A 57,671-nucleotide genomic window follows, 5' to 3' on the forward strand; every position below is an offset into this window, starting at 1 on the left:
GCCAGCCCGTAGACCAACGCCAACGCCACCAGCGCCATCCCGGCCAGGCCCGGAATGCCGAGGCCTTGCAGGTATTCGTGCACGATCAGTCTAGGGATTCGCATCGCCTATCTCCCAGGTCGCCGACAGGTTGAATTGGACCGGGTGTTCCGGCACGTTAGCGACGATTTCGTGGCTGAGCAGGGACACGTCCGACAGCTCGTCGCTGGCTTCCAGACGCTGGTGAAATTCGAGCATCGCTTCCAGGTCCCGGGCCTCGGCGCTGATCCGCACCTGACCTTTGCGCGCGTCCGGGGTCAGGGTCAGCAAGGCAATGTCATCGCGAGGCATGGCTTCGAGCATGGCGAACAGGCGTTCCCATGGCCGGCGCAGTTGCTGCGATACCTTGCGCATCTCGGCCAGGTTTTGCGCCTGTTCGCGGGTCTCGGCCGGGGTCAGGCCGACCTTGCCGCCGCTGTCGCCGGTGAGTTCGCGCTGGGCGTGTTGCAAGTGGCCTTGTTGCAGCGAGGATTGATCGTCGAGGTGTTGCTGGGCGACGAAGCACGCCAGGGTCAGCGCCACGCCACCCACCAGCAGGCTCCAGCCCAAGGGACCGGAGCGGCGGCGCGGCTGGAAGTCGAGGGTCAGGGCGCGCATGTCAGGCCACCGCCCGGGACATCACGTACAGGCAATCCCGTACCGATGTCCGGTCCTCTTCGAGGGTTCTCAGGTGCACGCCCGGGACATCGGGCTGCGACTCGATGCGCGCTGGCGCATGCAGGTAGACATTCAACGGCCGTTCGCTGGTGGAGGCCTGCAACTGGTTTTCCCGGCCAATCAGTGCGGTAAGCGCGGCATCGCTGTCGCTGCTGCCCACCGAGCGCACCGAGGTCCAGCGCCCTTCCCGGGCCAGCAGCAACACGCTGCGCACCGGTTCGGCGACCACGAACAGGAAGTCCCCGGCGTCGAAGCTTTTATCGAAGTGGTTGAACGCCGCCATCAGGTACGGCTGCACCGAGCGCAGGCGCAAGCCACGACCGCTGACCAGTGCGCGCAGGCGTTCCAGCAGGTCCTGTGGCAAGGCCGAAGCGATGCGGTCGTAACCCGCCGGTTCCGCTGACAGCACCAGGCTCCAGGGTTGGGTCGGCGCGCCGTAGAGGTCTTCGAAACACAGCTGGGCGAAGCCTAGCAATTCGTCGGGGCTGCTGATTTGTTCGCTCCACGGCACCAGGCAAAAGCGGCTGAAGTGCCCGGAGATCACCACGCTCAATTCAGCACCGGCATGGGCGTGTTCGCCGAGCAAGCGGTCGAGGGTTTCCAGGGCGACGGTCCAGGCGTGGAAGCCTTCGTCGATAAACCCGATGCTGCCCAGCCAGCGGGTGTCGCTGCCCTGACGCTGACCGAGGCCGACGCCACTGGCGCCGAGCACGGCCACATAACGATCACGAGACAAAAGTGACACGATTGATCTCCTCGAGCGTGGTCCGCCCCGCTTGCACCAGTTCCAGCGCCGACTCGCGCAACAGCCGCAAGCCACGTTTGCAGGCGTGGGCCTTGATTTTCGAAATGGGTTGGCGCTCGACGATCATTTGCCGCAACTCATCGTCGAGGTGCAGCAGCTCGGCAATCGCCGTGCGCCCGCGATAACCGGTGCCCCGGCAATGGCCGCAGCCCTTGCCATGCACGAAGTGGTAATGCGCGACGTTTTGCGGGTCGAGCCCGGACAGTTGCAGTTCTTCTTCGGTCGGCTGGTGCGGCGCGCTGCAACTGGCGCACACCAGGCGAATCAGGCGCTGGGCCAGCACCGCGTTGAGCGCCGAGACCAAGCTGTAGGGGTCGATTTCCATTTGCGTAAAACGGCCGATCACGTCGAACACGTTATTGGCGTGGATGGTGGTGAACACCAGGTGCCCGGTGAGGGCCGATTGCACGGCGATCTGCGCGGTGTCCGGGTCGCGGATTTCACCGACCATGATCTTGTCCGGGTCATGGCGCAGGATCGAGCGCAGGCCTCGGGCAAAGGTCAGGCCTTTTTTCTCGTTGACCGGGATTTGCAGCACGCCCGGCAGTTGGTATTCCACCGGGTCTTCGATGGTGATGATCTTGTCCACGCCATGGTTGATCTCGGTGATCATCGCGTAGAGCGTGGTGGTCTTGCCGCTGCCGGTGGGGCCGGTGACCAGCACCATGCCATAGGGTTCGGCGGCGAGGCGGCGCAGTTGCTTAAGGGTTTCTTCTTCGAAGCCCAAGGCCTGCAACTGCACGCCGCTGACCTTGTCCGCCAGGTCCTGTTTGTCCAGCACCCGCAGTACCGCGTCTTCGCCGAAAATGCTCGGCATGATCGACACCCGGAAGTCGATCTGCCGGCCGCTGATGCCGATTTTGAAGCGCCCGTCCTGGGGCACGCGTTTTTCGCCGATGTCCAGTTCAGCCATGACCTTGACCCGGGAAATCACCTGTTCGGCGAACTCGCTGCCCTGGATCTTGCTGATGTTGTTGAGCACGCCATCGATCCGGTACTTGATCACCAGACCGCTACCGGTGGTGCCCAAATGGATGTCGCTGGCGTGCATTTTCAACGCGTCGTAGAGAGTCGAGTTGACCAGTTTGACGACGACGCTGGCGTCTTCGCTGATGCTGGTCAGGGACAGGCTTTGCAGGTTGTCGATCTCGACGTTGGCGTCGGCCTGGGCATTGAGAGACTCAACGGCGTGGAAGCTTTCTTCGTGGCGGGCCAGGTAGGCTTTCAGGTCGTCGGCGTGCACCAGATAGAGCGGCGCGCCGTGCAGGCAGTCGTCGATCCAGGCCAGGCGCGCGGTGTCGAACGGGTCGGCAAACACGCCGATGACCGCGTCGTCGTGGCGCAGCAGGATGAATTCACGTTTCAGGCATTGGGCCAGAGTGACCCGGTCGAATACCGGGGTGGCCTTGAACAGCGTATCGGTGTCGAGCACCGGGTAATGCAGGGTCGCGCCGAGGCACTGGATGAAGGGCATGGGGGCCAGTTCGCACAACACCCCGAGGGCGTCCAGCACCCGTTCGCCGGAACCGGCGGCCCGCAGCCGCGCCTGGGTCAGTTGCTCACTGGAAAAGCGTGAAGGTACACAGTCCAACGGTGCCGGTTCGACGGCAAGTGATAAACGTTCCATGGCTTGCTCTCCAACGCCGGGGGCTTAAAGCCCTGTCGGCGCGGCAGGCCATTGCGGCGGGAGCCGGAACGTCGTGTCGCGCCACTACTCCCCGGTGAGCAATTGTTCGTCGTCCGGCGCCAGCGAGGCCGATGTTCGTCGGCGATCCGCCAGCACCCAACTGCCGTCGTACAACTGCAGCGGGAAACTCTCGGTCCTGCTCTGGCGTCGTTCGACGAAACCTTCGGAAGTGCTCGCGCCCGCTTTGCTTTCGCGTTCCATCCCCAGAAGGTCGCAGACTGCACGGGCCAATTCCGCCAATGGAAAGGGTTTGAACAGGATATGGCTGACACCTAACTGTCGGGCCCGCTCACAGACTTCAGCGGTTGGGTGCCCGGTGATCAGCACAAAATGACAATTCCTGTCCTGGCGGACGGCATCGAGCACCTCAAAGCCTTCCATATCCGGCAAGCGGTAATCGAACACCATCACATCGGGTGCAAAACGTTCGGCTTCGCCGATTGCCATGGCACCGTCGTGAGCTATCCGGACGTCCAGCGCTTGCGCCTGAAGGTAATCCTTGAGGTTTTCGGCAAGCAGTTGTTCGTCTTCGACAACCAGTACTTTGTTTAACAAGGTCGACTCCTTGAAACCGCAGGTCCGAGTACCGAGCCTGGTGGAGTGTGTGCCTTACAAGGGCTAACGCACACTTCATGCCAGGCCGAGCGCCGGTAGTTTTATTTCTTCATGTCCTTGAATTCGAAGACAATGCCACATCGTCCGGATCCCCCTCCCCCCAAAGGCGGGGAAGCGCTTGGATTGGCATTGAAGCTTTTCCCCACTATTGGGGGGGGAAGGTTCAATCATCGTCAATCCGCTCGATGCGATTACGCGATCGCAGTTGCGCCAATACGTCTCGACGAGCCTGGGCCTTTTGCTGTCGGGCAAGGTACACCCGGACTGTTTCAAGCCCCTGCTCCTGTGTGACATCGCTCGCCTCCTGGTGGTTCTGTAAATAAATCAGATGCCAGCCGACCGGGGTTCGCACCGGTTCGCTGATCTGCCCCGGTTGCAGAGCGAATGCAGCCGCTTCGAACTCCGGCATCATGCGCCCACGGGGGAAATAGCCCAAATCCCCGCCCTGGCTGGCCGACGCGTCTTCGGAGCGCGCCGTGGCCACGCGGGCAAAGTCTTCGCCCCGGGGGATTTGTGCGTGTATCTCCTTTAAGCGTAGTCGTGCGGCCTCGACTGTGGCGGCATCGGCGCCCTGGGCCACTTTTATCAAGATATGCCGCACCTGGATTTCCTCGGGCCGGCCCATCTCGGCGCGGTGTTCTTCAAAGAAGGCGCGGACCGTTTGTTCGTCCGGCCCGGGGCCCTTTGTCAGATCGGCAAAGACTTCCTGGGCGGCCAACTCGCGGCGGGTGTACTCGGTGAAACTGGCTTCGTCAAAACCGGCGTCTTGCAGCTTGCGGGCGAACACCTCGGCACCGCCGATGGCCTGGCGGGTCAGTTCGACCTGGCTGCGCACCGTGGCGTCGCTGATCACCACCCCGCGCTTGAGCGCTTCCTGCCACAGCAGTTCCTTGTCGATCAACGCCTCCAGCGCGGCCTGGCGAAGTTGCTTGTAGGCCTTGGGATTGCGAATGCTGGCCACCGCCCGGCCCTGGTCTTCCAGGTACTCGGCGAAGTAGCGCTCCAGGCGAAACTCGGAAATTTCCTCGCCATTGACCCGCGCCGCGACCGGCCCGTTCGTGCTGAAGGCCACAGGCACCCAGAGCATCAGCAGCAACAGTAACCTCTTCATGATCGAAGCCTCCGTTCAGGGGGTGACAGCAATGGGTTTGTAGGGCGCCACCAGATAGAAGCGTTGGTCAGGCAGTTCCACGGTGACGATATGCGCGCCGCTCAGGCCCAGGCGGCGACCGGGGCCGAAGCTGATCAGTGGGGTCAATCCGGTGGCGAAATCGTGCAAGCCTTCGAGGGCGTTGATGAGCTTTTCTCGACTGGCATCGCGCCCGGCCTGCTTCATGCCTTCGCTCAACAGCAGCATCGAACTGAACGCGCCCACTTGCAGCACCGCATGTTCACCGCCCAGGCCCTGATGTTCGCGTAACAGCGTCAGGGCCGTGCGCCCGGACGGCGTCCAGTCGCTGGGCACGAACGGATAAGCGAGGAATACCCGCCGGGAAAAGCCGCTGGGCATCTGCAGCAAATCCCCCGCCACCTGGTTCGACGCCGCGAAGAGGTAAGGCACTTGCCCCGCGTTCTGCAGGCGCTCGGCCAAGCGACTGAAGCCGCCGCCACTGCCCAGGTAAAACACCGAGCGTGAGCCCAGCGGTAAGGGGTCCTGGGACGAGTTGTAGGTTTGCAGGCGCACGTGCTGCCAGGCGTGATCCTGCAAATATTGTTCGAGATTTTGCGCCGCCAGGCGTTGGCCGGGATCATCCGGGTAGGCGATCAGCGTCGGCCCCTGGCGCACCCGCAGGCTGTCGCTGGCGTAGTCGGCCAGGGCGATCAGTTGCTCGCGCAGGCCGGGCAGCGGTTCGAAAATCTGCCGACTGGCCGGGGCCGTGCCTTGCAGCGACAGCGGCCCGATCAGCGGCACACCGGCCCGTTCAAGGCGTGCGGCCAGTTCCGAATCCAGCGCCGGGACCAACGGCGCGATCAGGGCGAACACCTGTTCCTGCTCAATCAATTGCTCGAGCGCCTGTTCGGCGCTGATGCGGTCCGGGCCGGGGTCAAGAATCGTCAGGCGCAGCGAGCGACCGTGAATTCCGCCCGCCTCATTGATCCGTGCCACGCTGCCCTTGAGCACCGCCGCCACCGTCGCGCCCTCCTCGCTCAAGGGTCCGCTGCTCGGCAACAAGGTGCCCAGGTGCAGACTGTCGGCGTTCAGGCCCGGATCGCGGTCATCGGCCAGGCGCTTGAGGTAGGCGCTGAGGTTGCGCTGATCGTTCATCGACAGCACGAACCGGGGCATGGCCGGGTCGAGCCGATTGTTGCCGGGGTCGCGCCCTTCCTGGATCGCTCGCGCCAGGCTGCCGTCGGTGTAGGCCGGGTAATCGCGGCCGTTGATCTGCTGCTGACCATAGGTGCTGCTGAGCCGCGACCAGCTCAAATCCGGCGGTCGCACTCCGCCTTCCGCCCGACCCTGGCCGTCGGCGCCGTGGCAATTGGCGCACGGCAGGCTGCTGGCGGGCAGCAGAATGTCCGCCGCGCCGACCCGCGCCATGACAGGCGCGCCGTTATCCGACAGCCCCTCGCGGTACAGCCGTTTGCCGGCGCTTTCGCTGGGGGTCAGGGGCAACGCGCTGGCGCTCAGGCTAACGCTGGCGAGAAGGATCAGCAGGACAATGTTCATGGCCGGGACTCAGCGCCCGACCACGGGCATGGTCAGCAACTGCAAGCGCTGGGCAATGGCGGCGGCCGGGGCATCGGGGCGGATCTTGCTCCAGCGTTTGTTGGCCACGTCGCCGACGATCAGTTGCGTGGAATGTTGCTCGGGGGTCGGCACGATCTGGCCGATGCGACCCAGGACCAGGTCCATCTGCGCCTTGTCGCCGGTTAAAAAAAGCCAGTGGGGGCCATCGACGCCCTGCTTCAAGGTGTAAGCCTTGAGGACCGCCGGGGTGTCCCGCAGCGGATCACTGGTAAGGGAAATGAAGGTGATGCCGTCGGCCTTGTCGCCCAACACTTCGCGAACTTCCTTGAGCTTGCGGGTGATCAACGGGCAGGCATCGTTGCAACTGGTGAAAATCACGTTGAGCAGCACCACACGGTTTTGCAGGGCATCGCTGTAGAAGCGCAGGGTGTTGCCGTTCTGGTCCTGCAACGGCGTGTCGGTGAACCAGGTCTTGGCGTCGTGGGTGCCGCTGGCCGGTTGCGCGACGCCAGCCACTGGCGGCGCTGCATGCCCTTCGTGGGCAAACGCCATCGAACTGAAGAGGCAGCAGCAAGCCACCGGGGCGATCCAGTCGAAAAGTTTCATGGTTGACTCTCCATGGCGATGGCGGTGTGTTTGGCATGGGCGTTGCGCTGGCCGCTGAGTTTTTCCACTTCACGGGTCAGCACCGTCGGGTCGGTGAAGCCGTAATAGCGGGTCCAGTGGCGGCTGTTGCCATCGCCGACCATGATCAGCGGCGCGTGATTCTTGAAGTCACCGCTGAAGGTGCCAAGGCCCTTGAGGGTTTCGGTCACCGATTGCGGGGTGCCGGTGAGCCAGCTCCAGCCCGGGCCGTTCTGGAAACTGCGGGCGTAGTCGTTCAGGCGTTTGGGGTCGTCACGCTGGGGATCGATGCTGATCGACACCAGTTGCACTTCCTTGCCGACCCGGGCGCCCAGTTGTTTTTGCACCTTGCCCATGATCGACGACACCACCGGGCACACCGTGGTGCAACTGGTGTAGATGAAGCCCATGACCACGATCTTGTTGGTCACCAGGTCTTTTTCCAGGCGCACCGCTTTGCCGTTCTGGTCCACCAGTGCGACGTCGGCGAATTTCACCTGGGCGCTTTCCTGGGTCTTGGCCGGCGCAGTGTTGTGCCCGGCATGCTCATCCGCCGAGTGCGCCAGGGCCTGGCCGATGCCAGCGGCCAACAGGCAAAACATTAATAGGCCACGATGGGGGAATCGGTTCATGTCGCTTTCCTCTTCAGTGAGCCTCGCCGGGCAGGACCCGAACGCTGGCAAAGGTCTTGTCATCAAAGTTTGCGCCCAGGGATGCTGCGCGCACGTGCAAATACCAGGCACCGCTCTGGTCGAGGGTTATCGGCGCTTCGTACACGCCGTCGCCGACGTCCAGCGCCGCGACCTGTTGCGCCCGGGACGTCGGGGCGCGGAAGTAGCGCAGTTGCACGTCCTTGCGCTGCACCGGCTGATTGCCCTGCACGATGCGAAACCGCACGAGGTAAGGGCTGCCGAGAGTGGCCGTGGCGCGGTCGAGCAGGAATTCCACCTTTGGCACGCCGGGGTGTTGCGCGAGGTTTTGGTCTGGCTCCACCAGGGCGCTGAAGCAGTGAATGATGTTCGGTTGGTTGAGCAGGAACGCCACGTCGAAACGTCCGGCCGCTGGTAGCTTGATGCGCGAGCTGTACAGCCCCGGTTCGACTTCTCGCAGGCTGCGGTCGATGACCATCGCCGCCCGCGCCACCTGCCCGCGATTGGGGTAGCCGGACATCGGCGCGTTCATGCCTTCGGCGTAGAAATAGGTGGTGTTGTCCACCGGGTTGACCACGAACACCGCGTTGTCGTCGCGGGACACCGCCAGGCTTGAGGCCAGCGGCAAATCACCGGCCAGCCGGGGTGCTTGTGGCCCGGCCTCGAAACCCTGGCTGATCGGCGTGCGACCTTCGCCGAGGGACGCGAGGTTGATCATCGTCACCTTGGCTGAGGCCAGCCCGCGCACGTAGGCGTAGGCCTTGGTGAACACCACTTGGTAGGGTTCGGTGGAGACGTCGATCTGGTGGATCAGCGCGTCGGTGGCGGCGTCGATCACTTCGGCGCGATTCTCCAGGGTGTTGAGCACCACGCCGAAGCGGCCGTCGGCGCTGAAACCCATCGGGCCCAGGCCCTGGCTCAATTTGATCACCCGCCGCACCGCCAGGCTGGCGGTATCGACCACCGTCACCGTGCCGTCCCGACCGTCGGCGACGTACACCGCTTGGGACAGTGGCGAGTACGCCACCGACAATGGCTGGGTGCCGGTCTTCAGTTGTTTGTCGAGGGTCAGTGTGGCGATGTCGATCAGGCTCAGAGTGCCGTCGTCGCGGTTGGTGACGAAGGCATGGCGGCTGTCCTTACTGAAGGCGATTTCGTGGTGGCCGGCGCCGGTGGCGATGTGTGTAAGAGGCTTGAGGCTGCGGCTGTCGATCACCGTGACGCCGGTTTTCTCTGCGACCCACAGCAGGCGTTCGTCCGGTTGCAGGGCTACGCGTACCGGGTTGTTGCCGGCAGCGATTGAGTCGATGAGTTTGAATTGCTCGCTGTCGAGCACCGCCACTTCTCCGGCGGTGGGCATCGAAATGAATACGCGTTTGTTATCTTTGGTCGCGACCCAATCCATCGGTGGTTGCTTGAGGTCGATACGGGCCATGGTGCTGGTGATGCCGCCGACCGACACCGATGGGTCGACCACCGAGACGCTGGCATCGCGGTTCATCACCAGCAGGAAATAGCTGTTCAGATCCAGCAGCGGGCGTGCGCCGATACTGGACTTGAGAAACACCCCGACCCGGGATTTGCAGCTCTGCTCACGGCCCTGGGCCTGGTCGGCGGCGAGGGTTTCGGGGTCGAGCCAGGCACCGGGGTTAACCCCCGACAGCGGTTGCCCCGAATTGCTGTCGCGGACCCGGAACTGCACATCGGCAAACCCGCCTTCACGCAAAACACCGTCCTCGGCCAGGGGCTGCAACTTGAAATCCACCACCACCCCGTCACGGGCCAGTTGTTGCCCGCTCCAGGTGTCCGGCAAAGCGACCTCACTGAGCAACGTCGGCGGCGCCGTACGCCAGATGCCCAGCCAGAGCAACACAGCGGCGACAACCAGCGCACACCCGGCGATTCTTATTGTTCTGTTCATACCGCCTCTCCCCTTACCCATCCATCACACCACACCCCTATAGGAGCGAGGCCTGCCCGCGAAGGCGTCATCCGCCACACCATCAAAACCGAGTCGTCCCCATCACCTGTAGGAGCGAGGCTTGCCCGCGAAGGCGTCATCTGCCACACCATCAAAACCGAGTCGTCCCCATCACCTGTAGGAGCGAGGCTTGCCCGCGAAGGCGTCATCTGCCACACCATCAAAACCGAGTCGTCCCCTTCGCGGGCAAGCCTCGCTCCTACAGGAAGGGCGTCAGCCGTTATGGTGCCGGGGCCGGTTCGGGTTCGTTGGTTACCCGCAGCAACCCCCACAACCCGGCGGTGTTGCCGTAGGCGGCGTAGTCGCGGAACAGGTAATCGCCCGGTATCGCATTGCTGCCCCCGGCGCTCGGGTGCATGAAGCTGAAGTGCGCCGCCGGCAGGATGCTTTCGTGGGCGCCGATGTACATCGACATCGGGTTGTAGCCGAACCGCACCGAACCCACCCCTGGTGTCCCCATCGGATAACCACCGGTATCGCTCTTCTCCGACTGGAACGGATTGACCGACCACACATGCCCGTCGAGCTGGAAGGTCGAGCCACGGCTACCCCCGGTCGGCATCAGGATGTGCGTACGGAACGGTTGTCCCGGTTTCACATACAGCACCGGCGTCTGCGGATCGCCGCCCACCAGCGCGTTGCTGTAGGCCATGTGCGCGTTGGGCACGTCGCCATAGCCGTTGCCGTCGGCGTGACCGAACGGCGCGTCCGGGGCCAGGCCGAAGCGATACCACAGCGGCTCGGTCTTGTAGTTGATCGCCATGCTCGAGTTGTCCTGGGGATCGGTCGGCACACCGTTGCCTTCCGAGGCGATGCCTTCCACCGGCCGACCGTTGGCCCAACGCATGTTCAACGCCTTTTGCCAGACCATCGCAAAGTCGCGGTAGGGGGTCTGCCCCGCCGCCGTGACCGTGGCCGACACCTTGCGTGCATCGTCGACCCAAGTGGCGCCGATCGGCAGAATGCTCATCGCCCCGCCCAAGCCTTTTTGCGGCTGCTTGATCACGTCCGCCGGGGTGAAATTCAAGCCGCCGAACTCCACCGCCGTAGCGTTGATGTTGTCGACGCTGCGGCCCAGTTGCGAGATCGGCTTGCCTTCGCGCTCCAGGTGCCCGGCGTAGTACTGATAGGTACGCGTCGGGTACGGACCGGTGTTGCCGACCCTTGGTGGCACGGTCTGGATCGGGTTGGCGCCGACGTTGGTGCCGTCGGATTTGGTGATGTCGTAGGCCAGCAGTTGCGCGTGCAAACCGACATGGCTGGACGGCCGCATCAAGTTATTGCTGAAGGTGGTCGAGCCTTCGCCATGGTTGCGATCACGCTTGACGATGCCTTGCATCACCGCAGTCTGGATCAGATCCGGCATGACGCTGGGCAGGCGGTTTTCCAGGGTGATGTTGATGCAGTCACCCGCAGCGGCGCGCAGTACCAGCGGTTCCACAGGCACACCGGGTTTGAGCTTGCCGGTGACCGGGTCGAGGTCAGACTTGCGCACGTAGAGGATCGCCGTCGGGTCATGCAACGGACCGCTTTGCCCGCCGATGGTGAACGTCTCGCCATCTTCAGGATCGGTCACGGTGACCTGGGGAATGCTCACCGCCCGGGAGTTGTACACCAGCGTGCCACCCGCCGGATTCAACGGCCCGCCAACGTGTTGGCCGAGCCCCGCCGGGTCGCCGATGGACAGGCTCAGCGGGTTGCCGAGGATGTCGTTGGCCAGCGCCGCGACCACTTCATAGTTGCGCTGCACGGTGGGCCGGGTGCCGATGCCATTGGGGTTGGCGCCAATCCGTGGGCAAGTGCCGTCGAAGGCCACGGTGTTGCGCATGCCCGCCGGTTTCGGGTTGTTCGGCAGCGCAAACAGGTCGTTGCGCTGGGCCGTGTAGTTGCGCATCACGCCCCAGATTCCGCTCCAGTAACCTTCCAGGGACGCGTCCATCGAGTACAGATAATCCCCGGTGGTGGCCGCCGAACTGGAGAGCATCGAGACTGGCGCGATAAAGCCCATCTGCTCGGAGATCCCGATCATCTGCGACGAGCGCCAGCCCGAGTTGGAGCTGTTGCCGAACCCGGAACCGCTTTGCAGCCATTTCACGCCGTGCAGGGTCACGTTGTGCTCTTCTTCATGACCGCCGGCATGCACCCGCAACCGCACGTTGTCGCCGGTGTAGGTGCGCAGCATTGGGGTGAACGGGTCACCTGGTTCGGCGCCGCCCTTGTTGATGTGCGGCGGGAACAGCGTGGTGCCGCCAGTCGGACCGGTGGCCGCAGTAACCAGGTTTGGCGCCAGGTTCATCGCCGGGATCGCCCGGTCGGTGCGACTTTGCATGGCATACGCCAGGTCGCCGCCGAGGCCGTCGGCCTGCATGCCGCGCTTGCCGTCCGGGCCGACCTTGTTCGGGTCGTACACCCGCAGGGCCAGGGGTTCGTTGCGGTAATTGACCACGAACATGCCGGGGTCATCCACCGAGATCGCTTGCGGGCATGGCCGGCTTGGGCAACCAGGAACTTGCCCGCCTTGCACTTCGACGATCCCCTCCAGCAGGTTGCTGGCGTTATTGCGCACCGGCGGGTTAATGGCGTAGCGGAAGCTGTCCGCGGTGGCCGGGAAGGCTTGCGGATTGGGCACGCCGTTAGGGCCGGCGCCGACGTACACCCCGGCTTCATAAGCGTGCTGGAAGTCGCTGTATTCAAGGAAGAACTCGCGGAAGCTGTCGTTCTTGCCGTCGCCGTCCAGGTCGCCGGTGGACACCACCGCTTGCCATGAAGTCGGCCCGCCATCCTGCCGCGCACCGCTGTACAACGGCTCGCCGGTTTCGGCGTGGAACCAGGTGGAACCGGCCGGCTCGGCCAGCACGGTGGCGTACAGGCCAATCTGTTGGTGCGTCGATGGGCCGAGGTGGTCATGGGTAAAAATCGTCCCCAGGCCACGGTCCACGCCTTTGCTGTTGACCACCGGATCGACAAACCAGCGCTGCATTGCCGTGCGTGCTCCCAACCAATCCGCCCGGCCGTACTGACCAAAGAATGGATGGGCCTTGGCTTTCGGGCAGGCCGGCGTACCGTCCCGGGGATCGGCGCCTTCGCACTGGTTGAACTCGCGAATCGCGTGGATGCGTTCTTGCACGGCGCCAGGAGAAAGCACGCCGTCTTCGTAGTTCCAGCCGTTGGCCGAACCGTCGGCAGCCGTCAGGTCCCACTTCGGCAGGTGAATGTGCTGGCCGATCACGTCGGTTGGCGTGCGCACCTGATAGTCGTCCATCTCATAGGTGGCCGCCACCAGGTTGGTTTGCTGGTATTGCACGCAGTCGAAGGTGTTCATGCGCATCACCAGAGGCTCTGGCGGACGCTGCTTGGTGATCACCGGCCAGGCGTCTTCCCACAGGGCGAGGATGCGCGCTTGCGGGAAGTGGTAGCCGACCTTGTTGTAAACCGCGTCGAACTGGATGTTCGCCGCTTTATAGATGCGCGGACGGTCAGCGGTGAAGGTCGAGGAACCGGTGAAGGACAGGCCATCGACCCGCTCGCCGCTGTTGAATTCACCGGTGCCGGCGCTGGCGGTCAGGCGTTTTTGCCGGTCGTCCATGCACGGTTCGTAGTACGGCGCACCGGCAATCGGCAACGCGCCGTTGGTGCGGAACGCCTTCGCCACGACTTGATTACCGGGCAGCAGCGCGAAGCTTGGGTGATCCTTTTTCGCGTGGAAGGCCATGGCCGCTTGTTCGACTTCGGTGCCTTCTTCCGGCATGTAGATCGGTTTGGCCCGGGTCACTTCCTTGGAAAAATCCAGGGACGTGGTCACGGTGTGCGCTAGACCACCAGAGGAGAAACCATCCAGGGAATGCCGGCCCAGACCGCCGTCCCAACCACCGGATTGCGCCGGGTCGAGGTTGGCCCACAAGGCCTTGCCGCTGGTTTTCAAGGTTTGCGCCTTGGCGGCGTCGAGCATGTCCAGCGGTGGTGTTGGCGGACGTTGCCCGACCGAACTTTCCATGCCACCGATCCAGAACGGATAGCCAGGGTTTTTCAGGCTGCCGTCGGCATTGCGGTTGGCTTCGCTGCGATCCACCAGGGCCAGGGAGCCGATGGCTTGAGTGCCACCGCTCTGAGGTTCACCGTCCTCATCGGCCACCAGGGTTTCACCGATTTTCGGCACCACCGCGACCTTGCCTGGCATCGGAGCCATGGCTTTACCGGGCAGCGGCACAACCGCAGGGATCGGCGTCCCGGCGACAATCTCGCCATCGGGCAACGCCCGAGCACCTGCGGCCGGTTTGCCGCTGCGCAAGGCGTAGGGTTCGCTGTGATAACCGTCGGCGCCCTGTTGGGACACTTCGAGTTTGGTGCCTTCTTCGAACACATCGTGCACCCGCCACATGCTCCACATGCCCTGGGCAAAGTGCGGGTAGAAGTGGCAGTGATAAATCGCATCGCCGGCTACGCGGTTGCGGTTGCCCGAGCCGCCGTTGGCGATTTCATAGGTGTAGCCGGCGCCCGGACCGATGCCCTGGGCGTCGACATAATCGGAGTTGTCGTCGTTGGGATTGAACAGCCACTGATGCCCGTGCAAGTGGAAGATGTGCTGCTCATGGCCGTTGTGGGTGTTGCGGAATTTAACGAAGTCACCGATGTAGCTGTGGTTGACGTTGGCCGGTTCGGACGGGTACAGCGCCATGGTCGCCTTGACCCCGACCTGATCGGCCCGGGGTGTTTCGCCGGGGCGAATGTTTTCCAGGCCGGCGTTGGCCGGCACGTCCACCAGCATCGCCACGTCACCGACGGTGTGGGAGCTGAGGAAGAATTCTTCATAGGCGCAGGACAGGCAATCGTGCATCGGCCCGACGCCCAAACGGTTGGCCACCACTTCGGCGCCCATGCCGCCGGAGCCGTAGTTGATCATGAACGAGTCGCGGGTCGGTTCCAGCACGTGGGCCATCACCGGGTCCGCCCAATAAGCCGGAAAGGCTTGGGTGGCGGCGGTTTCATCCTGGAACTGCGAGGCGAAATCGCGGAACGGCTCCAGCCGATTGGGGATCGCCGGGTTGCGTTTGCCAATGGCTTCAAGCGGATAGGTCGAGGGCGGGAAGCTGCCGTCGGCGTTGCTGCCCATCACGATCGCATCGCTCTCGCTGGAGATGATTTCATTGCCATCGACCATGCCAATGATCGGCGTGCCGGCCTTGCCTTCACGGATCCACGGTTCGCGCTGCGGGTAGCGCGCCTGGTAGTCGACAATCGGTTGGCCGGCCGGGGTTCGACCGGTGCTGGCCAGGCGCATTTCTTCCTCGGTGACGGTGTTGCGGTAGGTGCGGCCGCCCTTGGGCACCACCACCACTTCGCCGAACAGACCGTTGGCGACGTTGCCCGCATCGCCTTCGCCACCGAAGGTCGCGCCGCGACTGCTGGCGGCGAACGCGCCTTCGCGCTCGGCGTACAAGGTGTAGGAACGGGTGGCGCCGGGGGCGATCAAGGTGTTGGCGTTGCGTCCGGTATAGGACGCGATGTCGTCGATGCTGTTGACCGCTTGCAGGCCGTTGACCTGGAAGCCGACGTGGCGATCGGTGACTTGCTCGTCGACTTTGAAATCGTCGTTATTGCCGACTTCACCTTCCTCTTCTTCCCCGCTTTCGTGGCTGCCGGGATTGGCCTGATAAGCCAGCAGGTTTTGCAGATTGACCGTCAGGCAGTCACCGGCAGCGACGCGCAACACCAGCGGCCGTGGGCGCTTGTCGGGACGCAGCGACACCTTGCCCGGCACCGCCGAACCACCCTGAGCCAGGGAGCGGTCATGGTCATCCACGACATCGCGGCGCAGGGCGAACATCATGCCGTTGGCGTTTTGCGCGCCGAGGCGGTTGAACATCAGCGGCTGGTCGAACGCCACAACGTTGGCCACCAGATTGCGCTCGCAGCGCACGGCCGCTTCGGCCAGTTCGATGCCGAACAACGGCGCCAGAAACAGCAGCAGGTTAACCAGGTGATGTGCGTGGGATATGCCGTTCATGATCACGGGCCTCGCTATGGGTGCTCACAGGAATAATTCTCGACAAGTCCGGTTGAGCAATCCGCATGCCATAAATAATTTGTTGGTTTATCAGCAACTTAAAGTTACGAGTTAATCAATCGGGGGAAATAACCCACCCCCCATTCCCCACTTTCCAACCAAGTTTGGCGACTATTTCCCCCGTAGCAGCTGCCGAGCCCCGGCGAGGCTGCGTTCGGCGGCGAAGCCGTCGTGAGATCAGGCGGCGCGGTGTGTCAGGTCAACCGTGTGGATAGGGTTTGCGACGGCTTCGCCGCCGAACGCAGCCTCGCCGGGGCTCGACAGCTGCTACGGGGGCCCCGGTTTTCCCCATGTTTGGGGGTAACCGCAATCACAACGGCGCATCCACGGCCAAACCCTGCAAGCGCCGGTACTGGCGCAAGACGTTGGGCACATAACGCTGGGTTTCGGCGAACGGCGGGATCACCCCGCCACGGCTGAGCACCGCTTGCGGCCCGGCGTTGTAGGCGGCCACGGCGAGGCTGATGTCGTTGTCGAACAGGGTCAAAAGACGCTTCAGATAACGGGCGCCGCCCTGGATGTTGGCCTTGGGGTCGTAGACGTCGGTCACCCCCAGCTCGCGGGCGGTGTCGGGCATCAATTGCATCAGCCCGCCGGCGCCTTTGGCCGACGTCGCAGCGGCGTCGTAGCGCGACTCTTCCCGGATCACTGCGTGCAGCAACGCAGCGGGCAATTGATTGGCCGTGGCCGCCGCCGACACCAGCGCGGCGTAGGGCTGGTTGGCGATCATTTGCGGTTGCTGATCCATGCTCAGCTGCGCGGTTTCGGGCTCGTGGATCACCCGTTCATAGTGCCGTCCGGGGCGGTGGACATTGGACAAAACGTAGCTGCCCCTGGCGTCCATGGAAACGAAGACATCGGCCTGGGCGATGCCGCTCAGCAGCAGCGTGCCGAGCAGTCCTGCGGTGAGAGTTTTCATGTTTCATACCTCCCCTGGCCGGCCCCGAAAAACGGGGCTTATGCCCCAATGGCCGGTAGTCAATCAGCCATACGCAAGCACTGTGCCGTCGGCGCAAAGGCCCGAGTTACGTGGGGTTCAGCCGGATGCCGGATCGTGAGCATGGCAATTGCATAAGCGTTAGTAGCAACCCTGCTGCCCACTGGAGTGAGGTCATCATGAATCTGCGTCCGTGTTCCGCCCCGCGCCCTCAACGCGGGTTCACCTTGCTCGAATTGTTAGTGGTGCTGGTGGTGCTGGGGCTGTTGGCCGGCATCGTCGCGCCGAAGTATTTCGCCCAACTGGGGCGCTCGGAAGTGAAGGTGGCCAAGGCGCAGATCGAGGGCCTGAGCAAGGCGCTGGATCTGTATCGGCTGGAGGTCGGCCACTACCCGTCCACCGAGCAGGGTTTACAGGCGCTGGTCACCGCGCCCAGCGATGAAACCCGCTGGACCGGTCCTTATTTGCAGAAAAAACTGCCGATGGACCCATGGGGTCGCGCCTACACCTACCGCTACCCCGGCGAAAACAGCGAGTACGACTTGCTGTCGATGGGCAAGGACGGGCAACCCGGCGGCGAAGGCGAAAACGCTGAAGTCACTAACTGGCAATAAGCGGAGCGACGCCCATGCGCTTTCATCTCAAGGCTGTCGGCAAGGCCGGCGTGGTGTCGATGACCGTCGAAGCCCCCGGCCAGATCGAGGCCCGGCGTATCGTCGAAGACCAGGGTTTGCGCGTGGTCAGCCTGCACGCCGAGCGGCACTGGCGGGCCTTGCGCCTGCACCAGCGCGAGACCTTCAACCTGGTGCTGTTCAGCCAGGAACTGACCACGCTGCTCAACGCCGGCTTGCCGCTGATCGATGCGCTGGAAAGCCTGGCGGAAAAAGAAACCGCGCCCCAGGCCCGCAAAACCTTGAGCGAACTGGTGCGCCTGCTGTACGAAGGTAAATCGTTCTCCCAGGCGTTGGCCCAGTTGTCGGCGGTGTTTCCGCCGCTGTACGTGGCGCTGGTGCAGTCCAGCGAAAAGACCGGCGCCGTGGGCGAGGCCCTGGGCCGCTACGTCAGCTATCGCCAACGCATGGACGAAGTGCGGCAGAAGATCATCAGCGCCTCGATCTACCCACTGCTGTTGCTGATCGTCGGCGGTGGCGTGGTGCTGTTCCTGATGGGCTACGTGGTGCCGCGCTTCAGCCTGGTGTTCGAAGGCCTGGGCTCGAACCTGCCATGGATGTCGCAGATCCTGATGAGCAGCGGCATGTTCCTCCACGCCCATCAGTTGGAGTTTTTCGGCACCCTGGCCGCGCTCATCGTTGCCCTCGCCTTCCTCCAGCGCCAACCGGCCTTTCGTCGGGGCGTGGACCGTCTGATCGAAAAACTGCCGGCGGTGCATCAACGGATCTTCATGTACGAACTGGCGCGTTTCTACCGCTCCCTGGGGATCTTGCTGCAAGGCGGCATCCCCCTCGTCACCGCCATGAGCATGGTCCGCGGCCTGCTTACCGTCGCCTCGCGCACCCGCCTGGACCAGGCCTGCGAACGCGTGCGCGAAGGACAATCGCTGTCCACCGCGCTGGAACTCAACCACCTGGTGACCCCGGTATCCCTGCGCCTGCTGCGCGCGGGCGAGCAGTCCGGCAACCTCGGGCAAATGATGGAACGCAGCGCCGACTTCTATGACGAAGAAATCAGCCGCTGGCTCGAGTGGTTCGTGCGCCTGTTCGAACCGCTGCTGATGACCTTCATCGGCCTGCTGATCGGCGTCATCGTGATCCTGATGTATATGCCGATCTTCGAACTGGCCTCAAGCATTCACTGACCCCTCTGGAATGGGGGCCCGCGGCACGTTGCCTTATTCATTGACATCTCGACCGAATAAATCCGGACGCCGGCGTGTTCACCCACTGAATGAAGCAGCACGTTGCATTGTTCATCAACGTTCCATCTGAATAAGAAGACGGAGAACGACATGCACATCAACAAACTTTTACTGGCAATAGCGATTGGCGCAGTTTTGTCGGCGTCTACGGTTTTGATCCCGGACAGCCTGTCCGGGGTATCGAGCGCACAGGCCAAGGATGGTGGGAGTGGTGGCGGTGGTGGCTCTGGAGGTGGCGGCGGCTCGGGAGGTGGCGGCGGCGGTTCCGGCGGTGGGGGTGGTGGCTCTGGCGGCGGTGGAAATGGCGGTGGCGGTGGTTCGGGTGGTAGTGGCGGCGGCGGCAATGGCGGCAGTCACGGTGGCAATGGCAGCAGCGGCAACGGCGGAAACAGCAGCGGCCACAGCGGCAGCGATCACGGGCCAGGGCATTCCGGCGATGCCTCCAACTCCGGACGCAACGGCACCCACGCCGAGCGCGGGGATGATCATGGGGTGCATCGTTCAGGCGAACTGGGCGATGACCATGGAGTGCATCACGCGGGTGAACTCGGCGATGACCATGGCGTTCATCGCGCGGGTGAACTCGGCGATGACCATGGCGTTCATCGCGCCGGGGAGTTGGGCGATAACCGTGGCGTTCAGGCGGCAGGCCAAGTGGCCGATGACCATGGCGTCCACGTCGGCGGCGAACCCGGGGATGACAAGCGGGCGAACTAACCACAAACAACACAAATCCCCTGTGGGAGCGGGCTTGCTCGCGAAGGCGGCGTATCAGTCAACATTGATGTCGGCTGACAGTCCGCTTTCGCGAGCAAGCCCGCTCCCACAAGGGGTTGGTGGTGGATGCAAATAATGAATACGGCGCCATGCCAGTGTGGGAGCTAGCTTGCTCGCGATGGCGGCGTATCAGTCAACATTGATACTGGCTGACAGTCCGCTTTCGCGAGCAAGCCCGCTCCCACAAGGGGTTGGTGGTGGATGCAAATAATGAGTACGACGCCATGCCAGTGTGGGAGCGGGCTTGCTCGCGAAGGCGGTTTCACATTCAACAAGGATGTTGGCTGAGCCACCGCATTCGCGAGCAGGCCCGCTCCCACAAGGGATGGTGTTTGGCGTTATAACGTGCCCTCTCGCTGGTCCAGCCTTTCGCGCAAAAACTCGATAAACGCCTGTACGGGCCGCGACCCTTGGCGATGCTGCGGGTATACCGCTGACAGCGTCAGCGGCTCGGGCCGGAAGTCCTCCAGCACCGGCACCAGCCGTCCATCCTTCAGCGCCGCGCCGACGATGAACGTCGGCAGGTAGGTAATGCCCATCCCGGCAATCGCCGCGTCCTTGAGCAACTCCCCGTTGTTGACCCGCATCCGCCCGGTGACGTTGACGGTCAGCGGTTTGCCTTGCCCTTCGAACCGCCATTGCACCTGGCGCCCGTGGCCATACGGCAGGCAGTCATGGCTCAGCAGGTCTTCCGGTTTAACCGGGGTGCCGCGTTCGGCGAGGTACGCCGGGCTGGCGCAGTACACGCGCTGGATCGAGGCGATGCGTCGGGCGATGAGGGTTGAGTCTTCCAGCACGCCGATGCGCAGCGCCAGGTCGTAGCCTTCGCCGAGCAGGTCCACCGGGCGGTCGCTCAGGTCGACTTCCACCGTGACGTCGCGATAACGCTGTAAAAACACCGGCAGCAGGCAGCCCAAATGCGCCAATGCGAAGGACAGCGGCGCGCTCAAGCGAATGGTGCCGCGAGGCTCGGTGGTCTGGCCGGCGATGCCCTGCTCCACTTGCTCGACTTCGCTGAGCAGACGCAGGGCTGATTCGTAGTAACTCTGGCCCAGAGGCGTGACGTCCAGGCGTCGGGTCGAGCGATTGAGCAGGCGCACGCCCAGGCGTTCCTCCAATTGCATCAAGCGGCGGCTGACGAATTGCTTGGACAGGCCGAGTTGATCGGCGGCGGCGGTGAAGCTGCCAGAGTCCATCACCTGGCAAAAAATACGCATATCTTCGAACGGGTTCATTGTCACTCTCTGGTTGACAGTCAAACACTTTATAGCCGCTTTTTCCGATTCTGACATCCCATTAATCTGTGTCCATGGTGCTGATGAAGCCCAGACCTACTCACCGTAGGAGCTGCCGAAGGCTGCGATCTTTTGATCTTGATCTTTTAAAAGATCGCAGCCTTCGGCAGCTCCTACGGACCGCAGACACAATTAAAAAGGATTTACGCCATGAACCTCGTCAAAAAGACCCTGACCGCTTCCCTCCTCGCCCTCGCCGTGGGCAACGCTTTCGCTGCTGGCAGCCCCGGCGTCGAACACACCACCCAAGCTTTTCTCGAAGCCCTCGCCGCTGGCGGTGGCAAACCCCTCGAGCAACTGAGCCCCAAGGACGCCCGTGCGGTGCTGACCGGTGCGCAGAACTCGGTGAAAGTGGACTTGTCGGGTGTGGACGTCAGCGACCGTGCGATCAAGGTCGGCGAGCAAACCATCAACCTGAAAATCGTCCGGCCGGCCAAGGTCAAGGGTGATTTGCCGGTGTTCATGTTCTTCCACGGTGGCGGTTGGGTCCTGGGGGATTACCCGACTCACCAACGCTTGATTCATGACCTGGTGGTGGGCTCTGGCGCAGTCGCGGTGTATGTCGATTACACACCATCGCCGGAAGCGCAGTACCCGACTGCGATCAACCAGGCTTACGCCGCGACCCGTTGGGTCGCCGAGCATGGCAAGGAGATCGGCGTCGATGGCAAGCGCCTGGCAGTGGCCGGCAACAGCGTCGGCGGCAACATGGCGGCGGTGGTGGCGTTGATGGCCAAGGAACAGAAAACCCCGGCGCTGCGCTTCCAGTTGCTGATGTGGCCGGTGACCAACGCGCAGTTCGATAGCGGCTCGTACCAGCAGTTTGCCGAAGGGCACTTCCTGACCAAGGGCATGATGAATTGGTTCTGGGACAACTACACCACCAATGCCAGCGAGCGCGCACAGATTCACGCCTCGCCGTTGCAGGCCAGCGCCGAACAGCTCAAAGGCTTGCCGGCTGCGCTGGTGCAAACCGCCGAGTTCGACGTATTGCGTGATGAAGGCGAGGCCTATGCCCGTCACCTGGATGCGGCGGGTGTACCGGTGACGGCGGTGCGTTACAACGGGATGATTCATGACTTCGGGCTGTTGAATCCGCTGAGTCAGATTCCTGAAGTGAAAGCGGCGGTGCGGCAGGCGGCGCTGGAATTGAAGACGCATCTGAACTGATCCGATTGATTTGTGGCGAGGGGGCTTGCCCCCGTTCCAGTGCGTAGCACTGGCAGAATTTCAGCAACGCTGGATATTTTGGGGCCGCTTCGCAGCCCAGCGGGGGCAAGCCCCCTCGCCACAGTTTTCACTAGGCAGAAAACAGCATCAACCCGCCTCCGGAGTTCTCCCATGTCCCTCATCTACGACCATCCCCTGTCCTGGAGCGCCCTGCTGCTGGTGATCGACGCCCTGCTCTGGCACCTCTCGCCACTGCAGCACCGCGTCACCCGCATCGGCCTGCGCCTGGGGCTGTTCCTGATCTTCAGCGCGGTGATCATCAACGCCGGCGTCAGCCCGTTGCAGGCGCCGCTGTTTGCCGATGATCGCGTGGCGCAACTGGGGGCCACGGCGTTGGGGATTGTCTGGTGGTTGTACGCCGCACGGGTGCTGACCGAGGTGATCGGCCTGGTGCTGATGCGGCGCATCGGTCACAGCGGGCGGTTGTTGCAGGACGTGATTGGCGCACTGGTGTTTCTGGTAGCCATCGTCGCCGCGGCGGGCTATGTGCTGGAGTTGCCGGTCAAAGGCTTGCTGGCGACGTCCGGGGTGGTGGCGATCGTGGTCGGTCTAGCGTTGCAAAGCACCTTGAGCGATGTGTTTTCCGGAATCGTGCTCAACACCACCAAGCCGTATCAGGTGGATGACTTTGTGGTGATCGACGGCGTGGAAGGCAAGGTGCTGGACATCGACTGGCGCGCCACGCATCTGCTCACCAGTGCCGGGACCACCGCGGTGGTGCCGAACTCGGTAGCGGCCAAGGCGAAGATCGTCAACCTCAGCCGCCCGAGCAACATGCACGGCGTGTCGATCAGCATCCAAGTGCCCAACCATATTCGCCCGCGTCGGGTGCTGGATGCGCTGGATCGCACGCTTCAGGGCAGCAGCACGTTATTGCTGAACCCGGCGCCGAAAGCGGTGTTGAAAGAGGCTGGCGAAACCATGTCCGAGTACGTGGCCAGCGGTTTTATCGCCGACTTGAGCAAGAAGGCTGAAGTGCGTAATCAACTGTTCGACCTGGCCCACCGGCATCTGGAAGCGGCGGGTATTTCCCGGCAACTGGACGGCGTGATCGAGCCTTCGACCCGGGCTCGGGCATTGCTCGATGAAGTGAAAATTTTCCGTTCCCTGGACGAGGACGAACGTGACCGACTGGCCCAGGCAATGGTGCCGCAGCAGTATGCGGCGGGTCAGGTAGTGCTGGAGTTGAATGAAGTGCCGGACGCTCTGTTTGTGATTGCCACCGGCGTGGTCAGCGCCACCGTGCCCGATGGCACCGGGCAGACCGAAGCCGGGCGCATGGGGCCGAGCGAGGTCATGGGCGAACAGAGCATCCTCACCGACACACCGTCCCAGGCCTGCTTTACGGCGCTGACCTCGTGCATCATTTACCGGATCGACAAGTCTTTGACCCGCGATTGCATGGCGCAGCGTGGCGAGGTTGGGCGGGCGTTGAATAAGTTGCAGGCGGTGCGCCAGCAGAACAGTCGGTTGGCGTTGATGGCCATGCCTGTTCCGATCAAGAAGGGAGGCTTTCTGGGGTGGCTGAAAAACCGCCAAACACAATGATCAAATGTGGGAGCGGGCTTGCTCGCGAATGCGGTGTGCCAGTCAGCATTAATGTTGCCTGACCCACCGCATTCGCGAGCAAGCCCGCTCCCACAGGTTGCGCGATAGTACTTACTTGGCAGTCAACGCCGAATAGCTGTTCATCAAGTTGCGATAGTTCGGAATGCGCGGCGACAGCAGGTTCGCCAGGCCTTCCATGTCGTTGCGCCAGTCGCCTTGCAGCTCGCAGGCTACCGAGAACCAGTTGACCAGTTGTGCACCGGCCGCCGTCATGCGCGCCCAGGCGGCTTGTTGCACGGTTTCGTTGAAGGTGCCCGACGCATCGGTGACCACAAACACTTCAAAACCTTCAGCCAGGGCCGACAAGGTCGGGAACGTCACGCAGACATCCGTCACCACACCGGCAATGATCAGTTGCTTGCGGCCAGTGGCTTTGACGGCTTTGACGAAGTCTTCGTTGTCCCAGGCGTTGATCTGGCCTGGACGCGGAATGTACGGCGCGTCCGGGAACAGTTCTTTCAACTCCGGCACCATCGGGCCGTTCGGGCCGCTTTCGAAACTGGTGGTGAGGATGGTCGGCAGTTTGAAAAACTTGGCCAGGTCCGCGAGGGCCAGCACGTTGTTCTTGAATTCGTTGGGCGAGAAATCCTGCACCAGCGAGATCAGGCCGGTCTGGTGGTCAACCAACAGTACAACGGCGTCGTCTTTGTTCAGGCGTTTGTACGGAACGTTGCTCATGTGAAACTCCTCGGTAGTGGGATGGTGCTGTGGGCGCCGGCACGTTGGGCCGGCGCTTTTTTATGTGCGTTTAGAAAGCAAAACACGAGCAGCCAAAGGCGCCCCAGAAGCCGGCGAAATCGCTGACTGGCGCATTCGACAGACGCGCCTTTTCGTGGCTGTGGGCGTGCACGCCACACGGCCCGCTGCAATGGTGAACCTGGGCCTGCATCGGCGACGTCGGGCGCCAGTGGCCCGGGACTTTCACCACCGGCGACCAGTCCGGCAGCACCGGCACGCTGGCCGGCCCGAGTTTTTCGAAGTCACCGGCGGCGTACACCACTTTGCCGCCGACCACGGTCAACACGGACTCGATCCACTTGATCGCTTCCTCATCCACGCTGAAGAAGTCAGCGCTCAGGGCCGCGACGTCCGCCAGTTGCCCGACCTTGATCTGGCCTTTCTTGCCCTGTTCGGACGAGAACCAGGCGCTGCCATGGGTGAACAGTTCCAGCGCGGTCAGCCGCGACAGGCCTTCGGCGTGCAATTCCAGACCGCCCACGGTACGACCACTGACCATCCAGTACAGCGAGGTCCAAGGATTGTAGCTGGACACCCGCGTGGCGTCGGTGCCGGCGCCGACCGGTACACCTTCGGCCAACATGCGCTTGATCGGCGGTGTGGCTTCGGCAGCTTTGGCACCGTAGCGCTCGACGAAATACTCGCCTTGGAATGCCATGCGGTCCTGGATCGCGATGCCACCGCCCAGCGCCCTCACCCGCTCGATGTTCTGCGGGGTGATGGTTTCGGCGTGGTCGAAAAACCACGGCAGACCGTTGAACGGAATGTCGCGATTGACCTTCTCGAACACGTCGAGCATGCGGCTGATGGATTCGTTGTAGGTCGCATGCAAACGGAACGGCCAGCGCTGCTCGACCAGATGGCGCACCACCGGTTCCAGTTCGGCTTCCATGGTTTGCGGCAGGTCCGGGCGCGGCTCCAGGAAGTCCTCGAAATCAGCCGCCGAGAACACCAGCATCTCCCCGGCGCCGTTGTGCCGCAGGTAGTCGTCGCCCTGGTGCAGGGTCACGCTCGACGTCCAGTTCTTGAAGTCGCTGAGTTCTTCTTTCGGCTTCTGGGTGAACAGGTTGTAGGCAATGCGGATGGTCAGTTGCTCATCCTTGGCCAGTTGCTCGATGACCTGATAATCATTCGGGTAATTCTGGAAACCACCGCCGGCATCGATGGCGCTGGTCAGGCCCAGGCGATTGAGTTCGCGCATGAATTGACGGGTCGAGTTGACCTGATATTCCAGCGGCAACTTCGGTCCCTTGGCCAGGGTCGAGTAGAGAATCATCGCGTTGGGACGGGCGACCAGCATGCCGGTCGGGTTGCCGTTGGCATCACGGACAATTTCGCCGCCCGGCGGGTTCGGCGTATCGCGGGTGTAGCCGGCAACACGCAGTGCGGCGCGGTTGAGCAAGGCCCGGTCGTACAAGTGCAGGACGAACACCGGGGTGTCCGGCGCGGCCTGGTTGAGTTCTTCCAGGGTCGGCATGCGTTTTTCGGCGAACTGGAATTCGTTCCAGCCACCCACCACCCGCACCCATTGCGGGGTGGGTGTGCGGTCGGCCTGGTCCTTGAGCATGCGCAACGCATCAACCAACGACGGCACGCCTTCCCAGCGCAGTTCGAGGTTGTAGTTCAGGCCGCCACGGATCAGGTGCAAGTGCGAGTCGTTGAGGCCGGGGATGACGCAGCGGCCCTTGAGGTCGATGACCTGGGTGCCGGACCCGCGCAGGGCCATGGCTTGCGCATCGGTGCCGACCGCGACAAAGCGACCGTCCTTGATCGCCACGGCGCTGGCCTGCGGGTTTTCGCGGTCAACGGTATGGAATTGGCCATTGAATAGAATCAGATCGGCGTTCATCACGTTTCCTTAGGCGTTGTGGAATGGGACAACCAGGGCGCGAACAATCGGGTCGCCCGGGGCATGAACAGGTACACCACCGACACCACGATGGTCACGGTGATCAGGAACGTGGCGACCACGTAGTTGGACAGGATCGGGTGGAGCTTGAGCAGCGGCCCCCAGAGCATTGGCACCAGCAAGGTGTGCGGCAGGATTACCAGCAACGTGACGACGGCTTGCTTCCAGCGCGGGGGCGGCGGCGACGCGGCGTCGACCGTGGGCGAGAACCAGAACTCATTGACCGGGTTGACCTCGGTCTGGTCGCCGTCCGCCAGCATTGGCGTGGCTTGGTTGACCAGTTCAAGGCGCTGCGGTGAATCGAGCCAGTGCTGCATCGACTCGGTGGAACAGAAGCGCAGCACGCAGGTGTACATGTCGAGGCCGGCGTTTTTGCCGCGCATCACGTCCACGCCCAGGTGCCCTTCCTGTTGCCCGGCGATGGTGACAATGTTGCGCAACCAGGCTTCGTAGGGCACCTCGAAACCGGCCTTGACCCGGTGCTTGATGATCAGGGTCACGATCTCATCGAAACCCGGTTTTGCTGCGGCGGCGTGGTTGGCGTCAGGCATAACGAAGAACTCCGGCGAATCGGTCATTGAGCGCCAGCCGTCCCGGCCCGGCGATAAGGATGCTGGTGAACACAATCAACAGCAGCCAGCCGAACTGCCCTTCGAACAGGCTCCATTGCGGATGCACAACCACCAACGCCACCAGCAGCAGAAACAGAATAGGCAAACACGCCAAACGCACCAGCACCCCGGCGACGATCAGCAGCGGACACAACACCTCGGCGAAAATCGCCAGGCTCAGTGTGAGGTTGGCGCCGAGGTGGAACGGGTCTTCGATGTTCTGCACTTCGGTGCTGAAGTGCAGCAGCTTGGGCAAGCCATGCACCCACAACAGAAACAACCCGCCGCTGACCCGCAGAAACAGCAGCCCGAAGTCTCGAGTCCGTTCATCCCATTCCGATGCGTTCATGGCCAGTGCGCTCCCTTGAAAAATCACCGGCATGGCTTCGCCGGCACTTGGTCTGATAGTGCCGGGGTCAGGTTTTGGAAAATTGGATGTACGTGCTCTTTTGTGAGGCTCAAACACCAATCCCCTGTAGGAGCGAAGCTTGCTCGCGAAGGCGGTGAGTCAGTCAACATCAATGCCGACTGACACTCCGCCTTCGCGAGCAAGCTTTGCTCCTACAGGGGATCTTCAGTGTCAGAAAGATCCCAAGCCCTACGCAAACCCTGTGGGAGCGGGCTTGCTCGCGAAAGCGGTGGGTCAGTCAATATTGATGGCGACTGACACTCCGCCTTCGCGAGCAAGCTTTGCTCCTACAGGGGATCTTCAGTGTCAGAAAGATCCCAAGCCCTACACAAACCCTGTGGGAGCGGGCTTGCTCGCGAAAGCGGTGGGTCAGTCAATATGGATGGCGACTGACACTGCGTCTTCGCGAGCAAGCTTTGCTCCTACAGGGGATCTTCAGTGTCAGAAAGATCCCAAGCCCTACACAAACCCTGTGGGAGCGGGCTTGCTCGCGAAAGCGGTGGGTCAGTCAATATTGATGGCGACTGACACTCCGCCTTCGCGAGCAAGCTTTGCTCCTACAGGGGATCTTCAGTGTCAGAAAGATCCCAAGCCCTACACAAACCCTGTGGGAGCGGGCTTGCTCGCGAAAGCGGTGGGTCAGTCACATAAATGCTGAATGACACACCGTCTTCGCGAGCAAGCCCGCTCCCACAGGTTGATCTGTGTTTGTCTGGGGTTATGGGGTCGGGATGTTGAGGGGTTCGGACATGAATTGGCTGATGCGTGAGCGCAGCCATTTCTCTGCCGGGTCGTTGTCGTGTACGCCGCTCCAGGCCATCGATAACTGTGCCGCCTCGATTTCAAACGGTGGGTCTTCGGCGCGCAGCGCACAGCCTTCGACCAGGGCGCAGGCGGCGTAATCCGGGACGGTGGCGATCATTTCGGTGCCGGCAAGCAAGGCACGCAAGCCGCTGAATTGCGGCACGCCCAGGACCACACGCCGGCTGCGGCCGATCTTGGCCAGGTCGAGGTCGATGTTGCCGCTCAGGTCGCCCGAGAACGACACCATCGCATGGGGCCGTTCGCAGTATTCGTCCAGGGTCAGCGGGCCGGGACGCTTGTCGCCGCGCAGCACCTTGCAGGGAATGTCCCGCAGTTTCTTGCGCTTGGCATTGGCCGGCAGATCGGTGGTGTAGCTCACGCCCACGGAAATTTCCCCGGACGCCAGCAGCGCCGGCATCAGCAGGTAATTGGCCCGGCGCACGACGACGATGATCCCCGGCGCCTCTTCCCGCAGTTGGCTCAACAGCGGCGGAAACAGACCGAATTCGGCGTCGTCCGACAGCCCGATACGAAACACATCGCAGCTACTGGCCGGTTCGAACTCCTTGGCCCGGCTGACCGCCCCCGAGATCACATCCATCGCCGGTTGCAGCTCCTTGAGAATCGCCAGTGCCCGCGCCGTGGGTTCCATGCCGCGCCCGTTGCGCAGCAGCAACGGGTCGTCGAACAGATCGCGCAAACGCCCCAGCGCCGCACTCACCGCCGGTTGGCCCATGAAGAGTTTTTCGGCGACCCGGGTCAGGTTCTTTTCGAACATCAGGGCTTCGAAAATCACCAGCAGGTTCATGTCCACGCGGCGCAGATCGTTTCGGTTCATAAGGGCAATCCATTTGGGTTGTCAGCCAGGCACAGTCTGTCGAACTTTACTCGATCAACGGCACTTTCGCCGCTCGTTTGTACGGGCCGTACTCCACCGGCACCCATTCAAAATGCTTGCCCTCGGCGGCGATGTGGCCGATGCCAGGGAACGGCAGGTGCGCGGCGGTGACCCAGGTCTTGCGGGTCGCGGCGTCGGTGAAGACCTGGTTGCGGCTCTTGATCGCCTGCTGACTGTTGACGTCAAACCCGATCGACACTTCAGGATGGAGGAATTGCACCGCCAGGTTATGCACCAGGTCGCCCATGAACAGAATGCTCTGCCCTTCGGAGGTGAAGCGGTAAGTGGTGCTGCCCGGCGTGTGCCCGGCTTCCAGGGTGGCCTCGACACCCGGCACCGGCGACTGGCCGGCGGCGAAGGTTTTGAAGCGACCCGCTGCGACGTAAGGCGCGGTGGAATCCTGGGCAATTTTGAAGTAAGGCTTGGCGCCTTCGGGCGCTTTGGCGATGGCTTGCGGGTCGAGCCAGTAATCGGCTTCGGCTTTGGCGGCGTAGACCGTGGCGTTGGCGAAGACTGGTTTTTGCTGGGCGTCGACCAGGCCACACACGTGGTCCAGGTGCAGGTGAGTCAGCAGGACGGTATCCACCTGATCCGGCTGATAGCCGGCGGCTTTCATGTTGTCCGAGAGCATGCCGGCGGTGGCGCCGATGCACTGCCCTGCCCCGGTGTCCACCAGAATCAGTTGCTTGCCGGTGTTGATCAGGAACGCGTTGAACGCGGTTTGCACGCCTGGGGTTTCAATCGAACGACGGGCCAGCAATGCGCGGATTTGACTCTGGGTCAGGCCCTTGAGCAGTTTCGGCGACAGGTCGTTGTAGCCGTCGAACAACGCCGTGACTTCGTAATCCCCCACCGCCAGGCGGAAGTAACCCGGCGCCTGGGTGCCGACCTGGGCCGGTGCCGCCGCCAGGGAAAGACCGGAGGCCAGCGCAACCGCCAGGCCCAGTGTGCCAATCAGAGAATGCTTCATGCCTTCACCTTTGATGTCGCCAAAGAAAGCGGCCCGCCGAGGCCCGCCATACGTCACCCATCTTGCATCGCCCCACGCCCTGCGCGCTTGCAGCGATGTGCTGAGTTAGCGCGGTTCTTCGCCAAAACCGAGCGCGGAATTAACAACGTTTAACTCGCCTGCCAACGCCCCGAGCCCAAGAATGAAGCCCTCTGCACAGACCTGATTCTCCAAAAGGGAAGGTGCTGATCCACCGTGCAGTGCGCAGCGCACTCCCACCGACACGGAAATTTGTCATGGCCAACGTTCAGCACTACGCCGTCAGGGCGTCCGCCACGCCGCCGCAAAAAATCACCACCGGCGGCCTCGCCCCCTGGCGCGAAAACCTGGTCAAGCAACTGATTCTCGACCGTCTGAGCGATACCCTCGAAGTCACCGAACTGGCCCGCGCCTGCGCCCTGTCCCGCAGCCATTTTTCCCGTGCCTTCAAGTGCAGCACCGGGTTGTCGCCGCAAGACTGGATCCGTTGCCAGCGCATTGCCAAAGCCAAGCAGTTGATCCGCGATACGGACCTGACGCTGACCCAGATTAGTCTGGAATGCGGGTTTTGCGACCAGGCGCATTTTTGCCACATCTTCACCCGTAGTGAGGGGATCAATCCGTTTGCGTGGCGGTGCAAGGTGGTGCGCTCAATCTCCTGTGGAGGCATGCTCTAGCGGGCTTGGCAGTTCCCTTGTGGGAGCGGGCTTGCTCGCGAAGGCGGTGTGTCAGTCGACATCAATATTGACGGACCCACCGCCTTCGCGAGCAAGCCCGCTCCCACAGTTTGGTTGTGTGATTTTGATCAGGCTTTGAGGAACGCCAGCAGATCTTCGTTGAGTTGGTCTTTGTGGGTATCCGTCAAACCATGGGGCGCGCCCGGATACACTTTCAGGGTCGAGCCCTTGACCAACCGGGCCGAAGCAATCCCCGCCGCTTCAATCGGCACCACCTGATCCGCATCGCCATGCACCACCAGGGTCGGTACGTCGAATTTTTTCAGGTCTTGCGTAAAGTCAGTCTCCGAGAACGCCTTGATGCAGTCATAGGCGTTCTTGTGGCCCGAGCTCATGCCCTGCAGCCAGAACCAGTCGATCATGCCCTGTGAAGGCTTGGCATCCGGTTTGTTGAAACCGAAAAACGGGCCGGCGGCGAGGTCTTTGTACAGCTGCGAACGGTCTACCAGCGAGGCCTGACGGATGCCATCAAACACTTCCAGTGGCAAGCCGCCGGGATTGGCTTCGGTCTTGAGCATCAGTGGCGGCACCGAGGAAATCAGCCCGGCTTTCGCAACGCGGCCAGTGCCATGACGACCAATGTAGCGCGCCACTTCGCCGCCACCGGTGGAGAAGCCGAACAGCACTGCGTCTTTCAAATCCAGCAGTTCGATCAGTTGCGCCAAATCGTCAGCGTAGTGATCCATATCGTTGCCTTCCCACGGCTGGCTCGAACGCCCGTGGCCACGACGGTCGTGGGCGATGACCCGGTAACCCTTGGACGCGAGGAAAATCATCTGCGATTCCCAACTGTCGGCATTCAACGGCCAGCCGTGGCTGAAGACGATGGGCTGACCGGTGCCCCAATCCTTGTAGTAGATCTCGGTGCCGTCGCGGGTGGTGAATGTGCTCATGTGGCTACTCCGTTTTTGAGGGTTTGGATCAATTCGGTGAGTGATGCATGCGCTCCGCCAGCCGCGCGACCCGTTCGCCCAGGTGCGCGGCGGTGCAGCGGTCTTCCGGCGGTGGTGCGTCGTCGGGGGACTGTTCGACATTCGACTGGGCCATGGCACCGAGGGAGCTGCCGAGGCGATTGAGTTGGCCGTCGAACAGGCCAATGCTGCTGCGCGCCGGCAACAGGTCCAGGCCGACCCAGATCATCGAATGCTGGGCGGCGAACACCGCCATCTGCAGCAAGGTGTTGAGCTTGTCGCCGCACAGGCAACCGGAATTGGTGAACCCGGCGGCGAGTTTGTCGCGCCACGGCTGGGCCAGGTAAAACGCCGACGTGGCTTCCATGAATTGCTTGAAGGAGGCCGAGGCGCTGCCCATGTAGGTCGGGGCGCCGAAGATGATCGCATCGGCCTGGTGCAGGTGCTCCCACTGGGTGTCGACGTCCTCCACCGAGATCAGCCGGCAGGTGCTGCCCAGGTGCCGTTCCACGCCCATGGCCACGGCTTCGGCCATAACCCGGGTGTGCCCGTAGCCACTGTGATAGACCACCACGACATCGCTCATTCCGGCATCCTCCAGAAGTGTCCATTCCTTTTACAACGCGAAGACGAAAATCTTCGTTGGACTTGAAGCGCTAGAGTTTTGGGCGTAGACCGGATACTCGACGAGTTAAACGTTGTTAATTTTCACAACCACGGCCAGCACGCCACTGCGCTGTTTGTCACACTGACGTCCAATAAATACTGAGCGACGAGCGACAGCGGGAACGCGACAGTCGCAGCGAACACCTGACAGTCAGCAGAACCCTCATTGCGCTGACGGACAATCCTGAGGAACATGCCCGTAAACCGCGTACTAGACGGATGCAAGCAGGAGTGACCCGTTGACCCTTTCCCCCGAACAGGCCGTGCAGTTCGGCCCTTACCGGATCTATCCCGGACAACGCCTGATCCTGGAGGGCGACCAGCCCCTGCGCCTGGGGCGGCGCGCCATGGACATTCTGTTGATCCTGCTGGAGCACGCCGGGAACGTGGTCAGCAAGCAGGAATTGATCGCCCGGGTCTGGCCAAAAAGCGTGGTCGAAGACATCAATTTGCGGGTGCACATGGCGGCGCTGCGCAAGGCGCTGGGGGACGGTCAGGCCGGGCAGCGCTACATCGTCACCGTGGCCCAGCGTGGGTACAGTTTTGTCGCGCCGTTTTCCCTGGAGTCCATCGCGCAACATCCCGATGCGCTCGAGCCACAACGGCATAACCTGCCGGTGCGTCGCACCCGCATGATCGGCCGTCAGCACCTGGTGGACAGCGTGGTCACGCACCTGGCCCGCCAACGCTTCATCACCCTGCTCGGCCCCGGCGGCATCGGCAAGACCACAGTGGCCCTGCGCGTCGCCGAACAACTGATCGGCCACTACCGCGACGGCATCCGCCTGCTGGACCTGGCGCCGATCAATGACCCGGCGATGATCACCGCGCACCTGGCCACCCTGCTGGACCTGGCCCTGCACGATAACGAGCCGATGCACGGCCTGGCGGCGTTCCTGCGCGAGCGGCAGATGCTGCTGGTGATCGACAATTGCGAACACCTGCTCGATGCCATTGCGCTGCTCTGCGAAAGCATCCTGCGCGCCGCGCCCCACGTGCATATCCTGGCCACCAGCCGCGAGAGTCTGCGGGCCGAAGGCGAGTTCGTGCAGCGCCTGGAGTCCCTGGACTGCCCACCGCCCATCGCCGTGCTCGACCGCGCCCAGGCCCTGAGTTTTTCCGCGCTGCAACTGTTCGTCGAACGGGCGATGGCCAGCCACGACAGCTTCGAACTGAGCGATGAAGAGCTGCCATTGGCAGTTGAAATCTGCCAGCGCCTGGACGGTATTCCCCTGGCCATCGAGTTGGCGGCGGCGCAAGTCGTCAACTTCGGCATCAGCGGCTTGCACACACAATTGCAAGGCAGTTTTCGCCTGCTGACCCAGGGCAACCAGGCAACGTTGGGCCGCCATCAAACCCTGCGCGCGACGCTGGACTGGAGCTTCGAACTGCTCAGTGCCTGCGAGCAAACCTGCCTGCGCCGACTGGGCATATTCCGCGGCAGTTTCACCCTGGAATCTGCGGCGGCGGTGATCGTCGGCGAACACATCGCCCCCAGCGTGGTGTTTGCTTCGATCACGCAATTGGTGGCCAAATCCTTGCTCAACGTGGAAGTCGGCGACGAAGACGTGTTCTATCGCCTGCTCGACACCACCCAGGGCTATGCCCTGGAAAAACTCCATCTGGCGGGCGAACTGTCGAGCACCCGGCAGCGGCATGCCGAGCGCTGCCTGGCCTTGATGCATCAAGCGCAAAACGACTGGGAGCACACCCCGACGCACCTGTGGATCGAGCGTTACGCCCGGGGCCTGGAAGACATTCGCGTCGCCCTCGAATGGGGTTTGAACGCCGCCGGGCCGCAGGCGCTGGCGATCCGTTTGACCGCCACCTCGACACCGTTGTGGCAGGAGCTGTCGCTGTTGAAAGAGCACGGCATCTATGTGCGCCGGGCCTTAGCCTTGCTCGCTGCCACCCCGCAGCCCTGCCCGCACCTGACCATCGCGTTGAAACTTGCCCTCGGCAGTTCCTGCTACCACGCCCAGGGCGGCACGGCCGAAACCGTCGATGCCTTCGTCAGCGCCCGGACCCTGGCCGAACACTGCGCCGATGTGCCCGGCCAGTTGCGGGCGGTGTCCGGGCACATGGCGGTGAACCTGTGTAGCGGCAACTATCAAATGGCCTTGGAGCAGAGCCGACAATTCGACCAATTGGGGCTGCACGACGACGCGTCGCTGTCCCTCAGTACCCATCGCTTGCAGGTCCTGGCCCTGCACTTTTCCGGGGATCAGCCACAGGCGCGGGAGAACGCCGAGCGGGTGATCCAGCGCATGGCCCACAGCGGGCACCTGAACCGTTTCACCCGTGGCTTTGGCGTGCAGTACGACCAGAGCGTTGCGTCCCTGACCATCCTGGCGCGAATCCTCTGGCTGCAAGGCCAGCCGGAACAAGCCTGGCGCACCGCGCGTCAGGCGCTGGAGATCGCGATCCAGATCAACCATGGCACCTCAATCTGCTACACCCTGGCCCTGGCCGGTTGCGTGATCGCCCAGTACAACGGCGACATCGCTACCGCCCGTGAACTGGTGCGCCTGTTGCTGGAGCAGGCGCAGAAGCATTCGGTGTTGCTGTTTTACAACTGGGCGCGGCAGTACGCGCAGGTGATTGATGGGGCCGAAGGGCCTGCGCAACCGGGGGTCGGGTTGGTCAAGGAAATCATGGTGACGCTGGACGGTGGGCGTGTGGATGAGGGGTTGGTGGCGCGGGCCGAGAGTGGTGCGGCGGGTTGGAGTGCGGCGGAGATTCTGCGGGTTCGGGGGGAAGCGTTGTTGGTCGAGGAGAACTTGCTGGAAGTGGGTTGTCTGGACGAGCGCCTTCGCGAGCAGGCTCGCTCCCACAGTGGGGAAGCGGTGTTGTTGAGGGCGCTGGCGGTGGCGCGGGAGCAAGGGGCGTTGGCGTGGGAGTTGCGCAGTGCGACTTCGCTGGCGCGGCTTTGGCAGGGACAGGGAGATTTTCGGCGCGCTTATGAGTTGCTGGCGCCGGTCTATGCACGGTTCACGGAAGGGTTTGCCACGCCGGACCTGCTGAAAGTCCGGCGTTTACTCGATGAGCTCGACGGGCAATTGCACCCCTGAGATCCAGCGCGCTCGGCTGTTGTACTGCGCATGGCTCAGTTCCAGCGCCCGCAGGTGGCCGCTGTGTTCAAGTTTCTCCAAGGCATAGGCGCGGGTGGTGTTAAGGAAGCGATAGCGGACCGTGCCATTGATCCGCTCGACCATCAGCAACGATTTGCGCGCCAGGCGCTCGACCATGGCCAACAGGTGCATGGGCGGCAGCACCGCGCAACTGATCACGCCAATCGCCGCGTCCAGGGTGAAGGCCATTTTGAACACTGCCAGGTGCTGCAACACCATTTGCTCCAACGGACTCAGGCGTTCGTAGCTCCAGTCCAGCGCAGCCTTGAGGGTCTGGTGGCGCGGCACCGCAGTGCGCCGGCCCTGGGTCAGCAACTGGAAGCAGTTGTCCAATTGCGCTTGCAGCCCCACCAGCGCCAGGGCATCGATCTGGGCGGCGGCCAGTTCGATGGCCAGGGGCAAGCCGTCGAGGCGCCGACAGATGTCGCGCACAGCTTTGAGGTCTTGTTCGCGCAAGGCGAAACCCTGCTGCCGGGCACGGGCGCGGCTGACGAACAGTTGCACCGCTGAATAACCCATGACCTCGGCCACGCAGTACAACGCCGAGGCCGGCGGCACGGCCAAAGGTGGCAGGCGCAACACGGTTTCATCCAGGGCTTGCAGGGGTTCGCGGCTGGTGACGAGGATCGACAGGCGGGGCGCCGTGAACAGCAGGTCCTCGACCAGCGAGCGACAACGTTCGAGCAAGTGATCGCAGTTGTCGAGCACCAGCAAGGCATGGCGGGAGGTCAGGCTCGTATCGAATGCCAGGGTGTTAGTCAGGTGATCGACCAACTGCGCCGGATCGTCGATGCAGGCCAGATCAATCAGCCAAACGCCGTCACGATAGTGCTGCAACAGCAACTCACCGACGCGCAAGGCCACGGTGGTCTTGCCGATACCCGCCGGACCAACCAAGGTCATGAAGCGGCGCACCGGCAACTGGCGCACCACGCTGCCGACAATCGAATCTCGACCCGTGACCGGCGTCAGCCGCGCCGGGAGGTTGTGCTGGGGTTTGCAGGTGCTGTCGATGAACACCGGCGTGCCTTCCGGTACACGCTGCACCGGGGCGATAAAGCTGTAGCCGCGCTGCGGGATGTTGACGATGTAGCGCAGGCCGTTCTGGCCATCGCCCAGCGCCCGGCGCAGGGCCGCAATGTGCACCCGCAGGTTGATCTCTTCGACCACTGATGTCGGCCAGACCCGGGCGATCAGTTCGTCCTTGCTGACCACCTGCCCGGCACGCTCGACGAGCACCTGCAAAATGTCCAGCGCCCGGCCGCCCATGCGCAACGGCCGATCACCTTCCAGGATCAGCCGTTGGCCGGGGTGAAACGCGTAGGGGCCGAACTGCAGCACCGCATCGCTGTTTAATTCTGTGAGGCTGTTCATGCACGTCACGTGCTGAAGACCGGGTTGGGCTCAAGGTACTGAAGGTCCATCGCGCACGTCCAACCAGGCTCCCGCATCTCCATCGCCAAGAGTTCACCGGTATCTTGGCAGGCATCGATGAACGTACAACGACCACGCGGGGAGCATCACGGACATCGCGGTGCGCAGAACGGACACAAAGGCTCTAACTGAACTGTTCGCGGTACTGCGCGGGGGTCAGGCCGAGTTTTTCACTGAACAAAAAGCGCATGTGCCGCACGCTGCCGAAGCCGCTTTTGTAGGCCACGGTCTTGAGCGGCGCGTCGCAGGTTTCCAGCAATTTCCGGGCATGATCGATGCGCGCACTTTGCAGGAATTCCATGGGCGTCATGTTCACTTCCCGGGCAAACAGCCGGGCGAAGTGTCGCGAACTCATGTTCGCCAGACTCGCCATGCGTTCGATGTTGAAAGATTCCTCGAGGTGTTCGAGCACGTAGTTCTGCACCCGGGTGATCGGCGTTTCGTGGGGCGCGACGGTGGCCATCAACGGACTGAACTGCGCTTGCCCGCCCTGGCGTTTCATCACCACCAGCAACACCTTGGCCACGTCCTGGGCGACTTTTTTGCCATGGTCCTGGGCAACCACCGCCAATGCCAGGTCAATGCCGGCGGTGACGCCGCCGGAGGTGATGAGATTGCGGTCCTCGACGTAGATCTGATCGGTCTCCACCCTCGCCTTCGGAAAGCCCTTGATCAGGCGTTCGGTGTAGTGCCAGTGGGTGGTCACGCGGAAACCGTCGAGCAACCCGGCATGCCCGAGCACGAAGGCGCCGGTGCAGATCGAGCCGTAGCGCCCGGCGCGAGTGACGGCGCCCCGCAGCCAGGCCAGCAAAGGCTGCGGTTTGTCGTTATAGGCGCCGGGGCCGCCGGGAATCAGCAACAGGTCGTAGTGCTCGCTGGCCTGATCGATATGCACGTCGGCCTGGACATTGACGCCATTGGATGCACGCAACGGACCGTGCTCGGTGCCAATGGTCGACAGCACGTAGTGGTCGGCCGGGGCCAGATAACGGTTGGCGATGGAAAACACCTCCATCGGCCCGGCCATGTCGAGCAGGAGGAAGTTGGGGAACAGCACCATTGCCACGGTTTTCATGGGTTCAACATCACTGAAGTCATAAGAAGGTCTGCCTGCTAAACACAAANNTCGCGAAGGCGGTGGGTCAGCCAAAGAAGATGTCGACTGACACTCCGCCTTCGCGAGCAAGCCCGCTCCCACAGGGTTGTGTGGTGTGCATTATGGCCAAGTGTGGCGGATGCGGTTAATAAGATTACGTGACTCGCTCCGCAAAACTGTCAACCTGAGAGAGACAGTATTTCAATTTTCATCTACTTATTGCATCAGCCGGTAAACATTAACCTTCTCCTCACTCGGACGAATTCACGTCCTGACAGGAGATTTCATCATGCTGACCCTTCGCAAAGCTTCGGATCGCGGCGCGGCCAATCACGGTTGGTTGAAGTCGTTCCATACCTTTTCCTTCGCCAACTACCGCAACCCCAAAGAACAGGGTTTTTCCGACCTGTTGGTGATCAACGATGACCGCGTTGCGGCGGGTAAAGGCTTTGGCCAGCACCCGCACCGGGACATGGAGATTTTCTCCTATGTGCTCGAAGGCGCCCTGGAACACAAGGACACCCTGGGCACCGGTTCGGTGATCCGCCCCGGCGATGTGCAACTGATGAGCGCCGGCAGCGGCGTGGCCCACAGCGAGTACAACCACTCGGCCACCCGTGGCGTGCACTTCCTGCAAATCTGGATCGTGCCTGAGGTCAGCGGCGCCAAACCGCGTTACCAGCAAGAGCACTTCAGCACCCAGAAAAAACGTGGGCGCCTGCAGTTGATCATCTCCCCGGACGGGGCCAAGGGTTCGCTGTCGGTGCGTCAGGATGCGCGGGTGTATGCCGGGCTGTTTGACGGCAAGGAAAGCGCCACCCTGGAACTGGCAGCCAACCGTTACGCCTATGTGCATGTGGCTCGCGGCAGTGTTGAACTCAACGGCATGCAGTTGCAGGAAGGCGATGGCGTGCGGGTTCGTGAAGAACAGGTGCTGACCTTGAGCAATGGCGTGGATGCCGAGGTGCTGGTATTTGACTTGCGGCCGCAGGAATTGCCGGAAATGCCTTAACACATCAAGATCAAGAGATCGCAGCCTCGTTTCACTCGACAGCTCCTACAGGACAATGCACTCCAATGATTGCGTTCTCCCTGTAGGAGCTGTCGAGGGAACCGAGGCTGCGATCTTTTGATTTTCATTCACCCGTACCGGAAAACCCCGCCACGATTTCATCTATCACCGCCCTCACCCGCGCCGTATGCCGCAAATCCGCATGGGTCACCAGCCATACGTCATAAGGCACCGGCCGCGTGCGCTCCGGCCACAACCGCACCAGTCCATCCCGCTCGCCCATGTAAATCGGAATTTCCCCAACCCCGATCCCCGCCGCAATCGATCGCCGTACCAGCAACCCCGAGCCCAGGCTCGACACAATCCGCCCCCGAGTCAGCGGTTCCGAAACCATCGTCATCTCCTTGTTGCCTGCCAGATAGGGCTGATACACCACGAGATCATGCCCTTCGAACGCCGACCCCGGCGCCGGTACGCCGTGGGCGTCCACGTACGCCTGGGAGGCGAACAACCCCACCGGCCAACGGGCAATGCGTCGGGCGATCAGGTCCGGGTTGTCCGGCCGGGCATTGCGCACGGCGATGTCGGCCTCGCGCTTGGCCAAACTGATCATTTGCGTGGACGCATCCAGTTGCACTTGCACATCCGGGTGTTTGTCGTGCAATCGGGCAATCGCCGGGATCAGGAAATCAATCGCAAACGAATCCGTGGTGCTGACCCGCACGGTGCCGGTCAACCGATCATCCAGCCCCTGGATTTGCCGCTGCAATTCCAACGCCGACCCTTCCATTTTTTCCACCGCCAGCAACGCCGCCTCGCCCACCGCCGTCAGCGCATAGCCTTCGGAGGTCCGCAAAAACAGCGTCGCGCTCAAGGCCTTCTCCAGCGCCGTGACCCGCCGCCCGACCGTGGCCTGATCGACCCCCAGTACTCGCGCCGCGCCGCGCAATGTCGACTCACGGCACACCGCCAGAAACACCCGCGCATCATCCCAATTCATAGGGCTCTCCTGCCGCTGCATATTCGCATCACTGTAGCGCGAATTCGCTGCATTACTGCATCAGAAAACCTCGATACGCTGTAGCTCAGAGATAAGCCTCACAGGACAGCCCCCATGCACAGCACATCGACTCCCCCGCGCAGCGCGATCTGGCTGCCGATTTTCGCCGGCCTCTGCGCCAGCCTGGTCAGCATCGGCCTGGCGCGGTTTGCCTATACGCCGCTGATTCCTTCGCTGATCCAGGCCCAATGGTTTTCCGCCAATGACGTGGTGTACCTCGGCGCGGCCAACCTCGTCGGTTACCTGATTGGCGCGCTGATCGGTCATCCCCTGGCCCGACGGGTGGGCAACAGCACGGCGTTGCGCGTGATGATGCTGGCGGTGACGCTGTCGTTTTTCGCCTGTGGCTTCCCATTGTCGGTGAGCTGGTTCTTCGGCTGGCGCTTGCTGTCCGGCGTGGCCGGTGGCGCGATCATGGTGCTCGTGGCAGCGACCGTGTTGCCCCATGTGCCGGTGTCCCGTCGGGGTCTGGCCAGCGGTGCGATTTTTCTGGGCATCGGCCTGGGCATTGCCGGTTCGGGGACGATTGTGCCGCCGCTGCTGAGCCTGGGTTTGCAGAACACTTGGTTCGGCCTCGGTTTGCTGGCGCTGGTGTTGACCGCCGCGAGCTGGTTTGGCTGGCCGACCATGACGCCGCAACACGTCGAACCGGCGCATAGCGACAGTGTGAAATCGCCAACGCCACCGGGCCTGTACCTGCTGTTTGCCCAGTACGCCTTCATGGCGGCGGGCCTGGTGCCGGCGATGGTGTTTTTGGTGGACTTCGTCGCTCGCGGCCTCGGCGCCGGGGCACACGTCGGCGCGCTGATCTGGGTCATGTATGGCCTGGGGGCGATTGCCGGACCGGTGAGCTATGGTTTTCTCGCCGACAAACTCGGCGCACGCTTGAGCATCCGGATTGTGCTGGTGGTGCAGGCGCTAGCCCTAGCTTTGCTGGCAGCTTCCAGCTCATTCCTGGCCCTGGCGTTGCTGGCGGTGATCCTCGGCTCGTTCCCACCGGGCATCGTGCCCCTGGCGCTGGCCCGGGTGCATGAACTGGTGCCCAACCATCATCAACAACAAATCGCGTGGAGCCGTGCCACCGTGTCGTTCGCTACGTTTCAGGCGCTGACCGGGTTTGCCTATTCGGCAATATTCAATGCCAGTGGCGGAAAGCATGCGCTGTTGTTTGTGATTGCGTGTGGGGCCATTGTTGTTGCATTGATTCTGGAATTGGCGATGCGCTTATTGAATCAACACCAATCCCCTGTGGGAGCGGGCCTGCTCGCGAATACGGTATGTCAGGCACATAAATGCTGAATGACACGCCGCTTTCGCGAGCAGGCCCTCTCCCACACTGAATTATTCGTCCGCTCAGGCGATCCCATTTACAGATCCCTTTTCACCACAGGAACCCAAAATGACCCTGCCCCAAACCATGACCCTCATCGAAATCACCCAACCCGGCGGCCCTGAAGTCCTGCAACCGAAGGACGTGCCGATGCCCACGGTGGCCGCCGGTGAAGTGTTGATCCGCGTCTACGCCGCCGGGGTCAATCGCCCGGACGTGATCCAGCGCGCCGGCAAGTACCCGATGAAACCCGGCATGAGCCCGATCCCCGGCCTGGAAGTGGCGGGTGAAGTCGTGGCCATCGGCAAAGGGGTCAGTGAGTTTGTGCTGGGCGACAAAGTCTGTGCCCTGACCAACGGCGGTGGCTACGCGCAATATTGCGTGGCCCCGGCCAGTCAGACGTTGCCGATTCCCGATGACATGGACTGGATTCAAGCCGCCGCCATCCCGGAAACCTTCTTCACGGTCTGGGCCAACCTGTTTGAAATGGGCGGCGCCAGCAAAGGCCAGCGCGCCTTGATCCACGGCGGCACCAGCGGCATCGGCACTACCGCGTTGATGTTGTGCCGCGAGTTCGGCGTCGAGGCGTTTGCCACTGCCGGCAGCGAGGAAAAATGCGACGCGATTCGTAAGCTCGGGGCCAAGGCGATCAACTACCGCGATCAGGATTTCGCCCAGGTCATTGCCGAAAAAACCTCTGGCAAAGGGGTGAATGTGATCCTCGACATCATGGGCGGCTCGTACTTCAACAAGAACGTGACCGCCCTGGCCATGGAAGGTCGGCTGGTGATGCTCGGCTTCCTCGGCGGCGCCCATGCCGATGGTGTCGACCTGCTGGCGATCATGGCCAAACGCGCGATCATCACCGGCTCACTGCTGCGCTCGCGCACTAAAGAAGAAAAAGCCGCCATCGCCCAAGGCCTGTACGAATACGTGTGGCCGGTGCTGTCGGCCGGGCGTTGCCTGCCGATGATCGACAAGGTCTACCCGTTCAAAGACGCCGCACAAGCCCATGCGCGCATGGAAGCCGGCGATCACATCGGCAAGATCGTCTTGAAAATGGATCAGTAACCCTCGCCCGCCGACTGCGCGCCACCGATGATCGCGATGCCGGAGCTGCTGCCCAAACGGGTGGCGCCGGCCTCGATCATCGCCAGTGCGGTCGGGTAATCGCGCACGCCGCCCGAGGCCTTGACGCCGATGTCCGCGCCCACGGTGCGGCGCATCAGGGCAACGTCTTCGACGGTGGCACCGCTGCGGCTGAAACCGGTGGAGGTCTTGACGAACGCGACGTTCAGTTCGCGGCAAATTTCGCAGGCCTTCACTTTTTCCGCATCGGTGAGCAGGCAAGTTTCCAGGATCACTTTGAGCGGCACGCTGCCACAGGCCTGTTTGACCTGGGCGATGTCGTCCTGCACCTCGGCGAACAAACCGTCCTTCAACCAACCGATGTTCAACACCATGTCGATTTCGCCCGCGCCGGCGGCAATCGCCCGCTCGGCTTCAAACGCTTTGCTCTCAGTCAATCCGGCACCCAACGGGAAGCCGACCACGGCGCAGACCTTGACGCTGTGCCCCGCCAATTGCTGCGCAGCAAGGGGCACCTGCCCGGAATTCACGCACACCGAATAGAAGCCATGTTCCGCCGCTTCGCGGCACAGGGTGGCGATTTGTTCGCGGCTGGCGTCCGGCGCCAGCAAGGTGTGATCGATGTACTGCGCCAGTGCCTGGGGTGGGAGATGGGCCATCGCAAAAACTCCTGTTTGTATATTCAAATGCCCCTGCGCCACAATCGAGGATCATTTGCGCAAAAACGTTACAAAACTCACAATTAATGTTACTTAAATAACATCAACAATCAACCCCGGAATGCCTGTGGACAGTAAAAAAGCCGAGCGTCTCAAGCTGATTCAACAAGCCCTGCAAGACCAGAGCGCCATTCACCTGCGCGAAATGGCCGCATTGCTGGACGTGTCGGAGATGACCCTGCGCCGCGACCTGAGCAAATACACCGACCACCTGCGCCTGCTCGGCGGCTACATCACCAAAACCCACGACGGCAATGAACCCGGCGACTACCGCGTGGCCGAACAGGACACCCGGCATGTCGAGGAAAAACGTCGCATCGGCAAACTCGCCGCACGCTTTATCCAGCCCGGCGACACGGTGTTCTTCGATTGCGGCACCACCACGCCCTTCGTGGTGGATTTCATCCCCGACGAGCTCGAATTCACCGCCGTGTGCAACTCCCTGAACGTGTTGCTAAAACTCTCGCAAAAACCCAATTGCCACATCGTGGTCTGCGGCGGCACCTTCCATCGCAAGAACCAGGTGTTCGAGAACCAGCGCGAACACGGCATCCTCGACAGCGTGCGCCTGACCTGGGCCTTCGTCTCCGCCGCCGGGGTCAGCCACGACTTCGGCGTGACCTGCTTCAATTTCAATGAAGTGGAGGTCAAGCAGAAGGTCCTGCGCCAGGCCCAACAGCGGCTGTTGCTGGCCGACCACAGCAAGTTCGACACCGTGCGCACTGCGCATTTCGCTGCCCTTGAGGATTTCCAGTACGTGGTCAGCGACAAGAAAATCCCCAAGGCCTACCGCGATGCCATCGAGGCCAGCGGTGCACAGTTGATTATCTGATCAAGGCCTGTTGTTCGGCTTTGTTCAGATAACCGGTGGTGACCTGAAACGCCGCCGTTTGCCCCGCCGCCAGCGAACGCACATGGCCCTTGGCGGACTCGGCGCGATAGCCTTCCGGTTCGCAGGTGGCGGGCAAGATGAACGCCGCCACTTGTTGATCGGCGTTGTGCAGGATCCAGCGCGCAGCGTGGTCGAATTGGTCCGGGCGATAGCGAGTGTAAAACGCAGCGCCGTCCGGGTGGCTCAGCAGGAAATGCGCATTGCCGTTTGCATCGGCCTTTACGCCGTCGAAGAAAAACACAATCTCAGGGTCGTAAAGATCGGGGCGGTCCAGGGATTGAAACTGTTCCGGCTCCAACGCCAACTGTTCCATGTAGCGGCTCCAGGCTGGCGTTGGTTTAACGTGGGCCGGGACGCTGCTGCGCAAGCGCACCTTGTCAAATCCCAGCGGCTCGATAAACCGTGCGCCCTCGACATAGGCGTAATTCATGTGGGCCATGTACATCAGGTCCATGGGTTTGCCGGCCAGGTTGGTCACGCTCATGGCGATGTCGAACAGACCGGAATCGGCGCGCAAGGTCACACTCGGGCTGGCGAGGTAGCAGTCGCCAAACCCCTGCGCATATTCGTATTCGCCGCCCAATCGCAGGAAGGGTCCGGCGCTGTCGTCGCCGATCTCCAGCCAAGCGCGGTCCATCGCCGCACAGGGCATTTCGCCGTGCAGCGGATGGTCGTCTTCGGGTGTCGGGCAGCCGTTACGCAACAGTCCGCTGTGGAACATGAAACAGCCGTAGGTGCCGATGACTGTCGGGCTCGGTCTGGGCTGGCTGAACAGGTTGCTCATGGTCAGGTCGCAGCCGTCGAACACCGCGTCCCAGATCATCTGGCCCTGGTACGGCAGCACCACCAGTTTGCCGCGACTGTTGGTCATTTCCAGCGCCAATACGCCGCTGGGATAAATGCTGGCGCTGACAGCGAAATGCTCTGATTTCAACAGTACCTTCGGCGCCTCGCCAAACAGCGCCGGATAAAGGTTGATCCGCGTGCTCATGAAGTCACCGCCGCACCCACCGGTGCCCGTTCGCTGGCGGAATTTCGCAGGCAACGCACGGCGTAGGCGACGATCACGATGAAGCACAGCAACGGCACGGTGTAGGCCAGTTGCATGTTGCCGCCGCTGTAATCGGACAGCAGGCCCTGGAAGATCGGAATCACCCCGCCACCGACGATGCTCATCACCAGCAGCGAACCGCCGACGCCAGTGTCTTCACCGAGGCCGTCGATGGTCAGGCCATAAATGGTCGGCCAGCACGGGCCGAGGAACACGCTCACCCCCACCGCCGCGTACACCGCCGTAATGTTCGGCACCAGAATCGTGTAGGCCAGCAACACAATGCACAGCACGCCGTACACCGCCAGCACCTTGGCCGGGTGCAGTTTGCGCATCAGCACGTTGGCGATCATTTTGCCGATGAAGTACGCGGCGAAGGTCGTCAGCAAAAACCACGAGGCGCTGCGCTCATTCATCCCGCCCAATTGCATGGCCAGGCGAATGGTGAAACTCCACACGCCGACTTGCGCGCCGACGTAGAGAAACTGCGCCAACACACCAAAAGTGAAACGCTTGTTGCCCCACAGCCGCGACAAACTCTGGCCGAGGCTGGCGGTTTTCTTGCTGGCGGTTTGCACGCCTTTGCACGCAGGGAACCGGGTGATGGCGATCAGGATGAACATCAGCACCAATACCGCGATCATCCATTTGTACGGCAGCAAGGTGGACTGGATCATTTGCAGTTGCTGCACCGCCGCGTCCGAGGCGCTCATTTGCGTGAGCTGCTCGCGGGTGGCGTCAGTGTCCTTGAACATCACGAAGCTGCCGACGTAGACCCCGGCCATCGCGCCGAACGGGTGGAAAGTCTGGGAAATGTTCAGTCGGCGGGTGCCGGTTTCACGGGGGCCCATCAGGGTCGAATAGGTGTTGCACGCGGTTTCGAGGAACGACAGCCCCGCCGCGATCACGAACAGCGCCAGCAGGAACATGCCGTACTTGGCGGTGGACGCCGCCGGGAAGAACAGCAGGCAGCCCAACATGTAGAGCATCAGGCCGATCAGGATGGTGGTCTTGTAGCTGAAACGCCGAACCACCAGCGCCGCCGGGATCGCCACGAAGAAGTAGCCGAGGTAAAACGCCGACTGCACGAACGCGGTCTGGAAATCGCTGAGCAGGAAGGCTTTCTTGAAATGCGCGATGAGCACGTCGTTCATGCTCGCGGCCGCCGCCCACAGCGCGAAGATGCTGCACAGCAGGATGAAGGCGAACCAGGGCGTGCGGTTCAGGTAGAAACCATCGGGCGTCTGTTGGAGCGGAGGCTTTGTCATTGTTGTTCTCCGGGTTGGGTTTTAAAGGGTGTCGAATTGGCGCTGGAATGCTGCGAACGCGCTGGCGTCCGGGTAGGAAGTCTGAGTGCCGAGGCCCGTGACTGAGCAGGCGGAATAGGCCACGGCCTGGGTCATGGCAGCGCGGATATCGCGGTCGCGGCTCCAGTGCTGGATAAAGCAACCGATGAAGGCATCGCCGGCACCGGTGGTGTCCCGGGCGTTGACGCGCAGGCCGGGAATCTGGAACTCGCCCTCCTCGCCGACGTACAGCGCGCCTTGCTGGCCGAGGGTCACGATCACATGGCGGATGCCACTGGCGACCAGGGATTTCGCGGCTTTGAGCGCTGACTCAGGTGAATCCACAGTCTGGCCGCTGATCAGCGCCAGTTCGGACTCGTTGGGCACCAGAAAATCCAGTTGCGCCAGGTGTTCACGACTCAGGCCGGACAAGGCTGGCGCCGGGTTGAGCAAGACCGGGATGTTGTGTTCACGGCCGAATTCGATGGCGTGATAGACGGTTGCGACGTTGATTTCCAGTTGCAGCACGATCAGCGAACACTCGCGAAGGGCTGGCGCGGCGACGTCGATATCCGCTGGGGCCAGATGGGCGTTGGCGCCTTTGACGATGAGGATGCTGTTGTGGGAATCGCCCTGGACGAAAATCGGCGCCACCCCACTGGACACGCCGGGCACACGCTGCACGTAACGGGTGTCGATGCCGAAGCGCTGGAAATTGGCCAGGGTGTTGTCGGCGAACATGTCATCGCCAACCTTGGTCAGCATCAACACATCCGCCCCCAGCTTGGCCGCAGCGACCGCCTGATTGGCGCCCTTGCCACCGCACCCCATGGCAAACCCCGGCGCTTCCAGCGTCTCGCCCTGGGCCGGCATGCGGTCGATGTAGGTGATCAGATCCACCATATTGCTGCCGATGACTGCGATCTTGCTCATTGCTATCCCACCTTGATACGGCTTGCCGGACTGATGTCGGCGTTGTTGTTTTGTTATTTAAATAACATTTGATGTGATTATTCAATCTTTTTATTGAGCGAGTGGAGAGGCAAAGACGAGCGGCTTTGCGCAGAACCTGTAGAAGCGAGCGGCACTCGCCGTCGGTCCGAAAACGTACCAAACCTGTAATTTCTGACAGTAGCCAGACCGCGGGGTTGGTTGTTCCATACGTCCATCGACGCATCGCTTGATGGACCGCGATAGGAGCAACCCATGCGCAAACTGATCGTTCTCTTCCTGATTGGCCTGGTAACGGGTTGCAGCCACTCCTCCGTTGAGCCCCTTACTGTCACCTCCCAAGCCACGGACGCGGCGCTGTCGGGGCAGCAAATCGCTGCTCAGTTGAATACGCTTTACAGTCGTCGATCGGTCAATTGCAATAACTCTGACACGCAACCGGCGTATCTCTGCTCAGGCGTCACGCTGCGCACCACCGTCAAAGATCCGGCCAATAAATACAAAGTCTGGGACCCCAGCCCAACCTCGATCGCCAGTGGCGGGGTGTCATTTTCCTACCTGCGCGCCGATGCCAATTTCGGCCGCCTGGCCTGGGGCTACGGCAATGGGCTGATCTTCTATCCCAAACTTGAAACCCCGGCGGGCAAGACTGCCGTGGACTCCATGTGTTCGTATCCCATGGACGGTTGGACCTGGACGCGCACCTCGGTGTGTGGTGCACATGCGTCATATCCGAGCCAGGGCGGCGCTTGCCAGAACACCGGGGTCACCACCGCAGAACAATGGAAAGAGGTTTGGGATAGCTCGTCAGCCAACCAAAACATTCGTCAATGCAGCTTCGATGTGCGCGGCGAGAGGGGCGCTCAGTCAGGTCCTGCGTTCTATCAATCACTGCGGGCAAAAAGCCTGCTGGGAGCGCAAGGTTTTGCCGAACATAACGAGGTGGTGCTCAAAACCTGGCCCAGTGGACGACCCAACACCCTGCCGCTGATGGCGTTTTTCTTCGTGGCTGGAGGGACGAACGCCGGCCTGGCCGATGCTCAATACAACCAGAGGGATTTTTACAACTCGACCAATCCGCAGATCGTGGTGCCGATCGTTCGCCTGACACCCGCCACCAGCGCAACCGGGATCGCCAGCTTCAGTTATGTCGCGGCGGACCAAGTGGTGGGGACGATGCCATTGAGTGAAAATTTCGACAGTGTGCCTGTCGGGCCACTCGTGCCTGGGGTCACGGTCGAGACGCCGTCCATGTTTGTATCTGTCCTCACAAATACTCTGCGCACCTCCTTCGCTCAAGCGCCCAGCGGAACCACCCCCGGCCAGATGGACGGCATCGTATTGCGCACCAGAGCCGACGCTGAAGTTATCCGGCTGGTGTTTAAATCATCGGTTTCCAGTTTCTCCTTTTATCTGCAACCCGTTTCTGTATCCACATCAAGGCCGATACAGATCAAGACGTTCAACGAAAACAACGTGCTGATGGGTACAACCCCACTTGCCGTGGCCAGCTCCCCCACCCCTCGTTACTTCCAGATAACCGCGCCTCAAAAAATACAATCGATAGAGATTCACACAGGACATACCGTTGTCGCGCATTTCGATCATTTCACCTTTACGCCTTGATGCATTTCTCGATGTCGGCGTAGCTGTATGTCTCTGCCGTTGACCGGTCACTGCAAGCGGGTTCAACGGCTCGGACAGTTGCTTACGGGTAGTCAGTCGCACAGCCCGGCCCTGGGTGTGCTGGCCTCTTCGCGAGCAAGCCCGCTCCCACAGGGGGATCGGGGTTATGCATCACACCGTGCAACACACACGGCTGTCGAAATAATTCCCCTCCCCCACTCGCATCTGTTAAAACCCGTGCTTTCCCCTGATCGACTGGACTGCTGGATGTTTTCTTCCCTCATGAGCCACTTGCGTCGGCGCTGGTTCTCATCGTTGTGCATGGCGCTGCTGATCATCGGTCTGCCGGCGAGTTGCGGGGTGCTCAAGTACAAAGAGCGCGAGTTGCTGTTCCGCATTGAGCCGGGCACCGCCGGGTGGTATCGCGGTTTGCCCCAGGACGTTCAGGAGTTCGACATCAAGCCGGCCAGTTTCAAGGGCAATCAAAACCTGCATGCCTGGTGGTGGCCGGCGGCGCGGCGAGATGCGCCGTCGATCCTGTACCTGCACGGCGTGCGCTGGAACCTCACCGGTCAGGCGTTTCGCATCGAGCAATTGCGGGCGATGGGCTATTCAGTGCTGGCCATCGACTACCGTGGGTTTGGTCAGAGCAAGGGCGACCTGCCGTCGGAAGCCAGCGTTTATGAGGACGCCCACGTCGCCTGGGAACGCTTCACCGCGATGCAGCCGGACCCGAACAAGCGCCTGATCTACGGCCATTCGTTGGGCGGCGCAGTGGCCATCGACCTTGCGGCCGACCTGGCCTCACAGGCGAAAAAGGACCACGTCGCGGTGCCGGTGCGCGGCCTGGTGATCGAATCCACCTTCACCACCCTGGGGGATGCGGTCGCGCAAGTGGCCGACGAAAACCTGCCAGTGAAGTCCCTGCCGGTGCGCTGGCTGCTGTCGCAGAAATTCGATTCCATCGACAAGATCACCGACATCGACATGCCGCTGCTGGTGGTCCACGGTCTGGCGGATGCCTTCATGCCCTCGCGCTTCAGCCAGCAGTTATTCAACGCCGCCAACGAGCCCAAGCGCCTGCTGCTGATCCCTGGCGGCACGCACAACAACAGCATGAGCCTGGGCGGCAGTCAGTATCGCCAGGCGCTGGAAAACCTGATGAAAGCCAAATCGCCACAAGTCGCGGCGGTGAATCGCAATGCTCCCCAGACGTGAGGCCTAGCGATAACCTTTAGCCTGCAAATCGAACAGCTGCGCATAACGCCCGCCCGCCACCACCAGACTGTCGTGGTCGCCCCGCTCCAGAATCGTCCCTTGATCCAGCACGATGATGTGGTCGGCGTTGCGCACGCTGGAAAACCGGTGGGAGATCAGCAAGGTCATGCGGCCCTGGGTGTGTTCGCTGAAATGCTCGAACACCGCTGCTTCCGCCGCTGGGTCGAGGGCTGAGGTCGGTTCGTCGAGGATCAGGATATCGGCCTCGCGGCGCATGTAGGCGCGGGACAAAGCGATCTTCTGCCATTGCCCGCCCGACAACTCCTGGCCCCCGGCAAACCAGCGCCCCAGTTGCGTGGCGTAACCGCGATCCAGCCCTTCGATAAAGGGCGCGGCCATGCCTTCGGCGGCGGCGGCTTTCCAGCGTTGCTCATCGTCGAAGGCCAGGGTATCGCCGACGCCGATGTTCTCGCCGACGGTGAACTGGTAGCGAATGTAGTCCTGGAAAATCACGCCGATGCGCCGTCGCAGCGCATCCTCTTCCCAGGCTTGCAGGTCGCTGCCGTCCAGCAGAATGCGGCCCTGATCCGGGCGATACAGGCGGGTCAGCAGTTTTATGAGCGTGGTCTTGCCCGAACCGTTTTCCCCTACCAACGCCACGCTGCGGCCCGGAACCAGGTGTAAGTCGATACTTTCCAGCGCCGCGCGACTGGACCCCGGATAACGGAAACCGACATTCTCGAAGCGCAGCCCATCGCCGGGCACTGCGCCCACGGTCAAGTGGCCTGTATCGCTCACCACCGGTTCAGCCAGGTATTCGTAAAGTGCCGACAGGTAAAGACCATCCTCATACAAACCACTGATCGCGCTAAGGCTACTGCTGACCGCCGTTTGCCCCTGCTTGAACAACACCAGGTACATGGTCATCTGCCCGAGGCTGATCTGGCCATGCACGGTGTCGACCACCACCCACGCATACGCCAGGTAAAACGCCCCGGTGCCCAGCAGCCCAAGGGCAAAACCCCAGCCATCGCGGCGCAGGGTCAAGCGTCGGTCTTCAGCGTAGAGTCGCTTGAACGTGTCGCGGTAACGCTTCAACAGCAGCGGTGCGAAGCCGAACAACTTGACCTCTTTGATGTAGCTCTCGTGGGACAGCAGCGTCTCGATGTAATTCTGCTGCCGGCTCTCCGGCGCCCGGCGGGTGAACAGCCGAAACGCATCCCCGGAAAAATGCGCCTCGGCAAAAAACACCGGCAACGCACCGACCACCAGCAACACCAGCGCCCACGGTGAAAAATGCACCAACAGCACGCCAAAACTGATCAGCACAATCAGGTTCTGGATCAACCCCAACGACTTCATCACCAACGCCAGCGGCCGGGTCGATGCCTCACGCCGCACCCGCACCAACTTGTCGTAAAACTCCGAGTTCTCGAACTGCACCAGCGACAACGTCTGGGCCTTCTCCAGAATCATCGTGTTGACCTTCTGCCCCAACTGCACCCGCAACAACGACTGCTGCACCGACAACGCCCGTTGCGTCCCGGACAACAACGCCAGCACACCCGCCTCGAACAACACATAACGCACCACCGGCCACAACGGCGCACTGCCCTGCTGCGCGTGCAACTGCATGGCGAACACCACCGCATCGACAATGCGTTGGCCGAGCCAGGCAGCCAGTGCCGGGAGGACCCCGGCAATCAGGGTGGCCAGCACCAGACCGAGGAACAACCCGCGTGAGGTGCCCCAGACCAGGAGCAAGGCGCGTCTAGCCTGGTCGAGTAGCGTGGCGAAGCGATTCATTCAACGCTCTCCGGTGAAGGCCTGGAAGACTCGCCCTGAAACCGCGCCCGATACCGCCCCGGGCTTTCCCCCGTCCATTTCTTGAACGCCCGATGAAACGCGCTCGGCTCTTGAAACCCCAACTGCTCGGCAATATCCCCAATGCTCGCCCCGCTCTCGCGCAACCGCTCAAACGCCACGCCGCGCCGCACTTCGTCTTTGATCTCCTGATAGGAACAGCCTTCGCGCTCCAGTTTGCGCCGGAAGGTGCTGGGGCTCAGGTGTTGTTCGAGGGCGAAGGCTTGCAGGGTGGGCCATTGGCTGTAATGGCTGTTGCGCAGGCGTTGGTGCACCTGGGAGGCGAGGCCGTGTTGGTTGCGGAAACGGATGACCAGCCATTGCGGCGCGGTGCGTAGAAACACTTTCAAGGAAGCCAGGTCTTGAACCACTGGCAGGCGCAGGTAGTGGCTGGCGAATTCGATTTCGGTGCGTTCGGCGCCGAAGGTCAGGTTGGGGCCCCAGAGCAAACGGTCGTCGCTGAGGGAGACGCGGGCATGGCGAAAGTCGGCGCGGTCGATGGGGATGCGCCGTCCGCCGAGCCAGCACAACAGGCTGATCATCAATACGAGGAAGGTTTCTTCGCCGAGGCGGCTGAGGTCGCTGTCGCTCGAGCAGGTTTGCAGGCTGATCACCGCACGTTTGCCGCGCACGGTCAGGGTGCCGCGAAAATCCGTGAGGAACAGGGCGAAGTTGGCCAGGCATTGGCGCAGGGCTTTGTGCAGGTCGGGCTCCTGAATCAGCGCGCGGCAGATCAGGGCGAAGCTGCCCGGCGGCATGCCGTGGCTGTCGAGGCCGAAAAATTCGTCGTCGAGTTCGCGAATCTGGATCAGCCACAACGCGGCAAAGGCGCTGGCCGGCACGCGGGCGGTGGGCTGGTCGAGCAGCGCCGGGTCGATATTGGCCTGTTCCAGCACTTGCGCCAGACGCTGGGGATTGTGCTCCAGCCGATGGATCATGGCCCGCACGAAGTAGGCCGCCACTGAATCCTTTTCCCGCATGTGAACGCTTTGCTCCCCTTCGCCTGACTGGCAAAAAACACCACTGCCGTTGAACAGTTGCGGCATAGGACAACCGCCCCGCCGGCTCTAGACTCGCGCCATAGTACGCCTTCGGCCGTTACGGCGGCCAAGGTATCGCACGCTTTGATCGAAGGACTTCCAGCATGAACCTGCAACACATTGGCGTGATCGGCGCGGGCACCATGGGCAACGGGATTGCGCAAGTCTGCGCAGTGGCCGGCTTCAACGTGACCTTGATCGACATCAGCGACAGCGCCCTGCAAAAGGCTGTCGCGACCGTCGGCAAGAACCTGGATCGCCAGGTCGCCAAAGCGACGCTGAGCGAAGAACAGAAACGCGCCGCCCTCGACAAGATCCGCACCAGCACCGACTACACCAGCCTGAAAGACGTGCAACTGGTGATCGAAGCCGCCACCGAAAACCTCGACCTGAAACTGCGCGTCCTGCAACAGATCGCCGCGCAGGTCAGCGCCGAGTGTGTGATTGCCTCCAACACCTCATCGCTGTCGATCACCCAACTCGCCGCCAGCGTCAGCCAACCGGAGCGCTTCATCGGCCTGCACTTCTTCAACCCGGTGCCGGTGATGGGCCTGATCGAAGTGATTCGCGGCCTGCAAACCAGTGATGCGACCCACGCCCTGGCGCTGGACATGGCCACGACGCTGGGCAAAACCGCGATCACCGCCGGCAACCGTCCGGGCTTCGTGGTGAACCGGATCCTGGTGCCGATGATCAACGAAGCGATCCTGGTATTTCAGGAAGGCCTGGCCAGCGCCGACGACATCGACGCCGGCATGCACCTGGGCTGCAACCAACCGATCGGCCCGCTGGCCCTGGCGGATTTGATTGGCCTGGACACGGTTTTGGCGATTCTCGAAGCGTTCTACGACGGCTTCAATGACAGCAAATATCGCCCGGCGCCGCTGCTCAAGGAAATGGTCGCCGCCGGTTACCTGGGCCGTAAGACGGGGCGTGGCTTCCATGCCTATGCCTGAGCGTTGTTCGCGCTTCGCCGAATACCGGGACAAAGTGCTGGAGCTGTTCGCCAGCAAGGGTTTCGGCCAGGTCGGCATGCGTGAACTCGCCACCTGCCTGGGGCTCGCCCCGGGCTCGTTGTATCACCATTACCCGAGCAAACAGCATTTGCTGCTGGACTTGATTGAAGAGTTCTACGAAGAGCTGCTGGCGACGCTTGGGCGCATCGAGAAAAAGACCAGGCGCGACATGCTGCCAAGGCTGATTCAGGCGCACCTGAACCTGCACCGGGAAATGCCCTGGCATTTTCGGCTGGCTGAGCGTGACAGCGGTTGTCTGAATGAAGATCAGCAGCAACGGGTTCGGCACTTGCGCGAGCAATACGAACGCCGGTTGCTGCAGATGCTGGCGGCTAAATCCCGATTCAGTGAGCAGGGCCAGTTGGCCGCCGGGCACGCGATCGCCAATTTGCTCAACAGCGCGCCGGGTTGGTTGACGCAGCATCCACTGGATGATGCGCAGCGGGATGAATTGCTGGAAAACCTGGTAAGTGGCGCGGTCGAGCGCTTGCTGCGCACCACGGTTCCACGCGCAGTTGCCTGAAGCCGAGGCATCCACGGCATAATGGCGCCCCCTCAAAACACCAAAAGGATTTCGTGTGTTCTCGCGCCTCAATACCCTCTGGTCATGGCTCTTTTACGCCATGAGCTGGCTCGTTGTACTCGTCTTGATTCTGCACCACGCCTTCTACGATTGGTTGCTGATGGAGCCTGTCGATGTCGGCGGTACGTTTATGGGCGGCGGCATGGCCATTCAGCTGTATCTGATCGGGTGGACCGTGGCCACGCTCGGCATGATCGTCGCCCTGTTGCTGCGCCTGCCGGGCGCCATGTTCGGCTGGATCGGCGCCGGACTGGTGCCGCTGGGCATCGGTGCCTGGTGGCAACTGAACTATCCGGACAACGCTGAAGAAGTGATCTACAGCATCAGCCGACAAGGGATTGGCACCTTTATGCTGATCGGCGCGATGCTGCTGGGCAGCGGTCTTTATGCTCGCGCCAGACGCAAAACCCGTGCACTGGATCGCGAGCACATGCCGGTGCAATTCATCGTCGCCCTGATGCTCGCCGCGTTCTTCATTGGCGTGCCCCTGGCTATCTACAAGCAGCAGACAATGCCCCATTGCGCCTTCAGCAAGGAGGGTCAGCAATTGACCGTATGCCTGGGCGATGATGACAGTGAGCGGGTGATCGTCGATTGATCGGGCGATAAGCCGCACCGTTGCTATAGAAAAAACGTCTGAATAAACCCGGCAAAACCCCGCCTCTAACGCTTTGCTACTTGAGGTCGAACCCTATTGAAGCTGAAGGCCGTCCTGGCCTCCAGCGCCACTCGGTTACCGGGAGCACACAATGAAAATCAATCCCTACCTGATCTTCAACGGCGACTGCAAAGCCGCCTTCACTTATTACGCCAAAGCCCTGCCCGGCACCATCGACGCCATGATGACCTTTGGTGAAACTCCGGCTAAGGATCATGTACAGGCGGACTACCACAACCTGATCATCCACACCCGCCTGTCGGTGGGTGACCAGGCGATCATGGGCTCGGACACCACCCCCGACCGCCCGACCGATGACATGAGCGGTTGCTCGATCTCACTGAACGTCGACAGCGTGGCCGAAGCCGAGCGCGTCTTCGCCGCATTGGCGGAAGACGGCACGGTGCAGATGCCCCTGGAGGCGACTTTCTGGGCGGCGCGTTTCGGGATGCTGGTGGATCGGTTTGGCGTGGCGTGGATGGTCAATTGCGAGAAGGATCAGTGAACTGAATGATGACCCCTGTGGGAGCGGGCTTGCTCGGGAAAGCGATTTCATCGCCAACAAAGATGTTGACTGACACTGCGCCTTCGCGAGCAAGCCCGCTCCCACAGGTTTAATGTTGATTCTTGAGCCCTCTGGCAACTCCACGACCGCCTGCTACCGTCAACACGCCGTTCCGCGAAATTGCTTTGCGACGCCCATCATCCGCTGATGCAACCTGACGCCATCGACCGCACCACACACCGCTCCCCCAACGCATCCATCCGCGGTCGCCCGAACAAGTACCCCTGCCCCCACTCGCCGCCACACGCCGTGGCCAGCGCCCGGTCAGCTTCGGATTCGATGCCTTCGATGATCACGCACGGCGCCAGGGTTTTGCACAGTTGCACCAGGTGGCCGAGGGTTTGGGCGTTGTTGGTTTCCAGGCGAGCGCGTTGCAGGTAGCCCTGGTCGATCTTGACGATGTCCGGGCAGGTCTGGCGGATGAATTCCAGGGTGCCGAGGCCGGCGCCGAAGTCGTCGATGGCCACTCGGCAGCCCAGCTCGCGCAGGCACAGGACGAATTCGATGGCGGCCGGAATGCTCGGTGGTGCGGAGCTTTCGGTGATTTCGATCACCAGTCGCGCGGCCACCGAGGGCGCATCCCGCAACAGCGAAAGGATCGGCTGCCAGTAGTCGTCGACAATGGTGCTCTGCGCGGAAATGTTGCAGCCCAGGCGCAGGTGTTCGTTGTGCAGCAAGCGCTCGATCACGCTGTGCACCACGCTGCGGTCGAGTTCGCGCATTACTGGGTGCTTTTCCAGCATGGCGAAGGGATAGACGCCCTCGCCCCTGGCATCGATGTGCCGCAACAGCCCTTCGTGGTACAGCACCCGACTGCTGCCGGGCAACCACACCACGGGTTGAAACGCCAACACCAACCGGCCTCGTGCCAACTCCTGGTAAAAACTTTCGACTTCGTGCATGTCACATCCGTAGACAAAGCGGCGGCCGGCCGCGGTTGAGCGTTGACTGCCGGCCATAATCGACCCTCGCCCAGCCGTCAGGAAGTGTTCCCGGATACCTTTCGCTTGTCCTTGGAAACGCGCCCCTACCGTTTATCGACTGCGATCATTTGTTTATTGCGATCATGCGCCGGCTTGCGCGACATCAATTAGCCACCACCCAAGGTATGACCATGCACACAATGACCAGCGCCAGTTTTCGGGTGCTCGCCGATGTCCTGACCGACGGAGGGGCAAACGTAGACGCCTTGCTCAAGCAGTTCGACAGCGGCGAGGAGGTCTTTGCAAACCCCAAGGGGGTCAGGCTGGAGCTGGTCTACAAAGTGATGGCGGAAGCGGTCAGGCGCACCGGCAATCCGGACATCGGTTTGCTGGCGTATACGCGAGCACACCCGGCCAATCTGGAGGTATTGGGTTACGCGGTGATGTCATGCGCGACGTTGGGCACCGCGCTGCAACGGCTGGTGGACTATCACTCATTGATCAGCAATGGCTTTTATCGGTGCCTGGACCACAAGCCCCGGGCGTTGAAGATGATCGGTTTCGACATCAGCCTTGAGCCAGCGCTGACGCCCCGGCCCTTTATCGACGCCGGTGCCGCGCAAACCCTGGGCTTGATCCACTGGCTGTTGCCCAAGCATAAACCCTTGCCTCTGGCGGCGACGTTCACTTATCCCAAACCCGCTGACACCTCTCGACTGGAACAACTGCTGGGCAACAATCTGTTGTTCAGTGCGGCGTACAACAGCCTGTCGTTCAGCCTCGACGATTGTGCGATTGCCTTGCCCACCGCCGACCCGGCGCTGGATGTGCTGCATGTGGAATACGCCCGTGCACGCTTGAATGTGTTGCTCAACAACTCGATGACCGCAAGGGTTCGGCGGGTATTGTCTGAGCGTCTGGCC

At 62.1% G+C, this 57,671-nt stretch carries 49 protein-coding genes (2 of these 49 only partly in view); 18 read left to right on the forward strand and 31 right to left on the reverse strand.

Features of this window, described 5'->3' with window-relative positions:
• The 12 genes from BK665_RS14455 to BK665_RS14510 form a co-directional block, all read right to left on the reverse strand.
• Positions 1–104 carry the 5' end (the start) of a GspMb/PilO family protein gene (locus BK665_RS14455; RefSeq protein ID WP_123406553.1) on the reverse strand. 445 nt of this gene lie to the left of the window's left edge, so 104 of the gene's 549 nt are visible here — the first part of the coding sequence; its start codon is at positions 102–104; the stop codon falls past the left edge of the window.
• The gene (locus BK665_RS14460) at positions 91–636 is read right to left on the reverse strand and encodes a PilN domain-containing protein (RefSeq protein ID WP_123406555.1); all 546 of its coding nucleotides are present in this window, start codon (positions 634–636) and stop codon (positions 91–93) included. The genes BK665_RS14455 and BK665_RS14460 overlap by 14 nt, the downstream gene beginning before the upstream one ends.
• Position 637: 1 nt before the next feature.
• Entirely contained in the window at positions 638–1,441 is an 804-nt protein-coding gene (locus tag BK665_RS14465) for a hypothetical protein (protein ID WP_123406557.1), read from the reverse strand.
• Entirely contained in the window at positions 1,422–3,128 is a 1,707-nt protein-coding gene (locus tag BK665_RS14470; protein ID WP_123406559.1) for a GspE/PulE family protein, read from the reverse strand. Before BK665_RS14470 ends, BK665_RS14465 begins: the two co-directional genes overlap by 20 nt.
• A gap of 84 nt (positions 3,129–3,212) precedes the next feature.
• Complete coding sequence (locus tag BK665_RS14475) at positions 3,213–3,743, reverse strand: response regulator (protein WP_123406561.1); 531 nt, start codon at positions 3,741–3,743, stop codon at positions 3,213–3,215.
• A gap of 223 nt (positions 3,744–3,966) precedes the next feature.
• Entirely contained in the window at positions 3,967–4,914 is a 948-nt protein-coding gene (locus BK665_RS14480) for a peptidylprolyl isomerase (RefSeq protein ID WP_123406563.1), read from the reverse strand.
• 15 nt (positions 4,915–4,929) lie between these two features.
• Entirely contained in the window at positions 4,930–6,471 is a 1,542-nt protein-coding gene (locus tag BK665_RS14485) for a cytochrome c/ABC transporter substrate-binding protein (RefSeq protein WP_123406565.1), read from the reverse strand.
• 9 nt (positions 6,472–6,480) lie between these two features.
• Complete coding sequence (locus BK665_RS14490; protein WP_123406567.1) at positions 6,481–7,098, reverse strand: SCO family protein; 618 nt, start codon at positions 7,096–7,098, stop codon at positions 6,481–6,483.
• A complete protein-coding gene (locus tag BK665_RS14495) occupies positions 7,095–7,748 on the reverse strand; it encodes an SCO family protein (RefSeq protein ID WP_123406569.1) in 654 nt (217 codons plus the stop codon). The genes BK665_RS14490 and BK665_RS14495 overlap by 4 nt, the downstream gene beginning before the upstream one ends.
• Before the next feature lie 13 nt (positions 7,749–7,761).
• Positions 7,762–9,687, reverse strand: a complete 1,926-nt coding sequence (locus BK665_RS14500; RefSeq protein WP_123406571.1) for a YncE family protein — start codon at positions 9,685–9,687, stop codon at positions 7,762–7,764.
• A 280-nt stretch (positions 9,688–9,967) separates the two neighbouring features.
• On the reverse strand, positions 9,968–15,751 hold the full coding sequence (gene mnxG, locus BK665_RS14505; protein WP_123406573.1) for a manganese-oxidizing multicopper oxidase MnxG: 5,784 nt from the start codon (positions 15,749–15,751) through the stop codon (positions 9,968–9,970).
• Positions 15,752–16,121: 370 nt separating this feature from the next.
• Positions 16,122–16,730 (reverse strand): lytic transglycosylase domain-containing protein, encoded by a 609-nt coding sequence (locus BK665_RS14510; protein ID WP_123406575.1) that lies wholly within the window; start codon positions 16,728–16,730, stop codon positions 16,122–16,124.
• A gap of 197 nt (positions 16,731–16,927) precedes the next feature.
• Between BK665_RS14510 and gspG the strand changes: the two genes are divergently transcribed.
• From gspG to BK665_RS35170, 3 genes are all read left to right on the forward strand, one after another.
• A complete protein-coding gene (gspG, locus tag BK665_RS14515; RefSeq protein WP_123406577.1) occupies positions 16,928–17,362 on the forward strand; it encodes a type II secretion system major pseudopilin GspG in 435 nt (144 codons plus the stop codon).
• Positions 17,363–17,376: 14 nt separating this feature from the next.
• The gene (locus BK665_RS14520) at positions 17,377–18,564 is read left to right on the forward strand and encodes a type II secretion system F family protein (RefSeq protein ID WP_123406579.1); all 1,188 of its coding nucleotides are present in this window, start codon (positions 17,377–17,379) and stop codon (positions 18,562–18,564) included.
• 150 nt (positions 18,565–18,714) lie between these two features.
• Complete coding sequence (locus tag BK665_RS35170) at positions 18,715–19,341, forward strand: hypothetical protein (RefSeq protein WP_185076517.1); 627 nt, start codon at positions 18,715–18,717, stop codon at positions 19,339–19,341.
• 398 nt (positions 19,342–19,739) lie between these two features.
• Here the strand turns inward: BK665_RS35170 and BK665_RS14535 are convergent, their stop codons facing one another.
• The gene (locus BK665_RS14535; RefSeq protein ID WP_123406581.1) at positions 19,740–20,636 is read right to left on the reverse strand and encodes a LysR family transcriptional regulator; all 897 of its coding nucleotides are present in this window, start codon (positions 20,634–20,636) and stop codon (positions 19,740–19,742) included.
• Between the two features lie 210 nt (positions 20,637–20,846).
• Between BK665_RS14535 and BK665_RS14540 the strand changes: the two genes are divergently transcribed.
• Both BK665_RS14540 and BK665_RS14545 read left to right on the forward strand, forming a co-directional pair.
• Entirely contained in the window at positions 20,847–21,866 is a 1,020-nt protein-coding gene (locus BK665_RS14540; protein WP_123406583.1) for an alpha/beta hydrolase, read from the forward strand.
• Positions 21,867–22,037: 171 nt separating this feature from the next.
• The gene (locus BK665_RS14545) at positions 22,038–23,474 is read left to right on the forward strand and encodes a mechanosensitive ion channel family protein (protein WP_123406585.1); all 1,437 of its coding nucleotides are present in this window, start codon (positions 22,038–22,040) and stop codon (positions 23,472–23,474) included.
• Between the two features lie 111 nt (positions 23,475–23,585).
• On the opposite strand, the gene ycaC is transcribed toward BK665_RS14545, so the two are convergent.
• From ycaC to BK665_RS14585, 6 genes are all read right to left on the reverse strand, one after another.
• Positions 23,586–24,212 carry an isochorismate family cysteine hydrolase YcaC gene (ycaC, locus tag BK665_RS14555; RefSeq protein ID WP_123406586.1) on the reverse strand — a complete coding sequence of 209 codons (627 nt, stop codon included), beginning with the start codon at positions 24,210–24,212 and terminating at the stop codon, positions 23,586–23,588.
• 70 nt (positions 24,213–24,282) lie between these two features.
• Positions 24,283–26,121, reverse strand: coding sequence for an amidohydrolase (locus BK665_RS14560; RefSeq protein ID WP_123406588.1), 1,839 nt, complete (start codon positions 26,119–26,121; stop codon positions 24,283–24,285).
• Positions 26,121–26,732 carry an antibiotic biosynthesis monooxygenase gene (locus BK665_RS14565; protein ID WP_123406590.1) on the reverse strand — a complete coding sequence of 204 codons (612 nt, stop codon included), beginning with the start codon at positions 26,730–26,732 and terminating at the stop codon, positions 26,121–26,123. Before BK665_RS14565 ends, BK665_RS14560 begins: the two co-directional genes overlap by 1 nt.
• Complete coding sequence (locus BK665_RS14570; protein WP_123406678.1) at positions 26,725–27,141, reverse strand: DoxX family protein; 417 nt, start codon at positions 27,139–27,141, stop codon at positions 26,725–26,727. Before BK665_RS14570 ends, BK665_RS14565 begins: the two co-directional genes overlap by 8 nt.
• 778 nt (positions 27,142–27,919) lie before the next feature.
• On the reverse strand, positions 27,920–28,843 hold the full coding sequence (locus tag BK665_RS14580; protein ID WP_123406592.1) for a LysR family transcriptional regulator: 924 nt from the start codon (positions 28,841–28,843) through the stop codon (positions 27,920–27,922).
• Positions 28,844–28,889: 46 nt separating this feature from the next.
• Positions 28,890–29,873: an MBL fold metallo-hydrolase gene (locus tag BK665_RS14585; RefSeq protein WP_123406594.1), complete on the reverse strand. Its 984-nt coding sequence runs from the start codon at positions 29,871–29,873 to the stop codon at positions 28,890–28,892.
• Positions 29,874–30,148: 275 nt separating this feature from the next.
• On the opposite strand from BK665_RS14585, the gene BK665_RS14590 reads away from it, so the two are divergent.
• The gene (locus tag BK665_RS14590; protein ID WP_123406596.1) at positions 30,149–30,568 is read left to right on the forward strand and encodes a helix-turn-helix domain-containing protein; all 420 of its coding nucleotides are present in this window, start codon (positions 30,149–30,151) and stop codon (positions 30,566–30,568) included.
• A gap of 128 nt (positions 30,569–30,696) precedes the next feature.
• On the opposite strand, the gene BK665_RS14595 is transcribed toward BK665_RS14590, so the two are convergent.
• Together BK665_RS14595 and BK665_RS14600 are read right to left on the reverse strand one after the other, a co-directional pair.
• On the reverse strand, positions 30,697–31,521 hold the full coding sequence (locus tag BK665_RS14595; RefSeq protein WP_123406598.1) for an alpha/beta fold hydrolase: 825 nt from the start codon (positions 31,519–31,521) through the stop codon (positions 30,697–30,699).
• 28 nt (positions 31,522–31,549) lie between these two features.
• On the reverse strand, positions 31,550–32,125 hold the full coding sequence (locus BK665_RS14600; protein WP_123406600.1) for a flavodoxin family protein: 576 nt from the start codon (positions 32,123–32,125) through the stop codon (positions 31,550–31,552).
• A gap of 319 nt (positions 32,126–32,444) precedes the next feature.
• On the opposite strand from BK665_RS14600, the gene BK665_RS14605 reads away from it, so the two are divergent.
• On the forward strand, positions 32,445–35,276 hold the full coding sequence (locus tag BK665_RS14605; RefSeq protein ID WP_123406602.1) for an ATP-binding protein: 2,832 nt from the start codon (positions 32,445–32,447) through the stop codon (positions 35,274–35,276).
• Here the strand turns inward: BK665_RS14605 and BK665_RS14610 are convergent.
• The gene (locus BK665_RS14610; protein WP_123406604.1) at positions 35,241–36,710 is read right to left on the reverse strand and encodes an ATP-binding protein; all 1,470 of its coding nucleotides are present in this window, start codon (positions 36,708–36,710) and stop codon (positions 35,241–35,243) included. The genes BK665_RS14605 and BK665_RS14610 overlap by 36 nt on opposite strands.
• Before the next feature lie 184 nt (positions 36,711–36,894).
• Positions 36,895–37,845, reverse strand: coding sequence for a GlxA family transcriptional regulator (locus BK665_RS14615; RefSeq protein ID WP_123406606.1), 951 nt, complete (start codon positions 37,843–37,845; stop codon positions 36,895–36,897).
• 310 nt (positions 37,846–38,155) lie between these two features.
• On the opposite strand from BK665_RS14615, the gene BK665_RS14620 reads away from it, so the two are divergent.
• On the forward strand, positions 38,156–38,878 hold the full coding sequence (locus tag BK665_RS14620; protein ID WP_123406608.1) for a pirin family protein: 723 nt from the start codon (positions 38,156–38,158) through the stop codon (positions 38,876–38,878).
• 124 nt (positions 38,879–39,002) lie between these two features.
• Here the strand turns inward: BK665_RS14620 and BK665_RS14625 are convergent, their stop codons facing one another.
• On the reverse strand, positions 39,003–39,878 hold the full coding sequence (locus BK665_RS14625) for a LysR family transcriptional regulator (protein ID WP_123406612.1): 876 nt from the start codon (positions 39,876–39,878) through the stop codon (positions 39,003–39,005).
• A 114-nt stretch (positions 39,879–39,992) separates the two neighbouring features.
• Here BK665_RS14625 and BK665_RS14630 point away from each other — a divergent pair, with 114 nt between their 5' ends.
• Together BK665_RS14630 and BK665_RS14635 are read left to right on the forward strand one after the other, a co-directional pair.
• A complete protein-coding gene (locus BK665_RS14630) occupies positions 39,993–41,237 on the forward strand; it encodes a YbfB/YjiJ family MFS transporter (RefSeq protein WP_123406614.1) in 1,245 nt (414 codons plus the stop codon).
• A gap of 100 nt (positions 41,238–41,337) precedes the next feature.
• Positions 41,338–42,339 (forward strand): NAD(P)H-quinone oxidoreductase, encoded by a 1,002-nt coding sequence (locus BK665_RS14635; RefSeq protein WP_123406616.1) that lies wholly within the window; start codon positions 41,338–41,340, stop codon positions 42,337–42,339.
• On the opposite strand, the gene deoC is transcribed toward BK665_RS14635, so the two are convergent.
• Positions 42,333–43,016: a deoxyribose-phosphate aldolase gene (deoC, locus tag BK665_RS14640; protein WP_123406618.1), complete on the reverse strand. Its 684-nt coding sequence runs from the start codon at positions 43,014–43,016 to the stop codon at positions 42,333–42,335. The genes BK665_RS14635 and deoC overlap by 7 nt on opposite strands.
• A 121-nt stretch (positions 43,017–43,137) precedes the next feature.
• On the opposite strand from deoC, the gene deoR reads away from it, so the two are divergent.
• A complete protein-coding gene (deoR, locus tag BK665_RS14645; protein ID WP_185076519.1) occupies positions 43,138–43,908 on the forward strand; it encodes a DNA-binding transcriptional repressor DeoR in 771 nt (256 codons plus the stop codon).
• Here deoR and BK665_RS14650 read toward each other — a convergent pair.
• Genes BK665_RS14650 through rbsK form a run of 3 tightly spaced genes read right to left on the reverse strand, consistent with a single transcriptional unit; the run spans position 43,901 to position 47,238 of the window.
• Positions 43,901–44,959, reverse strand: coding sequence for an aldose 1-epimerase family protein (locus BK665_RS14650; RefSeq protein WP_123406622.1), 1,059 nt, complete (start codon positions 44,957–44,959; stop codon positions 43,901–43,903). The two genes, deoR and BK665_RS14650, sit on opposite strands and share 8 nt — an antisense overlap.
• Positions 44,956–46,287 (reverse strand): L-fucose:H+ symporter permease, encoded by a 1,332-nt coding sequence (gene fucP / locus BK665_RS14655; RefSeq protein WP_123406624.1) that lies wholly within the window; start codon positions 46,285–46,287, stop codon positions 44,956–44,958. The genes BK665_RS14650 and fucP overlap by 4 nt, the downstream gene beginning before the upstream one ends.
• 21 nt (positions 46,288–46,308) lie before the next feature.
• Entirely contained in the window at positions 46,309–47,238 is a 930-nt protein-coding gene (gene rbsK / locus BK665_RS14660; RefSeq protein ID WP_123406626.1) for a ribokinase, read from the reverse strand.
• A gap of 273 nt (positions 47,239–47,511) precedes the next feature.
• Between rbsK and BK665_RS14665 the strand changes: the two genes are divergently transcribed.
• Complete coding sequence (locus BK665_RS14665; protein WP_259699602.1) at positions 47,512–48,882, forward strand: hypothetical protein; 1,371 nt, start codon at positions 47,512–47,514, stop codon at positions 48,880–48,882.
• Positions 48,883–49,149: 267 nt separating this feature from the next.
• Positions 49,150–50,100, forward strand: coding sequence for an alpha/beta hydrolase (locus tag BK665_RS14670; RefSeq protein ID WP_123406628.1), 951 nt, complete (start codon positions 49,150–49,152; stop codon positions 50,098–50,100).
• 3 nt (positions 50,101–50,103) lie between these two features.
• Here the strand turns inward: BK665_RS14670 and BK665_RS14675 are convergent, their stop codons facing one another.
• Both BK665_RS14675 and BK665_RS14680 read right to left on the reverse strand, forming a co-directional pair.
• Positions 50,104–51,906: an ABC transporter ATP-binding protein gene (locus BK665_RS14675; RefSeq protein WP_123406630.1), complete on the reverse strand. Its 1,803-nt coding sequence runs from the start codon at positions 51,904–51,906 to the stop codon at positions 50,104–50,106.
• Positions 51,903–52,943, reverse strand: a complete 1,041-nt coding sequence (locus tag BK665_RS14680; RefSeq protein WP_123406680.1) for an AraC family transcriptional regulator — start codon at positions 52,941–52,943, stop codon at positions 51,903–51,905. The genes BK665_RS14675 and BK665_RS14680 overlap by 4 nt, the downstream gene beginning before the upstream one ends.
• A gap of 164 nt (positions 52,944–53,107) precedes the next feature.
• Between BK665_RS14680 and BK665_RS14685 the strand changes: the two genes are divergently transcribed.
• The 4 genes from BK665_RS14685 to BK665_RS14700 all read left to right on the forward strand — a co-directional run bounded on the left by BK665_RS14685 (position 53,108) and on the right by BK665_RS14700 (position 55,765).
• On the forward strand, positions 53,108–53,959 hold the full coding sequence (locus tag BK665_RS14685; RefSeq protein WP_123406632.1) for a 3-hydroxybutyryl-CoA dehydrogenase: 852 nt from the start codon (positions 53,108–53,110) through the stop codon (positions 53,957–53,959).
• Complete coding sequence (locus BK665_RS14690; RefSeq protein ID WP_123406634.1) at positions 53,946–54,542, forward strand: TetR/AcrR family transcriptional regulator; 597 nt, start codon at positions 53,946–53,948, stop codon at positions 54,540–54,542. The genes BK665_RS14685 and BK665_RS14690 overlap by 14 nt, the downstream gene beginning before the upstream one ends.
• A 100-nt stretch (positions 54,543–54,642) precedes the next feature.
• Positions 54,643–55,200: a hypothetical protein gene (locus BK665_RS14695; RefSeq protein ID WP_185076521.1), complete on the forward strand. Its 558-nt coding sequence runs from the start codon at positions 54,643–54,645 to the stop codon at positions 55,198–55,200.
• 151 nt (positions 55,201–55,351) lie between these two features.
• Positions 55,352–55,765, forward strand: coding sequence for a VOC family protein (locus BK665_RS14700; RefSeq protein ID WP_123406636.1), 414 nt, complete (start codon positions 55,352–55,354; stop codon positions 55,763–55,765).
• Positions 55,766–55,962: 197 nt separating this feature from the next.
• On the opposite strand, the gene BK665_RS14710 is transcribed toward BK665_RS14700, so the two are convergent.
• Positions 55,963–56,727, reverse strand: a complete 765-nt coding sequence (locus BK665_RS14710) for an EAL domain-containing protein (protein WP_123406638.1) — start codon at positions 56,725–56,727, stop codon at positions 55,963–55,965.
• A gap of 212 nt (positions 56,728–56,939) precedes the next feature.
• Here BK665_RS14710 and BK665_RS14715 point away from each other — a divergent pair, with 212 nt between their 5' ends.
• On the forward strand, positions 56,940–57,671 hold the 5' portion of the coding sequence (locus tag BK665_RS14715) for an AraC family transcriptional regulator (protein WP_123406640.1). It continues 270 nt past the right edge of the window; only the first 732 of its 1,002 coding nucleotides appear in the window; its start codon is at positions 56,940–56,942; its stop codon lies beyond the right edge, outside the window.

This window comes from Pseudomonas frederiksbergensis (genome assembly GCF_003732665.1).
GTDB lineage: Bacteria > Pseudomonadota > Gammaproteobacteria > Pseudomonadales > Pseudomonadaceae > Aquipseudomonas > Aquipseudomonas frederiksbergensis_G.

Excerpts from the sequence above, each read along its gene's own strand:
- BK665_RS14490 (WP_123406567.1), bottom strand. The coding sequence starts at position 7,098 with ATGAAACTTTTCGACTGGATCGCCCCGGTGGCTTGCTGCTGCCTCTTC.
- BK665_RS14630 (WP_123406614.1), top strand. The coding sequence starts at position 39,993 with ATGCACAGCACATCGACTCCCCCGCGCAGCGCGATCTGGCTGCCGATT.
- BK665_RS14690 (WP_123406634.1), top strand. The coding sequence starts at position 53,946 with ATGCCTATGCCTGAGCGTTGTTCGCGCTTCGCCGAATACCGGGACAAA.
- BK665_RS14680 (WP_123406680.1), bottom strand. The coding sequence starts at position 52,943 with ATGCGGGAAAAGGATTCAGTGGCGGCCTACTTCGTGCGGGCCATGATC.
- BK665_RS14615 (WP_123406606.1), bottom strand. The coding sequence starts at position 37,845 with ATGAAAACCGTGGCAATGGTGCTGTTCCCCAACTTCCTCCTGCTCGAC.
- BK665_RS14700 (WP_123406636.1), top strand. The coding sequence starts at position 55,352 with ATGAAAATCAATCCCTACCTGATCTTCAACGGCGACTGCAAAGCCGCC.
- BK665_RS14695 (WP_185076521.1), top strand. The coding sequence starts at position 54,643 with ATGAGCTGGCTCGTTGTACTCGTCTTGATTCTGCACCACGCCTTCTAC.
- BK665_RS14540 (WP_123406583.1), top strand. The coding sequence starts at position 20,847 with ATGAACCTCGTCAAAAAGACCCTGACCGCTTCCCTCCTCGCCCTCGCC.
- BK665_RS14600 (WP_123406600.1), bottom strand. The coding sequence starts at position 32,125 with ATGAGCGATGTCGTGGTGGTCTATCACAGTGGCTACGGGCACACCCGG.
- BK665_RS14590 (WP_123406596.1), top strand. The coding sequence starts at position 30,149 with ATGGCCAACGTTCAGCACTACGCCGTCAGGGCGTCCGCCACGCCGCCG.
- BK665_RS14610 (WP_123406604.1), bottom strand. The coding sequence starts at position 36,710 with ATGAACAGCCTCACAGAATTAAACAGCGATGCGGTGCTGCAGTTCGGC.
- BK665_RS14480 (WP_123406563.1), bottom strand. The coding sequence starts at position 4,914 with ATGAAGAGGTTACTGTTGCTGCTGATGCTCTGGGTGCCTGTGGCCTTC.
- mnxG (WP_123406573.1), bottom strand. The coding sequence starts at position 15,751 with ATGAACGGCATATCCCACGCACATCACCTGGTTAACCTGCTGCTGTTT.
- BK665_RS14565 (WP_123406590.1), bottom strand. The coding sequence starts at position 26,732 with ATGCCTGACGCCAACCACGCCGCCGCAGCAAAACCGGGTTTCGATGAG.
- BK665_RS14560 (WP_123406588.1), bottom strand. The coding sequence starts at position 26,121 with ATGAACGCCGATCTGATTCTATTCAATGGCCAATTCCATACCGTTGAC.
- BK665_RS14460 (WP_123406555.1), bottom strand. The coding sequence starts at position 636 with ATGCGCGCCCTGACCCTCGACTTCCAGCCGCGCCGCCGCTCCGGTCCC.
- BK665_RS14625 (WP_123406612.1), bottom strand. The coding sequence starts at position 39,878 with ATGAATTGGGATGATGCGCGGGTGTTTCTGGCGGTGTGCCGTGAGTCG.
- BK665_RS14635 (WP_123406616.1), top strand. The coding sequence starts at position 41,338 with ATGACCCTGCCCCAAACCATGACCCTCATCGAAATCACCCAACCCGGC.
- rbsK (WP_123406626.1), bottom strand. The coding sequence starts at position 47,238 with ATGAGCAAGATCGCAGTCATCGGCAGCAATATGGTGGATCTGATCACC.
- BK665_RS14510 (WP_123406575.1), bottom strand. The coding sequence starts at position 16,730 with ATGAAAACTCTCACCGCAGGACTGCTCGGCACGCTGCTGCTGAGCGGC.
- BK665_RS14665 (WP_259699602.1), top strand. The coding sequence starts at position 47,512 with ATGCGCAAACTGATCGTTCTCTTCCTGATTGGCCTGGTAACGGGTTGC.
- BK665_RS14595 (WP_123406598.1), bottom strand. The coding sequence starts at position 31,521 with ATGAGCACATTCACCACCCGCGACGGCACCGAGATCTACTACAAGGAT.
- BK665_RS14710 (WP_123406638.1), bottom strand. The coding sequence starts at position 56,727 with ATGCACGAAGTCGAAAGTTTTTACCAGGAGTTGGCACGAGGCCGGTTG.
- ycaC (WP_123406586.1), bottom strand. The coding sequence starts at position 24,212 with ATGAGCAACGTTCCGTACAAACGCCTGAACAAAGACGACGCCGTTGTA.
- BK665_RS14535 (WP_123406581.1), bottom strand. The coding sequence starts at position 20,636 with ATGAACCCGTTCGAAGATATGCGTATTTTTTGCCAGGTGATGGACTCT.
- BK665_RS14485 (WP_123406565.1), bottom strand. The coding sequence starts at position 6,471 with ATGAACATTGTCCTGCTGATCCTTCTCGCCAGCGTTAGCCTGAGCGCC.
- BK665_RS14495 (WP_123406569.1), bottom strand. The coding sequence starts at position 7,748 with ATGAACCGATTCCCCCATCGTGGCCTATTAATGTTTTGCCTGTTGGCC.
- BK665_RS14585 (WP_123406594.1), bottom strand. The coding sequence starts at position 29,873 with ATGAAGCATTCTCTGATTGGCACACTGGGCCTGGCGGTTGCGCTGGCC.
- BK665_RS14580 (WP_123406592.1), bottom strand. The coding sequence starts at position 28,843 with ATGAACCGAAACGATCTGCGCCGCGTGGACATGAACCTGCTGGTGATT.
- BK665_RS14520 (WP_123406579.1), top strand. The coding sequence starts at position 17,377 with ATGCGCTTTCATCTCAAGGCTGTCGGCAAGGCCGGCGTGGTGTCGATG.
- BK665_RS14500 (WP_123406571.1), bottom strand. The coding sequence starts at position 9,687 with ATGAACAGAACAATAAGAATCGCCGGGTGTGCGCTGGTTGTCGCCGCT.
- BK665_RS14470 (WP_123406559.1), bottom strand. The coding sequence starts at position 3,128 with ATGGAACGTTTATCACTTGCCGTCGAACCGGCACCGTTGGACTGTGTA.
- deoC (WP_123406618.1), bottom strand. The coding sequence starts at position 43,016 with ATGGCCCATCTCCCACCCCAGGCACTGGCGCAGTACATCGATCACACC.
- BK665_RS14620 (WP_123406608.1), top strand. The coding sequence starts at position 38,156 with ATGCTGACCCTTCGCAAAGCTTCGGATCGCGGCGCGGCCAATCACGGT.
- BK665_RS14570 (WP_123406678.1), bottom strand. The coding sequence starts at position 27,141 with ATGAACGCATCGGAATGGGATGAACGGACTCGAGACTTCGGGCTGCTG.
- fucP (WP_123406624.1), bottom strand. The coding sequence starts at position 46,287 with ATGACAAAGCCTCCGCTCCAACAGACGCCCGATGGTTTCTACCTGAAC.
- BK665_RS35170 (WP_185076517.1), top strand. The coding sequence starts at position 18,715 with ATGCACATCAACAAACTTTTACTGGCAATAGCGATTGGCGCAGTTTTG.
- BK665_RS14670 (WP_123406628.1), top strand. The coding sequence starts at position 49,150 with ATGTTTTCTTCCCTCATGAGCCACTTGCGTCGGCGCTGGTTCTCATCG.
- BK665_RS14675 (WP_123406630.1), bottom strand. The coding sequence starts at position 51,906 with ATGAATCGCTTCGCCACGCTACTCGACCAGGCTAGACGCGCCTTGCTC.
- BK665_RS14685 (WP_123406632.1), top strand. The coding sequence starts at position 53,108 with ATGAACCTGCAACACATTGGCGTGATCGGCGCGGGCACCATGGGCAAC.
- gspG (WP_123406577.1), top strand. The coding sequence starts at position 16,928 with ATGAATCTGCGTCCGTGTTCCGCCCCGCGCCCTCAACGCGGGTTCACC.
- deoR (WP_185076519.1), top strand. The coding sequence starts at position 43,138 with ATGCCTGTGGACAGTAAAAAAGCCGAGCGTCTCAAGCTGATTCAACAA.
- BK665_RS14650 (WP_123406622.1), bottom strand. The coding sequence starts at position 44,959 with ATGAGCACGCGGATCAACCTTTATCCGGCGCTGTTTGGCGAGGCGCCG.
- BK665_RS14545 (WP_123406585.1), top strand. The coding sequence starts at position 22,038 with ATGTCCCTCATCTACGACCATCCCCTGTCCTGGAGCGCCCTGCTGCTG.